This window comes from Bacillus nakamurai (assembly GCF_001584325.1).
In the GTDB taxonomy this organism is placed as follows: Bacteria; Bacillota; Bacilli; order Bacillales; family Bacillaceae; genus Bacillus; species Bacillus nakamurai.
In genome coordinates, this window is record NZ_LSAZ01000011.1 from 1 (window position 1) to 56,478 (window position 56,478).

Below are 56,478 nucleotides of genomic sequence, written 5' to 3' on the forward strand. Positions count from 1 at the left end.
CTATGGGGTCAGTCCCTTTTTTCGGAGAGGGTTTTTTCTTAATGCCCGTTCAATATAAAGAGCTGAATAAAAAACAGAACGGCAAAGATAATGACCAAAGGATGAATATCGCGCCACTTTTTCTTTGCGACTTTAACAAGCGGATATGAAATAAATCCAAGTGCAATTCCTGTTGAAATGCTGGATGTCAAAGGCATGGCCAAAATGACCAGAAACGCCGGGAAAGCTTCATCAAGCTCATTCCACCGGATATTAGACACTGCACCCATCATCAGGCTGCCGACAATAATCAGCGCCGGTGATGTAATCGCAGAAACCTCGGATAAGACACTGACAAGCGGGCTGAAAAACATGGAAACGGCAAACATGACAGCGATCGTCAGCGCCGTCAGCCCCGTTCTTCCGCCGGCTGCAACCCCTGCTGAAGATTCCACGAACGCTGTCGTCGGGCTTGTGCCGAAGATGCTGCCGACCGTCGTAGCGGTCGAATCGGCCAGTAGTGCTCTCCGGGCATTCGGAAGCTGATTGTTTTTCATCAATCCCGCCTGTTCGGCAACGCCGATCATCGTGCCCGTCGTGTCAAAAATGGTGACGAGAAGAAAAGAGAAGACAACGGCGTACAGGCCGTGGTGAACGACATCACCGAAAGCTGCGAACGGATTTGAGATTAAAAGCCCTTCAGGCAAATGCGGAAAAGAGATAAATCCCTTCGTAAAATGGATCTGCCCGGTGATAAAGGCGATGACGGCTGTCAGCGCCATGCCGATAAATAACGCTCCGTTTACATTCAGCACCATCAGTACAATACTGATGATAAGCCCGATCAGCGTTAAGATGACAACGGGCGAATGAAGATCACCGAGGGCGACTAAATTAGACTTGTCGGCTGTGATGATTCCCGCCTGGCGTAAGCCGATAAACGCTATAAATAAACCGATGCCGGTCGTTATCCCGTATTTTAAATTGTCCGGAATCGCTTCTATAAGTTGTTTTCTTAAAGGAGTTAACGATAAAATAATAAAGATGACTCCTGCGATAAACACAGCGCTGAAAGCTGTCTGGTACGTAATGCCGGTGCCGGCGCCGACGACATGAAACGCAAGATACGCATTTAAACCCATGCCGGGAGCAATGGCAATCGGATAATTCGCAGCCAGGGCCATCCACAACGTTCCGACAATCGAAGCGATAATCGTCGCGGTAAATACCTGATCAAACGGAATCCCTGCGTTCGAGAGGATAACAGGATTGACGACAATGATATAAACCATTGTAAAAAAGGTGGTCAGTCCCGCGGTAATCTCTCTTTTTATTGTCGTTTGATGCTTGTCGAGATGAAACATAAGTACCTCCAATGACGAACGTTTTTTCAAAACATCATCTATATTATTCGTTTTATGAACATTTTGCAAGTCGTTTATGAAGAAAGGGGATTGTGATGAACTGGGAAGTTGAAGTAATCAGAAAAAAAGAAGACCTAATCCGTGACACACAGAAGTTTTTGCAGATCAACAGTGTGATGGATGAATCAACAGCGCGTCCCGGCCAGCCGTTTGGTTCAGGCGTCAATGAGTGTCTCACCTCTTTGCTTGATTTCGGTGAGAAGGAAGGCTTTACCGTAAAAAATATTGACGGTTATGCCGGCCATATTGAGTGGGGAACGGGGGACGAGATCGTCGGCGTGCTTTGCCACGTGGATGTCGTGCCGCCGGGAGACGGCTGGACGAGTGATCCTTTCTCCGCCGACATTCGTGAGGGGCGGATATACGCAAGAGGGGCCATTGACGATAAGGGGCCGACGATGGCGGCGTTTTACGCGCTGAAAATCGTCAAAGACATGCAGCTGCCTTTATCCAAACGAGTCAGAATCATTATCGGGACAGATGAAGAAAGCGATTGGAGATGTGTGGAGCACTATTTCAAGCATGAAAAAATGCCTGACATCGGCTTTGCCCCTGACGCTGATTTTCCGATTATTAATGCGGAAAAAGGGATCATTGACGCGTCACTGCGCATTGCATCAAAAGCCGCCGGCCGTGAAGCCAAAAACCGGCTTGCTTCATTCCGTTCAGGACTGCGATTAAATATGGTGCCGGATGCGGCGGAAGCCGTCATTGAAGGAACTGATGTTGACGCTGTGAGCTCCTATTTCAGCAATTGGCTGGAAGAATCACATACACAGGGTGAGGCGAAGGCGGAAAACGGCCGGCTGACATTACGGGTCTACGGAAAATCATGCCACGCGATGGAGCCGGATAACGGTGTGAATGCCGGGTTAAAGCTCGCTGAATGTTTGCAGGGGGCGGAGCTTGATGAAGCTGGAAACTACTTTATAAAAATTGTTTCCGATTATTTTTCACATGATACACGAGGGAAAAAGCTGAACATTGACTGTAAAGACGACATCAGCGGTGAGCTTACGCTGAACGTCGGCACCTTTACATATGAAAAGGATCTGGGGGGAGAGCTCGGCATCAATATCCGCTATCCCGTCACATCAGACAGCAAAGTGATTCGTGATGCTTTTATGGCGATAAACGATTTTCAGCTTGAAGAGTTCAAAGACAGCAAACCGCACCACGTATCAGCCGATCATCCGTTAGTGAAGACGCTTCAAAAGGTATATGAAGGTCAAACGGGCAAAAAAGCGGACCTGATCTCAATCGGCGGAGGAACGTACGCGAGATCCCTTTCAGCAGGCGTCGCGTTCGGGCCGCTGTTCCCGGGCCGTCCTGACAGCGCTCATCAAAAGGATGAATATATTGAAATTGATGATCTCCTGCGGTCAACGGCTTTATACGCTCAGGCTATTTATGAGCTTGCAAAATGAGAAAACAAAAAAGGGAGGCCGCTTGCGGCATCCCTTTTTATGATTCAAATGACCATAAATCCGTAGATAAATAACGTTCTCCCGTATCTGCCGTCATGCAGATGACAACCTGTTCAGCAGGCAGGCGTTTTGCGGTTTCGATGGCCGCAAAGCATGCTGCGCCTGATGAAGGACCGACAAGAATACCTTCTTCAGCGGCAAGACGTCGTGTTGTCGTATATGCGTCTTCATCAGATATTTTTATAATTTCATCGTAAACATTCTGATTCAATATACCAGGAATAAAACCGGGGCTTGTCCCGACAAGCTTATGGGCGCCGGGTTTTCCGCCGGATAAAACAGGTGAACCTGCAGGCTCTGCGACATGAACGGTCATTTCCGGGAAAAGCTCCTTCAGCGCTTCTCCGGTTCCCGTAATCGTGCCGCCCGTTCCTGCCGTGGCGACAAAAGCGCCGAGCGGTCTGCCGAGCTGCTGAACCGCCTCATAAATTTCTGCGGCGGTCGTTTTTCGGTGGGCATCGGGGTTTGCGCTGTTTTCAAATTGCATCGGTATAAAGCTTCCCGGGATCTGTTCGGCAAGTTCTTTCGCTTTTTTGATGCTGCCGGGCATTCTTTCCGCTCCCGGCGTCAGAACAACCTCCGCGCCGTACGCTTTAAGCAGATTGATGCGTTCTTTCGTCATCGTGTCAGGCATGACAAGGATTGCTTTATATCCGCGTGCCGCCGCGTTCATGGCCAGGCCGATGCCGGTATTGCCGCTGGTCGGCTCGATGATCACAGAGCCGGGTTTCAAACGTCCGTTTTTTTCTGCTTCTATGATCATATTGTAAGCCGCTCTGTCTTTGACACTGCCGCTCGGATTAAAAGATTCTAATTTTAAATAGACTTGCGCTGCGTCCGCGGGCTGCAGGCGGTTCAGCCTCACAATCGGGGTATCACCGATCAAATCCGCCGTATTGTTAACGATTTTCAAAGCCTATCTCATTCCTCTCTGTATAAAACATTCGGTACATAATATCCTATCATATAAGCGGACAGGGTTCTCCTCTCCGCTTATCCGTTTTATAATAACACCATAACCTAAGGAGGGGGTCCCTCGTATGAAAGCTTCATTGCCGCATTATTTTATCGGCATTCCGATTCCGGCTGATATTGCTGAACCGATTTGGGAAGCAGCCAGAAAGGAACCTGTATTAACATTTAAAAAGTGGGTGCACCCGCTTGATTACCATATCACCTTAATCTTTCTCGGCGCAGCGGATGAAGCGCGGCTTGCAGGCTTAAAGCCAATGCTCGCTGACATCGCAGCTCTTTCACAGCCGTTTACCGTTCAATTTCAAAACCTCGAGTTTTTCGGAGCCCGCGAGCAGCCGAGAGTGCTGCATTTAGAGCCGGAACGGAATGATTATCTGTTCGATTTGCGGGAAAAAACAAAGCAGGCTGTACAAAAAGCCGGCTTTCAAGTGGAAAAGCGTCCGTATCATCCACACATGACGATGGCGCGGAAATGGAGCGGAGATGTACCGTTCCCGCCTCATGTTCCGTTTGAAAGCGGCAGGGCTTCAAGCACCGTCACCCGGTTTTCCTTGTTTCAAACCCATCTTGACCGGTCGCCTAAGTACGAAGAAATTGCACAATTTCAACTGACATAAACAAAAATTCGGAGTGGGGAAATGACATGGCACAGATCATCAAAATTCACGACTGTATATCAAGATATGAGCTAGACCCTTATCACTATATGAATCAGTTTATCCGTTTAAAAAAAGAACGCTGGAAAGCTCTCTTGGAAGCTTTTGACCGAAAAAAGGAGGAACAAGAGACACAAATGGCTGCATCGGGTGAAACGGCTCCCGAGCCAAGCAGAAAAAAATTTTTCTTAAAGAAGAGAAAAGCGGAGATTCTGTCCGATATAAAGGAAAAGAGGCATCAATGGTTTGATGAGCCGGACGAAGAAGAGGCGCTGATGCTGGACCTTCCGTCTCATAGGGCTGAGCTTGCGCCTTACTTTAAAAATCAATTGTATGAATTTCAATTAAAGTGGGCGAGCTCCACGCTTTCCGACATGTCTGAGCTTTCTCGGCAGGTCCGGCGGGACGGGATTTTAAGAATGCTGGCCCAAAAGCTTCCTGATTCCTATTTTGTGATGTATCATCCTGTTCTTCAAATTCAGCAGGCATCTGTAGAACTAAGCATCGTCATTCTCTCTCCGCTGGAGATTTTTTGCGTTGCTTTTTTGGAGGCTGAGGAAGACAGCGTGTATATCGGGTCGAAAAATCGTTTTTGGGATAAGAAAACCTCGGGCGGCTCGCATCCGGTTTTGAATCCGGCTCTCAGCGTGAACCGGACAGGCTCTGTCGTCTCACAAATCGTCAAAGAGAAGGGGGCAGACATTCCCGTCAAAAAGCTCCTGCTCAGCCAAACATCGTATATTGATTATCCTGAACCGCCATACGGACTGGACATAGCAGACAAGCGGACTGCCGGTGAGTGGCTGCAAAAGCAGCAGAAAAATACGGCGCCCATCAAGCATCATCAGCTGAAGGCTGCAAATGCCCTGCTATCTTACGGCCTGTCCAATTCAAGACGGAGACAGGAGTGGCTTGATTAAGCAGAACGCTTCCCGGCGGTTTTCTCATACATGAAGCAGGTGAAAACAAACGATGAGTCAATGGTTTTTTATTATTAATCCGGCCGCCGGGCGCGGCAGGGGCCGGCGTGTCTGGAAGGCCGTTCAAAAAGAGCTGTCCAAACGGGGAGTGGAGCACCGCTCTTTTTTGACCGAACATCCGGGACATGCGGAGGTGCTGGCGAGACAGATTTCAACGATGCAGGATCACAAGCTGAAGCGGCTGTTTGTAATCGGCGGAGACGGTACGATGCATGAGGTCATTAACGGGCTGAAAGGAATAGGCCAAATTGAGCTGACCTTTGTGCCTGCCGGTTCATATAATGATTTTTCCAAAGGGTTTGCCGTCAAAAAGACGGCTCTTCTGCAAGAAATCAAACGGCAGCACCGCCCGTTAACACGAAAATTTTACGCAGGAAGCGTCAACTTTTTCCACGACAAAGCGCAATCTCTTTACTTTTTAAACCACCTTTCTGTCGGATTTGACGCCTGCGTGCTGAAGGCAGCCGTGAATTTTCCGTTTTCACGCGCCCTTCGGTTTCTGCGTCTCCGTTTTCTGATTTATCCGCTTGCACATTTATATACGGCGGCCACATTTCAGCCGTTCACGTTTGTCTGCACGGCGGGCGGAGAAAGGCGTGAATTCCGTAACGTTTGGTTTGTCATCGCGGCAAATCATCCTTATTACGGCGGCGGGATGAAAGCGGCGCCTTCTGCAAATCCCCGTGAAAGCAGCTTTGATATTGTCATTGCGGAGCATTTGTCTTTTGTCTCGCTGTATCGTTTTTTATTCGCGATGAGCTTTGGCAGGCATATTAATATGGACGGCGTCACGATTTTAAAGGAAAAAGAAATCACCTTTGAGACGCCGGGCAAAATTCCGTTTCATGCAGACGGCGAGCTGATCGGAACCACACCGTTCCGTTTAACGCCGGGTTCAGAGCCTTTAAGGATAAAATCATAGGGAACAAATGAAACCCGTCATATCATAAATCTTAGAATTCACACGGCGTTCTTACGAGTTTTGCTTGACGAAGTTTGTGCTCTAGCGCTAAAATTTATAAGACGGCTATTGATTAGCATATGAGACTCTCAATAGCTGTCTTTTTTATTTCTCATGAGGTTGTTTATGACAGGCCGATCTGCCGGCTTATGGAGGCATGAGGCCTATTCTAAAATATTTTAAGAAATGATGGGTTGAACATTGATATGAACTGGTTGGGACAATTACTAGGTAGCGATTGGGAGATCTTCCCCGCCGGAGGAGCTACAGGAGATGCATATTATGCGAAACATAACGGCCAACAGCTTTTTTTAAAACGTAATAGCTCGCCCTTTTTAGCCGTGTTATCCGCCGAAGGCATTGTTCCGAAGCTGGTTTGGACGAAACGGATGGAAAACGGCGATGTCATTACGGCTCAGCATTGGATGGCGGGCAGAGAGCTGAAGCCGAAGGATATGAGCGGACGCCCGGTGGCTGAGCTGCTTCGCAAAATCCACACATCTAAAGCCTTGCTGGACATGCTGAAAAGACTTGGAAAAGAACCGCTCAATCCGGGCGCTCTTTTGTCTCAGCTGAAGCAGGCCGTATTTGCCGTGCAGCAATTTTCGCCGCTTATTCAAGAAGGCCTTGCATATTTAGAAGCGCATGTAAATGAGGTGCATTTCGGTGAAAAAGTCGTTTGCCATTGTGATGTGAATCATAATAACTGGCTTTTGTCTGAAGACAACCAGCTGTATTTAATAGATTGGGACGGCGCGATGATAGCCGACCCGGCCATGGATCTCGGCCCTTTACTGTATCATTACGTTGAAGAGCCAGCGTGGGACAGCTGGCTTGGCATGTACGGCATGAAGCTCACGGACGGTTTGCGTCTGCGCATGGCTTGGTACATTTTATCAGAAACCCTCACGTTTATCGCCTGGCACAAATCAAAAGGAAACGATAAAGGGTATCATGATGCCATGGAAGAGCTGCATGCCCTGATGAAGCGGATTGTCAAGTAGTCAGGAGTATGAATCCATTTGCTCCACCCATTGGGACAAGTGGTTTTGATGCTCCTGAATATGCGTGTCGATGGAATCGGCCGTGATGCCGGACTGGCTGTAACGGTACACATCCTCAAGCACATTTTTTATATTTGAATCAAGCCCGGTATTGGCCATTAATGATTTGATGACGCGTTCTAGCTGTTCGTATTCGGCAACTGTGCCGCAGCAATCCAATTGATGGTCGGCTAATATGTCCTTTAATAACCGAACCTGATGTTCGCTTGTTAAGCCCATGGTTCATATACACATCCCTTCTGTGTCATACATTGTGCAAAGCGGTGCTGTTTTATGCATCAGATGAGTGTTCCGGACCGGGGAACCTCTTTTTTATGCAGGCGTGCCTGAAAACGCGCTTGCGGCTGTTTTTGTTTCATGGTATGTTGTTACTCGAAATTATAGATAGAGGTGTCAATCATATGAGAATGCGCCATAAACCTTGGGCAAATGACTTTTTGGCAGAAAATGCTCACATTGCCATCAGCGATCCGGCTCAGTATAAAGGGAAATGGGACACGGTCTTTGGCAACGCCAATCCGATTCATATTGAAGTAGGAACGGGAAAAGGACAATTCATTTCCGGAATGGCGAAACAAAACCCGGATATTAACTATATTGGAATTGAACTGTTTAAGAGCGTCATCGTAACGGCAGTCCAAAAAGTAAAAGACAGCGGGGCAGAGAATGTCCGTTTGTTAAATATAGACGCTGAAACACTGAGTGATGTATTTGACCGGGGAGAAGTCAAGCGCGTATATCTAAACTTTTCTGATCCTTGGCCGAAAAACCGTCATGAAAAACGCCGCCTAACGTTTAAAAGTTTCTTGAAAAAATATGAAGAAGTGATGGGCGAGAATGGCGCGATTCATTTCAAAACGGATAACCGCGGTTTGTTTGAATACTCCCTGAAAAGTTTTTCCGAGTACGGCCTTCTTCTGACAGAAGTCAGTCTCGATCTGCATAACAGCAATCCCAAAGGCAATATCATGACAGAATACGAAGAGAAATTCTCCGCGCTCGGCCAGCCGATTTACCGGGCAGAAGTCGAATGGAGAACAAAAGACAGACTCTGATACGGGAGTCTGTTTTTTTATGGCGCCATTTGCTACCATTACATCAGGAGGGATCATGATGGAGACATTGAATATTGGCAATATTTCATTAACATGGCTTGACGGCGGCGTAACGCATATGGACGGAGGGGCGATGTTCGGCGTTGTTCCGAAGCCCTTATGGTCAAGAAAATACCCTGTAAATGACAAGAACCAAATTGAATTGAGAACAGACCCGATTCTGATCCGAAAGAACGGCCTGAATATTTTAGTTGACGCGGGTATCGGGTCAGGAAAATTCTCAGAAAAACAGAAAAGAAACTACGGCGTGACCCAGGAATCCAATCTGAAACAATCCCTTGCCGGGCTCGGCCTGACTTGTGAGGACATTCATATTGTGGCGATGACCCATCTTCATTTTGACCATGCGTGCGGTTTGACGGAATACCGCGGGGATGAGCTCGTCTCCGTTTTTCCGAATGCCCGGATCATCGCATCTGCGACCGAATGGAATGAAATGCGCCATCCCAATATCAGATCGAAAAATACATACTGGAAAGAAAATTGGGAAGCGGTAAAAGATCAGGTCAATACCTTTGATCATGCGCATCAGCTGACAGAGGGCATCACTATGCATCATACGGGCGGCCACAGTGACGGCCACAGCGTTATCGTCTTGGAAGATGAGGGAGAAACCGCTGTGCATTTTGCCGACCTGATGCCGACAAATGCCCACAAAAATCCGTTATGGGTTTTGGCGTATGACGATTATCCGATGACCTCCATTCCGCAAAAGCAAAAATGGCAGGCCTTCGCCGAGGAAAAAGACGCTTGGCTGATCTTTTATCACGACGCGATATATAGAGCCGTAAAATGGGGAGAAGACGGCGAAATTACGGCATTCGTCAAACGGGAGGGAAAATAGGCTGAATTTGATTTGCCTGTATGAATTTCGGAAATGAAAGCAAACCTAAAAACAAATTGCTTTGAAAGGAAGAGACAGGTGAATCAATTTCAAGTGACAAAAGATGGAGAAATCAAAACATCTTTACGCGGATTAGAAGTGCTTTCTACACCTTTTTTAAATAAAGGAGTGGCCTTTACACAGGAGGAAAGAAAAGAACTCGGACTTGAGGGCTTTCTGCCGCCGAAGGTATTAACCATTGAAGAGCAGGCGAAGCGGGCATACGAGCAGTTCAGTTCCCAGCCTGACGAATTAAGCAAAAACGTGTACTTGACCGCTCTCCATGATCGAAATGAAACATTATTTTACAGACTTTTAAATGACCATTTGGGCGAGATGCTGCCGATCGTATACACTCCGACTGTCGGCACGGCCATCCAGCGGTACAGCCATGAGTACCGAAAGCCGCGCGGACTGTATTTATCCATTGATGACCCTGAGGGAATGCGTGCCGCGTTTAAGCAGTTCGGAAAAAATGAAAACATTGATTTAATCGTTGCGACGGATGCGGAAGGCATTTTGGGAATCGGCGACTGGGGTGTCGGCGGCATCGCCATTTCTGTCGGAAAGCTTGCGGTGTATACGGCAGCTGCGGGAATTGATCCGTCAAGAGTGCTGGCGGTTGTATTAGACGCGGGCACAAACCAGGAAAGCCTCTTAAATGACCCGCTTTATGTCGGAAACCAGCATTCAAGGGTCCGCGGGGAAAAGTATGATCAATTTATTGATGAATATGTCGCGCTTGCAAGGGAAACATTTCCGAACGCATTGCTCCACTGGGAGGACTTCGGAACAGCTAATGCCCGCGGCATTTTAAAACGATATAAAGATAAAGTTTGTACGTTTAACGATGACATTCAAGGAACGGGCGCGGTCTCGCTTGCCGCCGTGTTAGCTTGCGCAAAAGCATCGAAAATGCCTTTGAAAGAACATAAAGTCGTCATCTTCGGAGCGGGAACAGCGGGGATCGGAATCGCGGAACAGCTTCGCGAGGCAATGGTGCATGACGGGTTAAGTGAAGAAGAATCGTACAGCCGTTTTTGGTGTATCGACAAAAACGGGCTGTTAACCGATGATATGAAGGACCTGCGCGATTTTCAAGTCCCTTACGCCCGCCCGGCCGAAGAAGTGAAAGAATACAGCCGCAGCGGTGAAGGCGGATCGATTGATTTGGCAGAAACGGTGCGGCAGGCAAAACCGACGATTTTGATCGGCACATCCACTGTATCAGGCGCCTTTACGGAAGAAATCGTCAAAGAAATGGCTTCTCATGTCAAGCGGCCCGCCATTTTGCCGATGTCAAACCCGACCACTTTATCAGAAGCAAAACCTGAGGATTTAATTAAATGGACAGAAGGCCGCGCACTTATCACGACAGGAAGCCCGTTTCCGCCTGTCGAATATAATGGTGTGACCTATCATATCGGGCAGGCCAACAATGCGCTCGTTTTCCCGGGGCTTGGGCTCGGAACAATTGTGACAAAGGCGAGGCTGATTACAGACAGTATGTTCGTTGCCTGCGCAAATGCCATAGCCGGCATGGTGGATGTCGGCAAGCCCGGCGCGCCGATGCTGCCGAAAGTGGAGGATCTAAGGACCGTGTCGGCTACTGTTGCCGTAGCCGTAGCAAAAGCCGCAATAAAAGACGGTGTAGCGGAAGCGGAACCTGAAGATTTGATTCAAACGGTGCAGGACGCGATGTGGCACCCTGTATATAAGCCGATCCGCCCGATGTAAGTGCAATAAAGCCCAAAACGCTGAAGGTTTTGGGCTTTATTTTTGCTTGTCCGATTAAGAGGCGACAGAATCAATCACATCGACAATCTGTCCTGTTTTTGCATTGACCATGACTTCATATTGCTCCAGTTCGCCGAATGCCGAGCGCGTCACGCCGGTTTTGTATACCTGGATGGTTTCTCCGTTTACATGGTAAGGCTCTGGCTCAGTGTAAATCCATGATCCGTCAATCGGTCCGCGCTGCTTAAAAGCCGCTTTCACGATGCGGAGCGCTTTTTCTGATGAAATATAAGGTTTCATCACATACTTTTTCACTGCAACGGCAGCGCATAATCCTAGTCCTGCACCTAAGAGAAAATGACGTAATTTCAACATGAAGCACCTCCAAATGTATCGTACTTTTCATTATACAGAAGATGCCAAACCGTGTTAAGTAAAGCGGCGGTTTTACAGCCCATTCATTCAGGGTGCTTGGAAAACAACTGTTTTTCTAATAAAATAAAGGGACTACATAGAAATGAGGGGAAAACATGAATCAGGAAACGAAAGCGCTTTTCCGGACACTGACGCAGCTTCCCGGCGCGCCGGGGAATGAACACCAAGTTCGCTCTTTTATGAAACAAGAGCTTGCAAAATACGCGGATGACATCGTGCAGGACAGGCTGGGAAGTGTTTTCGGGATGAGGCGCGGCGCCGAGGATGCGCCGACTGTTATGGTAGCGGGACATATGGATGAAGTCGGATTTATGGTGACGCAGATTACAGATAACGGCATGCTGAGATTCCAGACGCTCGGCGGCTGGTGGAGCCAGGTGCTTCTTGCCCAAAGAGTAGAGGTGCAGACAGAAAATGGACCTGTCATCGGCGTCATTGCCAGCATTCCGCCTCACATTTTAACAGATGCGCAGCGCACAAAACCGATGGAGATTAAAAATATGATGATTGACATCGGTGCCGATGACAGAGAAGACGCGATCCGGCTGGGCATTAAACCCGGGCAGCAAATCGTGCCGGTATGCCCGTTTACACCGATGGCGAATGAGAAAAAAATATTGTCTAAAGCATGGGATAACCGCTACGGCTGCGGATTAAGCATTGAACTGTTAAAAGAATTGCATGGCAAAGAGCTGCCGAACAACCTTTATGCAGGCGCCACCGTTCAGGAAGAAGTCGGCTTAAGAGGGGCGCAGACAGCCGCCAACATGATTAAACCTGATTTGTTCTATGCCCTAGATGCAAGTCCGGCAAATGATATGAGCGGCGATAAGCACCAGTTTGGCCGGCTCGGCGAAGGGGTGCTGCTCCGCATTCTCGACAGAACGACGGTCATGCATCGCGGTATGCGGGAGTTCGTTCTTGATATGGCGGAAACACATAACATCCCTTATCAATATTTTGCATCAGGAGGAGGGACCGATGCCGGAAGAGTCCACATTTCAAACAGCGGCGTCCCGTCTGCCGTTATCGGCATTTGTTCAAGATACATTCATACTAACGGCGCCATCATACACGTTGATGACTATGCCGCCGCAAAAGAAATGCTGATCAAGCTGGTGATGGCGAGCGACAAACAGACAGTTGAAACGATCAGAGAAAATGTTTAATGTTAAAAAAAAGCAGGACCGCTCAGGGCGGCCTGCTTATTCTGTCTCAAACAAATAAGAGAGTGCTTTCATCGCTTGATTCACGGTTTCGACGGTGATATTCGCTTTGCCTGAAAGCTCTTTTAATGGATGATGCAGCGTTTCCGGGCGGATGAGAATGAGGGGTTTTCCTTTTGCGATCGCATAAGAAGCATCCATCGCCGTGTTCCACTGTTTATATTTCTCTCCAAACAGGGCGATGACAAAATCGGCCTTCTCCATTAAAACCTCAGTTCGGAAATTATTGATATCAGAGGCTCTGGCGTCTTTCAGAACAGCATTAGGCTGCACTCCCATGATTTCTTCTCCGATATTATCTGAGCGCTCATGGTTTTCCATCGGGCCGACAAAGGTGATCGAAACTTGCTTGATAATGCAAATGAAATATGATAATGATATTGCATATAGTTGGTCTTGCTGTAAACAGTTTGGTATGATCCAATTGGACAAACATCAGCATACAAATAAAAATCACATAATCAAATGGAGGTATCACAATGAAAAAGATTGAAAGCGCAGAAGAATTGCAAAAAGCGGTACAGGACGATTGGGCTGTATTTATGTTTTCAGCGGACTGGTGCCCGGACTGCCGCTTTGTGGAGCCGTTTTTGCCTGAGCTCGAAGCGAATTACCCGGAATTCACATACTATTACGTAGACCGCGATCAGTTTATAGATACATGTGCGGAATGGGAAATTTACGGAATTCCGAGCTTTGTTGTTTATAACAGCGGAAAAGAAGTAAACCGTTTTGTGAGCAAAGACCGCAAAACGAAAGAAGAAATCGAGCAATTTTTAACTGATTCCCTTGCTAAAGCATAAAGGAGGCCGCGGGCTTTGAAAATGACGTCAAGGAAGCTGTCGGATATATTAAAACAGCGCCTGGAACACGAGAACCGATCCTTCTTTTTTGACAGAGAAAAAGACACCCTCCGTGTTGAGGATCAAACGACTAAAAAAGGCATCACATTAGAACTCCCGCCGATTATCGCCAAATGGGAAACAAAAAAAGAAGAAGCCATAGACGAAATCGTTTACTATGTTTCAGAAGCAATGGCGGCGATGGAAGGAAGCGGGCAGGAAATGACCGGGAAGGAAGCGGGAATTTATCCGGTTATCCGCTCCACGTCATTTCCTGACAAGACGAGCGACGACATTCCGCTTGTGTTTGATGACCACACAGCGGAAACAAGAATCTATTATGCGCTTGACCTCGGCAAAACGTACCGATTGATTGACAGCCGGATGCTTGAAAAGGAAAACTGGACAAAAGAGCGGATCAGAGAAACAGCTTTATTTAATCTGCGCTCACTTCCGACCGTTGTTAAGCAAGATACAGTGGCAGACAACTGTTTTTACTTTTTCAGAGCAAATGACGGCTACGATGCCAGCCGGATTCTTAATGAAACGATTCTCAATGAATATAAACAGGCCGCAGAAGGCGAATTAGCCATCTCAGTTCCGCATCAGGACGTATTAATACTTGCTGACATTCGAAATGAATCGGGTTATGATATTTTAGGGCAAATGTCCATGAGCTTTTTTGCAAGCGGCACGGTGCCGATTACGGCCCTTTCATTTTTATACAATGAAGGCAGACTGGAACCTGTGTTTATCATGGCGAAAAGCCGGCCGAAAAAGGATTAGAAAGGATTTTTCTTATGAACGCTTTTTACAATAAAGAAGGTGTGGGAGATACGCTTCTGATCTCTCTTAAAGATGCAGCGCGCGAAGAAATCGGCTATGAAAAAGTAGGCGATGTCGTTAAAATCTTTAACAAGGAAACAAAAGAAACGACAGGTTATAATATTTTTAACGTGTCTTCATACTTGCAAATTGATGATAACGGACCCGTCGCTTTGTCTGAGACTTTTATTCAGGACGTAAATGAAATGCTGAACAGAAACGGCGTCTCAGAAATATTGACTGTCGATCTTTCTCCGAAGTTTGTTGTCGGTTATGTGGAATCAAAAGAAAAACATCCGAATGCGGATAAACTGAACATCTGCCAAGTGAACGTAGGAGAAGAAACCCTTCAAATCGTTTGCGGTGCGCCGAATGTGGACAAAGGGCAAAAAGTCGTCGTCGCTAAAGCCGGCGCCGTTATGCCGAGCGGCCTTGTCATAAAAGACGCTGAATTGAGAGGCGTTCCGTCAAGCGGAATGATCTGTTCCGCTAAAGAACTCGCGTTGCCGGATGCACCTCAGGAAAAAGGCATCCTAGTGCTGGAAGACAGCCGCGAGGCCGGAGAAGCATTTCAATTTTAGACTCCCATAAATAAGCGCAAAGCATCGAATCATGTGAAAGAAAGCCGTTAAGCCCACTTGCTTAACGGCTTTCTTCTGTTGCGAGCTTAACCTTTTCTGAGCCGCCGAGCAATGGTATACTAAATATCGTCCCAGAATAATATAAAGGGAGTTAGAGAGTGATTAAACATGAGTTGGCTGAATAAATTTTTTGACTTATTTTTAGGTGAAAAAGAAGAAGAACATGAACGTGAAGAAAACACGCATGTTCAAGTCCAGAAACAGCAGACACCGGATCAGCCAGAAGGCAGCTTAACGCGCATGGAAGATCCTAAAATATATTATGAATATCCGAAAGGGAATTTTCGCTTTCCTGTCGTTCCTGACGGATACAAACGCACAGAACAAAGACAGGCGGAGAGGCAGGAACGCCGCCGCACCCCGTCCGGCGGTTATACCGTGCGGAAGGAGCACGCGGAACGGAAAGAGCATACATACGAAGAGCCTGAAACGGTGAAAAAGCCTTTTAAACCGACATCCATCCCTTCACCGATCTACGGCTTTCAATCTCAGCACAGCATAAAAAAGACCGCCAAGCCAGTGAAACAAAGTGAAGAGAGCGTCACATTGCTGTCAGAGGAAATCAAAAAAGAACAGGCTGTTCCGCCAAAAGCCGGGCCTGAACCGGAAAAAGAGCCTGTCTTTGCTCAGCCCGGCATAACAGAACACGTTGGACAATCCATGAAACAAAAGGCTGAAGAGATCCAGGGTGTTCAAAAAGAGCAGGTGTATGAGGAGCCAGACCTGAACTCTGTATCCAGTTGCGAAACACAGCCTGCGGAAGAAGAACAGCAGGAAGAATATAGTCAGCAAGAGCCTGATGCAAGCCTGCCTGCCGAAAATGCAGAAAAACCAGTATATGAGGAGCCAAACCTGCACTCTGCATACAGTTACGAAACGCAGCCTGCGGAAGAAGAACAGCAGGAAGAATATCATCAGCAAGAGCCCGGAGCAAGCCTGTCTGGCGGCAATGCAGAAGAATCAGTGCATAAGGATTCAGAACCGCCCCTTGAATACAGTGAAGAAGCTGAGCCATATGAGCGAAAACAGCCGCAAACCGACAGACGGCCTGAGAATGAAGAAACTCTCGCTGCCGAAAACAGAAAAGAATCAGAACAGCAGCCCGCATCCAGCGCAGGGGCTCAGCATGAGGCAGAAACTGAAGAACTCCCGGCTGCCCAGCCTGATGACAATGCGGAAAATACAGAGCAGGCTGAACCGATTCACACACATATAAGAGCAGCCCGTCCGAATGCGCCGGAAAAACAAGAGCGGCCGAAAGAGCGGAGCGTTCCGTTTAACGTCATGATGCTAAAAAGCGATAAGCATAAACAGAGCAAGTATCCGGAAGGCGGTACAAGCTATGTATTTCCGAATGTTTCCCTCTTAGACGTGCCGCCCGCGCAAAAACAGGACGACCAATCGTGGATTGAAGAGCAGCGTGAGCTTTTAAATGTAACGCTGAAAAACTTTAATGTGCGCGCTCATGTCGTTCATGTCACACAAGGGCCTTCCGTCACAAGGTTTGAAGTGCACCCTGAGCCCGGTGTAAAAGTAAACAAAATTACAAATTTAGCTGATGATATAAAACTGAGCCTTTCTGCCAAGGACATTCGGATTGAAGCGCCGATTCCGGGAAAAAACACGATCGGCATCGAAGTTCCGAATCGGGTGAGCAAGGTGGTTGATTTACGGCAGATGATCAGAAGCGCCGCTTTCAGGACGAATCCGTCTCCTCTTACAGCCGCGCTTGGCGTTGATATTTCCGGAAATCCGGTCGTCATCGATTTGAAAAAAATGCCGCACGGACTGATTGCGGGGGCGACGGGATCTGGAAAAAGCGTCTGCATTAACACCATTTTGGTAAGTCTGCTTTATAAGGCGGATCCGAGCGATGTTAAAGTGCTTCTCATCGATCCGAAAATGGTGGAGCTTGCGCCTTACAATCAAATTCCGCATTTGGTCAGCCCGGTCATCACTGACGCAAAAGCTGCTACGGCCGCTTTAAAATGGGTTGTGGAAGAAATGGAGCGGCGATATGAACTGTTTGCGCATTCAGGTGTAAGGGATATCGGCCGCTTTAACGAGTTATCGGCCGATCATAAGACAGGTGAAAAGCTTCCGTATCTTGTTGTCGTCATTGACGAGCTTGCGGATTTAATGATGGTGGCGCCAAACGATGTGGAAGAAAGCATCGCCAGAATCGCGCAAAAAGCGAGAGCCTGCGGAATTCATCTTCTGGTTGCCACACAGCGCCCGTCGGTGGACGTCATTACAGGTATGATTAAGGCGAATATACCGACGCGGATCGCGTTCTCCGTGTCAAGCCAGGTCGATTCAAGAACCATTATCGACATGGCAGGTGCAGAAAAGCTGCTCGGAAAAGGGGACATGCTCTTTTGGGAAAACGGCACGGGAAAACCGGTTCGCCTGCAGGGCAACTTTGTGTCCGACAGAGAAATCGACCGCGTCGTTTCCCACGTCAGACAGCAGCTGCCGCCTTCCTATTTATTCGAACAGGAAGAGCTGATCAGACAAGGAACTGCCTTGAAGGAAGAGGACGAGCTGTTTCGGGAAGCCTGCGAATTCGTCGTGGAACAAAACAGCGCGAGCACCTCAAGCCTGCAGAGAAGGTTCAGAATCGGATATAACCGCGCTGCAAGACTGATCGACATGATGGAAGCCGAAGGCATGATATCAGAAGCGAAGGGCAGCAAGCCGCGTGAAGTGCTGATTACGGCCGCTGACATTTCGCAAGAATAATAATATCGTTCATTTTTCTCACAAACATGGTATGATAATGGATGGATCATTCAAACTGCAGCGCTGTTGTGTGCTGAAATATCATGCGGCAGGTTTAATCAAAAAGAAAGTTACAGATACTGACGATAACGTAAAAATAAATGGAAGATGCCGCTGTGCGGGCGTTTTGCCCCGCAGCGGTCGCAAATTGAAATGAACGTCATATACTGGGGAACAGATAGACGTTTGTTGGAGGTACGAATATGACTGTTTATCATTTTGTTGGAATAAAAGGGACAGGTATGAGCCCGCTCGCTCAAATCCTTCACGATACAGGATATAAGGTGCAGGGATCTGATATAGAAAAGCAGATTTTTACTCAAGCTGCCCTTGAAAAAAGAAATATCCCGATCTATCCGTTCAGCGCCGACAACATCAAGCCCGGCTTGACGGTGATTGCCGGAAACGCGTTCCCGGATTCTCATCCGGAAATCGCAAAGGCGCTCTCTGAAGGGATTCCTGTGATCAGGTATCATAAATTTTTAGGCGATTATATGAAAAAATATACAAGTGTCGCCGTAACTGGCGCACACGGAAAAACGTCAACAACGGGTCTTTTGGCTCATGTGATGCAAAAAGCGAAGCCGACTTCATTTTTAATCGGAGACGGGACGGGCAAAGGAAATGAAAACAGCGAGTACTTTGTGTTTGAAGCGTGCGAATACCGCCGCCATTTCTTAAGCTATCAGCCTGACTATGCGATCATGACCAATATTGATTTTGACCACCCTGATTATTTCGCCAACATTGACGATGTGTTTGATGCTTTCCAAAACATGGCTCTTCAAGTCAACAAAGGCATCATTGCTTGCGGAGACGATGAGTATTTGCCGAAAATTCACGCGAATGTGCCTGTCGTGTATTACGGAACAGGGGAAGAAAACGATTTTCAGGCGAGAAATATCGTAAAAAATACGGAAGGGACAACATTTGACGTCTTTGTCCGCAATACGTTTTACGACACTTTTTATATACCGGCATACGGCCACCACAATGTCCTCAATTCTTTAGCGGTCATTGCGCTTTGCCATTATGAAGAGATTGACGTGAACATGATTAAGCTCGGCCTTGAATCATTCGGCGGCGTCAAACGCAGATTCAATGAAAAAGTGATCGGCAGCCAGGTGCTGATAGACGATTACGCCCACCATCCGACAGAAATTAAAGTCACCATTGAGGCGGCGCGGCAAAAATATCCTGAGCGCGAGATTATCGCCGTATTCCAGCCGCACACCTTTACACGGACGCAATCTTTTCTTGATGAGTTTGCAGAAAGCTTAAGCGCCGCAGATCGTGTGTATCTGTGCGATATTTTCGGTTCTGCCCGTGAAAATGTCGGCAAGCTGACCATCACGGATCTTCAGGAAAAAATAGATAACGCAAAGCTCATTGAAGAAAATGATACATCCATTTTAAAAGCACATAAGGATGCGGTACTGATCTTTATGGGCGCCGGAGACATTCAAAAATATATGAGGGCCTATGAAAACGTCATAGCGTAACGAAAAAGCAGTGGGTCTCTCACTGCTTTTTTGTGCTGATTGCAAAGGGATTCAGCGACAAACGGAGAATAATAATATGTACAAGACCTTTACATATGTTTTATGATTTTAACAATTGGGTATATACCATTATATCCTGCAATAAGGAGGTATTAGATGATCATCATTCTTTACTTAAGCGTCGCACTCATCGCAGTGGCATTTCTTATTCTTGTCATTTATCTGTCCAAAACATTAAAGTCCTTGCAGGTGACCTTAACCAACGTAGCGTCGACTCTGGACGGCCTTGAGGGGCAGATGAAAGGGATCACCGCGGAAACCGCAGAGCTGTTACATAAGACAAATCGCCTCGCGGAGGACATTCAGGAAAAATCAGAAAAATTAAATACGGTAGTCCATGCTGTACAGGGAGTGGGAACTTCCGTCCAGCAGTTCAATACATCCATAAAGCAGGCAGCCGGTTCCGTTTCGGCTTCGGTAAGAGAGAATCAGGATAAGATTAATCAGGTTGTCACTTGGAGCCAAGCCGCCATGGAGATTTGGGATAAGTGGAAGCAAAAGAAAAAAACATCGCTTTAACCATAAGAAAAATCCGCTAAGGAGGAATCACAATGAGCAAAGATGGAATCAATAGTAAGGATTTTTTAATCGGGACTCTGATCGGGGGAATTATCGGCGCGACAACAGCTTTGTTTTTAGCGCCTAAATCAGGTAAGGAGCTGCGCGGCGATCTCGGCAGCCAGGCCTCAGCGTTAAAAGATAAAACGGACAGAATGACGGCCGATGCGAAAGAAAAAGGCTCTCAATACGTCAGTATCGCAAAAGATAAGACATCTAATATCACGCAGCTTGTAGCAGACCAGTCCGGCCAGATTATGAATAAAGTGAAGGACTTAAAAGACCGTTCAAAGAGCACACTAAATGAGAAAGCCGCAGAGACGAGAAGTGAAATGCAGAGTACGGCAGACGGTATTAAAGATGAAGCAAAAGACGCTCAGGAAAAAGCCGGCCAAATCAATCGCTGATCTTCAATAAGGAGTGTTGCTAACATGACAAAACAGCTGATATCTTCAGAAGAAGAATTCAAAAACGCCGCTGAAAAAGAAAACACCCTTGTGTTTTTTAAACACAGCGTAACATGCCCGATTAGCCAGGCCGCGTTTCACGAATTTGACGCCTTCGCGTCGGAGCATACAGAGGTGCCTTCCTGCTACCTTCAGGTACAGGAGAGCCGGAAGCTTTCTGACTACATCGCTGAAACATACGGCGTGAAACACGAAAGCCCGCAAGTATTCGTCATACAAAACGGCGAAGTGAAATGGCATGCCTCCCATTCACAAATCACAAAAAACGCAATTGAACAGCATCTTTCTTAATTTGTAAGCCGCCAGATAAAACTGGCGGTTTTTTTTGAAAAAACTATTGAACATTTCAGCCATATCATGTAGGATAGCAATATACATTACTTCAACGCACAAAAGCTTAAAAGCGTTTTTGTAGTAAAGTAAATATGAAAAAATTTATTATTTCATATTCCTATTTTCGCATAACTGTAGTAAGATGCATGATAACCATTAAAATAAAACAATTGCACAGAAGGGATGAAAAAGATGAGCAACACAGAGTTAGAGACCCTAAGACAGCAGGCAGACTCACTAAATTTACAAATTCTGAAATTAATCAATGAACGCGGAGCCGTTGTAAAAGAAATCGGTAAAGCGAAAGAAGCGCAGGGTGTCAACCGATTTGATCCTGTCAGAGAGCGCACAATGCTCAATAACATTATCGAAAATAACGACGGCCCATTTGAAAACTCAACAATTCAGCACATTTTCAAAGAAATTTTCAAAGCCGGACTGGAGCTTCAAGAAGAGGATCACAGCAAAGCGTTGCTCGTCTCCCGTAAGAAAAAAGCAGAAGATACAATTGTGGACATTAAAGGCGAAAAAGTCGGTGACGGCGATCAAAGATTTATCGTCGGACCTTGTGCCGTAGAAAGCTACGAGCAGGTGGCGGAAGTAGCTGCGGCCGCGAAAAAACAAGGCATTAAAATTTTACGCGGAGGCGCATTCAAACCGCGTACCAGCCCTTACGATTTCCAAGGCCTCGGCGTTGAAGGTCTTCAAATTCTGAAACGCGTCGCTGACGAATATGATCTCGCTGTTATCAGTGAAATTGTTACGCCGGCTCATATAGAACAAGCGATAGACTACATTGACGTCATTCAGATCGGTGCAAGGAACATGCAAAACTTTGAATTGCTGAAAGCTGCTGGTTCCGTCAAAAAGCCGGTTCTGTTAAAACGGGGGCTTGCTGCAACGATTCAAGAATTCATCAATGCGGCTGAATACATCATGTCACAAGGAAACGACCAGATTATCCTTTGTGAACGCGGAATCAGAACGTACGAAACAGCAACGAGAAACACATTAGACATTTCTGCAGTGCCGATTTTGAAACAGGAAACTCACTTGCCGGTCTTCGTTGACGTTACACATTCAACAGGCCGCCGCGATCTCTTGCTTCCGACGGCGAAAGCTGCGCTTGCAATCGGTGCTGACGGCGTTATGGCGGAGGTTCACCCGGATCCTTCCGTTGCGCTTTCCGACTCTGCGCAGCAAATGGATATTCCTGAATTCGAAAAATGGCTGAATGAATTAAAGCCGATGGTGAAGGTAAAAGCTTAATACAGTGTTTTAGTTCTATAATGGCCGCCTTGTGCGGCCTTTTTTATTTCTGCATTTTATTTAGTTATAAAATGAAAGTGAACGTTTTCATTGCTGGCAAAAACGTGTATAATTTCATGAGAAGTATTTAAATTTGATGAATAATGAAAAATAATGTACACTACTGACTTACGCTTACAATCATAAACGACAGAATGCGAAATCGTACGACATTTCTTTACATAAAGTGTTTATGCTATAGATAAGGATAAGTGTATCCAGTAAAAGGAGTGGTTTCAGTATGAGCAACATTACGATATACGATGTGGCCAGAGAAGCAAATGTCAGTATGGCAACTGTTTCCCGCGTCGTAAACGGCAACCCGAATGTAAAACCGACAACCAGAAAGAAAGTATTGGAAGCCATAGACCGTCTCGGCTACCGCCCGAATGCAGTGGCGAGAGGTTTGGCAAGCAAAAAAACGACCACGGTCGGCGTCATCATCCCGGATATCTCAAGTATTTTCTACTCGGAACTTGCGCGCGGGATTGAAGACATTGCAACGATGTACAAATACAACATTATTTTAAGCAACTCAGACCAAAACCTTGAAAAAGAGCTGCATCTGTTAAATACGATGCTCGGCAAGCAAGTGGACGGCATCGTGTTTATGGGCGGCAATATTACGGACGAGCATGTAGAGGAATTTAAGCGTTCTCCTGTGCCGATCGTACTTGCGGCATCAGTGGAAGAGCAGGGCCAAACGCCTTCTGTTGCCATTGATTATGAGCAGGCGATTTATGATGCGGTAAAGCTTTTCATTGAAAAAGGGCATCGTGACATCGCGTTTGTTTCCGGTCCGATGGCAGAGCCGATTAACCGCTCGAAAAAACTTCAAGGCTATAAACGGGCGCTTGAAGAAGCGGGTATTCCGTTTAACGAGCAATTCACAGCTGAAGGCGATTACACCTATGATTCCGGTATGGAAGCACTTCAAAGCTTAATGAGCCTTGATAAAAAACCGACGGCGATTGTTTCTGCGACGGACGAGATGGCGCTTGGCATTATTCATGCGGCTCAGGATCAAGGACTGTCAATTCCTGACGATCTTGATATTATCGGTTTTGATAATACGAGATTAAGCCTGATGGTCCGTCCTCAGCTTTCAACAGTCGTGCAGCCTACGTATGATATCGGTGCCGTGGCCATGCGACTTTTGACAAAACTGATGAACAAAGAGCCTGTTGAGGAGCATATTGTCGAATTGCCTCACCGCATTGAATTAAGACAATCAACCAAGTCATAAGAAAAACGGAAAAAGCAAGCTTCACTCTAAGGGGTGAATCCTTGCTTTTTTACTTGAGTGAGGAGAAGATATGAAACGTTTTGATTACCTGACACCCGTTGGATTTGTTTTAGGAAGCGTCATTGTCGCAATCGGTATACTTTCAGGCTCGGGAATCACGGGCATCCGTTCTTTCCTGGATCTGACTTCTTTTTTAATCGTAACAGGCGGGCTTTGTGCGGCTGTCTTTATCAGTTTTCCCGCGCGGGATTTAAAGAAAACGCCTTCGGTATTAAAACAGGTGTTTTCCCGCCAGGATGACAATGTAAAAGAACTTGTCAAAGTCTTCGTCAGCCTTTCCGAGCAAGCGCGCAGACAGGGGTTATTATCTCTTGAGGAACAGGCGCGTGACATACAGGACCCTTTCTTAAAAAAGGGACTTTTACTGGCGATAGACGGCTGGGATGAGGAAACGATCCGCCTTGTGATGGATTCTGAAATCGCTGCAATGGAAGAAAGGCATCGAAAAGGAAGGCGTGTCTTCGAAAAAGCCGGGGATTTTGCGCCTGCATGGGGAATGATCGGAACACTCGTCGGGCTTGTGCTGATGCTTAGAAACTTAAATGATCCGGGTTCGCTCGGACCGAATATGGCGGTTGCGCTATTGACGACGCTGTACGGTGCGCTGCTTGCCAATATGGTTTTTATTCCGATTGCCGCAAAGCTTGAAGAAAAGACGGAAAGCGAGATTTTCATCAAACAGGTGATGATTGAGGGGATTATCGGCATACAATCCGGAAAAAATCCCCGCAACCTCGAAAGCCAGCTCGTCGTTTTCAGCTCCAGGGAAGATTGGCGTAAAGGGCAGCCTGTGAACAAGAAAAAGGGCGCTGTTCATGAAGCTTAGAAAAGAGCGGTTTGAACGAAGAAGCAAAACGGAAAAAAGCAGTGCACCAAAATGGATGGTGACGTTTGCTGACTTGATTACGCTTATTCTCGTGTTCTTTATACTGCTTTTTTCCATGTCGCAAATTGACTTAAAAAAATTCAATTCAGCCGTTAAGTCCATTCACAGCAGCGGAAGCAGACAGGATGCTGAATCGGCATCATCAGACGCCGCAAACGGCAAAAACGAACAAGATAAGCTGTTACAAAACGTAAATACATACATAAAAACGCATCATTTGCGTTCGAAAATGACGGCCAAACGTGATGAGCGCGGGGTGATTCTCGTGTTACAGGAAGCCGTCCTGTTTCAATCAGGCGAAGCAGAGGTGCTGAAAAACGCGGAACCGCTTTTGCACCAGATTGCAGTGCTGCTGAAAACGATTCCGAATGCGATACAGGTAGAAGGCCATACGGACAGCCTTCGCATTTCCACCTATAAGTATCCGTCAAACTGGGAACTGTCATCTGCACGAGCCGCGAGCGTCATCCGGTACTTCACCGTAAAAGAGGACTTTCCCGCAAAACGGTTTATTTCCGTTGGATATGCTGATACAAAGCCGGTGAAAGATAACAACACAGCCGGGCATATGAAGGAAAACCGCCGCGTGGAAATTGTCATTAAAAAAACGACCTTATGAAGAGGTCGTTTTTTAATTTGTTTTATGCCGCCGCTCAGACCGAATGGCAAAGAGCGCCTTTTCTACGGTTCGTGCGTTTTTCTCGGTGATTTCTTCTTTGCGGGGGATCGGCGGGTATAAATGATCCGGATCATTCCAAAAAGCGGGCAGAGTGACAGGAGAATGTTTCTGCCATTTATTGATCCACTCCTGCGGTATGCAGTCCCCCGGGTCAATTTCTTTCATTTCAAGCCATATACGGCTCCACGCCCTCGGAACGACTCTCCACATATCGTAACCCCCTCCGCCGACTGCTATCCATCTTCCGCTGCAGTATTGGTGGGCTAACGAATGGGCAAGCCGGGGGATTTCACGATAAATGGAGATGGTATTGGACAGGTGCGTCAGCGGATCATAGTAGTGGGCATCCGCTCCGTTTTGGGTGAGGATCACATCCGGCTTAAAGAAGGCCGCAATTTCGGAGGCGGCTGTTTGATAAGCGTGAAGAAAAGAATCATCCTCAGTAAAGGCGTCCAGCGGAATGTTAAAGGAATAGCCGTATCCTTGGCCGCTTCCCTTTTCCTGCACCTGCCCAGTTCCGGGAAATAAATAACGTCCGGTTTCATGAAAAGAAACGGTGCAGACATCGGAGCTGTCGTAAAACGTAAATTGAACGCCGTCACCATGATGGGCGTCGGTATCGATATAAAGAACCTTTGCTCCGTAGTTTTTTTGAATGTATTGAATAGCCACAGCGCTGTCATTATAGATGCAAAAGCCTGACGCTTTGCCGCGGAAGCCGTGATGAAGGCCGCCTCCTAAATTGCAGGCATGCCTTGCTTGTCCTGTCATGACATAATCTGCTGCGGTTAAGGTTCCGCCGACAAGAAGCGATGCCGCTTCATGCATACCGGCAAAAACGGGTGTATCCTCTGTGCCGAGCCCGTAGCTTACTCCTTCCGCAACCGGGAGGCGTCCCGCCCCGGCCAGTTCAACAGCCTGTATGTAATCTTCCGTATGAACGAGAGAAAGCTCTTCTTTTGATGCCATACGGGGAGGAACAATATCTCCGTTTTCAAACGCATGCAGCGATTGAAGCAGGTCATATGTCAAAAGCACTCGCTGCTGATTAAACGGGTGCTCCTGATGAAACTGATACGTTTGATAAGAGGGCGAGTAAATAAAGACACTGTCTCTCATGGCTGATCCCTCAAGTGTTTCGGCCACAAGACGTGATATCCCGCTTCATGAACGGCACGGACAAAAGGAAGCGGGTTCATTGTCTTAATGCGAAAGACGAGTATATTTGATGCTGCAGCATCATCAGGATAGACGAGTACGCTCAGGATATGCAGCTGAAGATCACGGCACATACAGCTGATGTCAGCAAGGCTCTTTGTGATGTCCGTCACCTTGATTTCAACTTGGGACCCCGGCTGTTCCGCACCTGTCAGCCGGACAAACGTGCGCAGTACATCTGTTTTGGTCAAAATGCCCGAAAGCTTACGGTTCATAACGATTGGCAGACAGCCGATTCCGTGCTCATAAAATGATGCTGATATTTCTTCAACGAAATCAAGCGGATGAGCGCATATGACATCCTGTTCCATAATGGTTTCTACCCTGTTTGTGAGGAAAGTGCTCCGATGCTTCTGTTCAAAGATGCCCGGGCTTGCCCGTTTGATATCCCTGTCGGTCACAATCCCGATTACATGCAGCTCCTCGTCTGTGACCGGGAGATGGCGGATATGATGTGTTTTCATTTTGTGAATGGCCGTTTCAATGGAATCCGCTTTTGTGACGGTGATGACGTCCCGTTTCATGATTTGTTCTGCAATCATCTTTTTATCCCCTTTGTCTATGTCAGTTAATACATAAAACGCTGATAAAAACGAAGCCTGTCGAACTGTTCAATTGAATCCTGGCTGACGTGCTTTCCGATGCGGGCCATCAGACAATTCGCCGGGTGGGAGCTGATTTCCGGTTCATCCGTTGCAAACCAGACGAGACCCCCGGCATTCATCATCTTTTCCATCATTTTCCGGTAAGCCCATACATCTTTATTCATCCCTTTTAAGTCCCAGTGCCAGTAATATTCCGTCGTCATGATGATATATCGTTCCATCTGTTCATCCATCATGCTGACTGTCAGCAGGTTTTTTCCGACGGAACAGCCCCTGAAGCCTGGGGCGACCTCGATCGCGCCAAGCTCAAGCAGGTCTTCCATATACCCTTCAGACCATCTTTCAAGCGGATCAGGGTATAAATATGTCACATAGCCGATGATGGTCTGCCCGTCTCTGGCGATGATAATCCGCCCTTCGGGAAGCCCGGCTATCTCAATTAACGCTTTGTGCTGCTCGTGAGGAAGGCGAAAGGCTGTCAGGCCTTCATGAAACTCATATTGTGCTAAGTCCTCTGGAGGAACGGGCCCTTCTATCAAAAGAGAGCCGGCTGCTGTCTGAATGGCTGAAGAATGGTATGTTTTATGATGTTTCACTGATTCACCGCCTGTCGGTTCTTTGATAAAAACATGTCTCCTTTAAGCATAACAAATTATAAAGCGTTTTCAATAGTGGGGTAATTTATATTTTAAAAATTGAGAAAACTGTGAACTTCTACTATAATAAGGTCTATAGTTACGCAAAGGGGGATGTTGCATGAATTTGAAAGCGTTGCCAGGTGAAAAGGGGAATTATCATTTAAAAAATTATGAAGAAACATACCGCCAATTCAATTGGAAAGAAGTCGAAGCGGACTTTTCCTGGCATAAAACAGGGAAGCTGAATGCCGCTTACGAAGCGATTGACCGTCATGCCGAATCATTTCGCAAAAACAAAGTGGCGCTTTATTACCAGGATGCAAAGCGGGAAGAAAAATACACTTTTAAAGAAATGATGGAAGAATCCAACAGAGCCGGCAATGTACTGAAACGGTATGGAAACGTGGAAAAAGGAGACCGCGTTTTTATTTTCATGCCGCGCTCGCCGGAGCTCTATTTTATCATGCTCGGCGCCATTAAAATCGGCGCGATTGCCGGTCCTTTATTTGAAGCGTTTATGGAGGGCGCCGTGAAAGACCGCCTGTTAAACAGCCAGGCAAAAGCCGTCGTGACGACGCCTGAGCTGGCGGAACGGATTCCGGCCGAAAGCCTGCCTGACTTGCAGCATATATTCATCGTAGGCGGCACCGGGACCGCCGGCGATAAAGTCATCCATTATGATGAAGCGGCAAAAAAGGAAAGCACAAAGCTTGAAATTGAGTGGATGGACAGAAGGGACGGCTATCTGCTTCACTATACGTCAGGATCTACCGGAACACCTAAGGGAGTGCTTCACGTTCATGAAGCCATGATCCAGCAATATCAGACAGGCAAATGGGTGCTTGACCTCAAAGAAGACGACATCTACTGGTGCACCGCGGATCCCGGCTGGGTGACCGGAACTGTGTACGGCATTTTTGCTCCGTGGCTGAACGGAGCGGCGAATGTGATCGTCGGCGGAAGATTCAGCCCGGAAAACTGGTACGGAACGATTGAAAAGCTTGGTGTCAACGTATGGTACAGCGCCCCGACGGCTTTTCGGATGCTCATGGGAGCTGGGGATGAAATGGCCGCCAAATACGACCTTACTTCCCTTCGTCATGTGCTGAGTGTCGGTGAGCCGCTGAATCCAGAGGTCATTAAGTGGGGGCATAAAGTCTTCGGCAAGCGCATCCATGATACGTGGTGGATGACAGAAACAGGCGGACAGCTGATCTGCAATTATCCTTGTATGGAGATTAAACCTGGTTCAATGGGAAAACCGATCCCGGGTGTGGAAGCGGCAATTGTAGACAATCAAGGAAACGAGCTCCCGCCGTACCGCATGGGGAATCTCGCCATTAAAAAGGGCTGGCCGTCCATGATGGCTTCCATTTGGAATAATAAAGAAAAATATGATTCTTATTTCATGCCGGGCGGCTGGTACGTCTCCGGAGATTCAGCGTACATGGATGAAGACGGCTATTTTTGGTTCCAAGGCAGAGTCGATGATGTCATCATGACGTCGGGTGAGCGCGTCGGCCCGTTTGAAGTCGAAAGCAAACTTGTGGAACATCCGGCAATCGCTGAAGCGGGTGTTATCGGTAAGCCTGACCCTGTCCGCGGGGAAATCATTAAAGCCTTCATCGCACTCAGAGAAGGGCACGAGCCATCCGATAAGCTGAAGGAGGACATCCGCCTTTTTGTGAAGCAGGGACTCGCTGCCCATGCCGCGCCGCGGGAAATTGAATTTAAAGATAAGCTGCCGAAAACACGGAGCGGTAAAATCATGAGACGGGTGCTGAAGGCATGGGAGCTGAATTTACCCGCTGGCGACCTCTCCACAATGGAAGATTAAAGGCAGTTGACATCATATTTTATTTATGTTAAAAATGAGTAAGCTAAATAGGAAAAGGTTGAGATTGAGACAAGTAGGATATCCGAATGTTCCAGAGAGCTGATGGCCGGTGAAAATCAGCACATAAGATATACCGAATACACTCATGAACCGCTTTTGCAAACAAAGCGCTTAAAAGGCTTTCAGTAGTGAAAGAACGGACGCAGTCCGTTATCAAGAAGAGTGATAGAGGCTTATAAAAGCTTTTATAAGTAGGGTGGTACCGCGATTTATTATCGTCCCTTCGTGTAAACGAAGGGGCGTTTTTTATTTCTATAAAAAAAGGAGCAGACAAAATGACTAACTTATTAGAAGATTTATCATTCCGCGGCTTAATACAGCAAATGACAGATGAGGAAGGGCTGAACAAACAGCTGAACGATGAAAAAATCCGTTTATACTCAGGGTTTGATCCGACGGCTGACAGCCTCCATATCGGCCATCTTTTGCCGATTTTGACGCTGCGCCGCTTCCAGCTCGCAGGCCATCATCCGATTGCGCTTGTTGGGGGCGCGACGGGGCTGATCGGCGATCCGAGCGGAAAAAAAGCGGAGCGTACGTTAAATACTCAGGATATCGTTGTGGAATGGTCGCAAAAAATTAAAAATCAGCTTTCACGTTTTTTAGATTTTGATTCAGGGGAAAACCCTGCCGTAATGGCAAACAACTTTGATTGGATCGGAAAAATGAGCATCATTGATTTCCTTCGCGATGTCGGAAAGAACTTCGGAATCAACTACATGCTCGCCAAAGATACCGTCAGCTCAAGAATTGAAACCGGGATTTCTTACACGGAATTCAGCTACATGATTTTGCAGTCTTACGATTTCTTAAACCTGTACAGAGAAAAGAACTGCAAGCTGCAGATCGGCGGCAGTGACCAGTGGGGCAACATTACGGCCGGACTCGAGCTGATCAGAAAATCGGAAGAAGAAGGGGCTAAAGCATTCGGCCTCACCATTCCGCTCGTCACTAAAGCAGACGGTACGAAATTCGGTAAAACGGAAGGCGGCGCGATTTGGCTTGATAAAGAAAAAACGTCGCCGTACGAGTTCTACCAATTCTGGATCAATACAGATGACCGTGATGTCGTTAAATACTTAAAATACTTCACGTTCTTATCAAAAGAGGAAATTGAAGAATACGCTGAAAAAACCGAGACGGCTCCTGAGAAAAGGGAAGCGCAAAAACGCCTTGCTGAAGAAGTAACGGCTCTTGTTCACGGACGCGAAGCATTGGAGCAGGCCGTGCATATCTCTCAAGCGCTGTTCAGCGGCAATATTAAAGAGCTGTCCGCTCAAGACGTTAAGGTAGGTTTCAAAGACGTGCCTTCCTTTGAAAAAGACCGCAATGAAGAATTAGCTTTAGTAGACGTGCTCGTTGAATCGAAATTGTCGCCTTCAAAACGCCAAGCCCGCGAAGACATCCAAAACGGGGCTGTTTACATTAACGGCGAGCGCCAAACAGATATCGGCCATATTCTTTCTGCAGAGGACCGTATCGAAGATCAATTTACCGTTCTGCGCCGCGGAAAGAAAAAATACTTCCTGATCACTTACTAAAATGAACAGCAGCCTTGCCGTTTTCCCGCGGCAGGCTGTTTTTTATGTTTTGTGAATATCGTTTCGGGAAATGAGTACATTACACGGTATAAACAAATACCGGGAAGGAGCGCTGCGCCGTGAATTTCATGTGCACCATCGCCAAAGAAAGATTGCAAAGGGATTATTGGGAAAAGCAGCAAAACAATACGGCCGATACACCTGCAGAAAAACCGGAGCAAAAAGAGGCAGAGACGACGTCATAACCTGTATGTAAGCGTTTTAAGAAAAGCCCCCATTTTACGAAATGGGGGCTTTTTGAAGATGTTCCATCACCATATCAGTCTGACGGCGGCCATAAGCACGACCCCTGTTATCACAGTGACCGATAAGCTTTTCGTCCACATCGCGCATAGTAATGTCGGGATAAGAACAATAATTGATTTCCAATCAAAAGCCAAAGCGTGATTTGTTTTCACGATCATGCCCTCCGTTACCAGTGCGGTAAGGATGCAAAGCGGAATAAAAGAAAGCCATTTTAAGGCCAGCTCCGGCATTTGGATGTTCCGCACAAATATAAACGGTACAATTCGCGGCACGATCGTAACAATCATGCAGCCGAGTATAATCCAGATCATTTGCATACTGATGCTCATTTATCCGTCACCACCCCGATAGATGCGACGATCACGGTCGAGACGATAACAGCGACATGTGATGGGACAACATACGATAATAAGATCATAAAAATCACCATGCAGACAATCAAAGAGAGATTGTGCTTCAGCTTTTCTGAGGCAGCTGTCTGCATTTGCAGCACCAATAGCGCCGCAAACATGGCCGGCAATGCGAAGTCTAAGCCGAGCGCTTGAGGATTGGAAATCCATTGCCCAAGCAGCCCCCCCATTACGCAAGAGATCACCCAGCACAAATAAGCCGTAAGATTAAGACCGTTCATCCACTTGTCATAAAGTTTGCCGTTTTTAGCCAGCCTGTTAATCGCAACCCCGAACGATTCGTCTGTGAGTAAAATGCCGAACCCGATGTTTTTCGTTAAAGAGTATTTCGTAAAATACGGCGCGAGGGTCAGACTCAGTAAAAGATGCCGCAAATTGACGATAAACGTCGTTAAAATAATGGCTGAAATCGGGCTCCCGGACACAAGAAGCGAGCAAATAATAAATTGAGCAGCCCCGGCATATACACAAAAGGATAATAAAGAGATTTCCAAAATACTAAGGTGAGAGGAAACGCCTACAATCCCGAAAGCAAAGCCGATGCTCATATAGCCGAGCAAAGTAGGCACACAATCCTTCACCCCTTGTAAAAAAGTATCTTCATTGATTTCCTGTGAAACCGTTTTTTGAACTTCCGTGTTAATCATTGTGTAAGCTCCTTTTTTTAGAGATTATAATGATAACTACTAATGAAAAAATCAAAGAAAAGACGGTTCATATTTAAATGAACCGATTTCCTGTTACTACATGAAATAAGGAATGATTTTGTTTCATCAGCCCTTCTACCTTTTCAGCGCCAACCTCTTTCACAAGCTCAGCAAACATAAGATCGTGCCTCATATATTCCATGGCAACAAGAACGAGGGCGGGATCTTCTGATTTGATGGCCCACGCATTTGTCTGAGGAGAAAAATTAGCGATCAATACTTCTTTATTATCGCGGGCTGCAATCGTTAACCGCCCGCCCATGCGTTTTTCAGCCACTTCGGGAGACATATTATGATGTGTCGTAAGCCCGAGCTTCATCTCCGGAGGGCCAAATACAATCGAAAAGACGGGCAAGTCATCTGCAACGCGTTTGTTAATGGCTTCTTGAATAAAAGGAACCTGCTGCTCCCAAACGGACAGCCATAGCTCTTCCTCAGCCTTTTCAATCATATCCTTCATTTCATTGATCACATGGTCATTGGTGCTGATGCGGCGGATAACGTTCATTTCCTGTTCGCTTTCAAGCGCCAATAGTTTTTCCTCAAGATAGCCGAAAGAGCTCTCGAAATCGTGCCGCAGCCGGTCAATTAATTCCCTTCCGGCTAACGGAGCGTATGTAACCGGATCAGAGGGCACGATATGGACAGCGCCTTTATCAACCAGCTTTCCTAATACTTCATAAATCATCGAGCGAGGGACGCCAGACCGTTTACTTATCTCATAACCTGTAATAGGTGAATGTTTTAATAAACCGATATATGCCTTGCATTCATATTGAGAAAAACCGAATTTCTGTAATTCTTTCAGTACATCCTCCATAAACATCCTCCGTAGTGGTTATTCATGAAACCACTATAATGTAAGCGGTTATATTTGTCAATGGGCCCGCGTGTTGAGGTCTATCTGCGTGTGTTTTGTGGCTTTCCAACATATTTTAGGGCGAGTTACATGTATGGCTGCTGTGAAAAACGTTGCTGTAGACCCACACAAATAAGGTTTGATACGATATATTAATAGAAACAGAAGAGGAGGATCATGGTGGAAAACACCTCTAAAATCGCTTTTTTATCAGTGATAAGCAATTCTTTGGTTGTATTGCTCAAAATAGCCGTCGGAATATTAACCGGTTCTGTCGCGATTCTTTCTGAGGCCATTCATTCTTTTTTAGATTTGATAGCGGCCTTTATTGCCTTTATTTCTGTCAGGATTTCTAAAAAGCCGGCTGATTCCGGGCATCCGTACGGTCATGGGAAAGTGGAGAATATATCCGGAACTATTGAGACGATTTTAATTTTTGCGGCGGGCATATGGATGATTTATGAATGCGTTCAGAAATTGGTGAACCCGGAGCCTGTTCACCTGCCTGTACTCGGAATCATTGTGATGCTTGCAGGGGCGGCCGTTAATTTTATCGTATCAAAAATGGTGGGAAAAGAGGCCGAAAAGGTCAATTCCGTGGCCATGAAATCAAATGCCCTGCATTTACTGACGGATGTGTACACATCGTTAGGCGTTGCAATAAGCCTTCTGTTCGTTGCTTTAACGGAGTGGTATATACTTGATCCGGTCATCGGCCTGGTGCTTGCAGTGTACATCATGTTTGAGGCCTTTAAATTAATGAAAGAAGCATTCCCTCCGCTGATAGACACTCGTTTGTCCGGCGAAGAGGAGGAAACCATCTTAAAGATTATTACCTCCTTCAAGCGCGAATACATTGAAATACACGATTTTCGTACAAGGCGTTCAGGGCCGCAGGAGTATATCGATTTCCACTTAGTCGTGTCATCTCACTTTACTATAGAAGAGGTGCACGGCCTATGCGATCGTATCGAAAAGGAAATCACGAATGAATTTAAAAACGCTCAAGTGCTGATTCATCCTGAGCCTGAAAGCGAAAGGAAAAAATGAAAGCAGTGACGCCGGACGGCCGTTTGCAGTGTGTAAATCGTTCGACAAAGTGTGCAAACCGTTCCTTGGCCAACTTCCTTTCGCTCATAATAAAGGCAGGGGGTGAAAGGCAGTGAAAGCTGCAGAATCAATCGAAACGTTTAAAAAATGGATTGCCGAAATTGAAGAAAGCAATGAACGATTGCAAAAAAAATTCGAAGCGGTTCAAAAGGAATTTTTACAAAAAAATTCACGTAAAGAAATGCTGGAACTGATAGCAAATGAGTATGCAGCGGAGGAAAGAGACGGCTTTAAGGCTCATTTTTATTACGATAATTTAGCCGAAGAAGCAAACGAGCTTGAAAAGAAATATAATCAAGAGCTGCGTAATTATTATAAAAAAAGCCAGTACAACAACTATTTAATGAATAAATTAAAAGAAATCATCAAGATTTACTGATAAAAGCACCCTTGGAGGGTGTTTTTTATTCGCGGTTGACATGATGAAACGATAGATAAGGGGAAGTCGGATGTCATTAACCCGCTTCCGGCCTCTCTTAAGGAAATCCGGGATTGTTCATGCTGAGGAGCTGGACGAGCAGGCATGCGGAGGAACACATGTTAGAAATACCGGAGTTCTCAATCATAAAAAAAGGACTCTCAAGCGCAAATTGAATAATCAAGTTATGTTCCAAGGAGGAATGTTTACGTGAATCTGACGATAAGGAAGTTGACAAAGGCGGATCAGGATCAGCTGATTGAAATTGATGACAGGTTTACAGTAGATTCGATTCTCGTTCTCTCTATGGAGAATAATAAAATTCACTACACGATTGAAAATATACCCTGCTATGAAAAAAGTTATAAGGACGACGAACCGGCTGAAGAATCGCCCGGCTTCCCGGCATATATTGATTACCCGGATCAAGCGGTTTATGGAGCGTACATAGACGGTCAGCTTGCGGGGCAAGTCACGGTAAAACGCAACTGGAATGAATATGCGTATATTGAAGATATTAAAATCGATAAAAAGCAGAGACGCCAAGGAATCGGCAGGAAATTAATAGAACAGGTCATTCAATGGGCAAAGGAAAACAAGATGCCGGGCATCATGCTGGAAACACAAAATATAAATGTGAAGGCTTGTCAATTTTACGAGAGCTGCGGTTTTGAGATTGGCGGTTTTGATTTATGCCTGTATAAAGGGATAAATAAACATGCACATGAAGCTGCGGTGTATTGGTATTTGATATTTTAATAAAGTCGAAAAAGAGGCCTATCAAAAAGGGTCTCTTTTTTGTTTGATATAACGGGTTTGTGGTGACACAAGCGAACTAACATCTCGAAACTCAGGGTGGATATCCTTGTCATTCTTGATGTAGATGCCTTATTTTTTTTCAAATCAGCAAGTAGCTTATACATCTGAGGGGTTGGACTCATACGTTATGTTATGAGAAAAGGGAAAGAATTCCTTTTTTTCTCTAGGAGGTGAAAGGAATTGAACAGTATGTCTCATAACGAAATTCAACAGGGAGTTGCTGTAGCTCATAGAGAAGGTTTAGGAGATTATTTATACCAAGAACCGGTTTCCCGAAAAAGTTCGGGCCGTTCAAAAAAGAGAAAGCACCGTCGTTCCCGCCGTTCTTGCCGCTCTCGGAGCTTCAGACGGACGCGCCGTTCGCACCGTTCGCATCGTTCGCACCGTTCGTGCCGTTCGCACCGTTCGCACCGTACACGTCGTTCGCACCGTTCACGTCGTTCGCACCGTACACACCGTTCACATCGTACACACCGTACACACCGTACACACCGTTCGCACCGTTCACATCGTTCTAAACGTACAAAACGTTCTCCCCGCAAACGCTGTTTTAAATGCTAAATATGGAATCTCCTATGTTTAAGAGATGCGAATAGAAACGGGATCTGCTATAATGAAAGAAAGATACAATTGTAAAAAAGATCCAATATGGTAAACTTACGGACACTGAACTTACAACATTGTACTGTTTGTTTGGTGTCCGTTTTTGACTTCAGGGGGAAAAAATAAGTGAACCGGTGTTATGCCGGGTCATAGAAATGAAGGGATGACGCCACGTTGAATTCAAATAAGGATTTACCTGCAGTGTCAGACGGAAAGTTTCGTGAAGCGCTCAATACCAACTTTGAAAAAATAGAAGAGACCATGAATCACTTCTCCGAACAGCTCTCCTCAAAAACAGCCCATGCTCAAAATATCAGCAGCCAGCTTTTACATATCACCGACAGCGGGCATATAAGCATTGACTTTATCCAAAAAAGCGGGCTCCGAAACGCTAAAAAAATCGCTATTCTGGGTGATAGCGTCGCCCGGGGCCTGCGCGCAAAATACAGCTTCGCTGATATTTTAAAAGAGCGGACAAAGGCCGAGATTACGAATCTTTCTGTCAGCGGCGTCAACATGAGCAACAACGGAAACAATAACATCTATCAGCAGGCGCTTAAGACGTCCGGCAACGAAGTCATTATTGTGCAGGGAACGGATGACGATTGGTGCAACCATATCGGCATCGGCAAAGACGAAAAGGATATTGCCACATTTTACGGAGGGTTCTGCCAAGTCATCCAGGAGCTGCGCAGCAGAAATAAAGGCTGCAGCATCATTGTCGTGACCGCCACGAGGCAGGCGAAAATCTCAGAGGGAAAGATTGTCCGGCGCGATACCGATAAAAATAAATTAGGGATGACGCTGGCCGACTATGTGGATGCCCAAAAAGAAGCCTGCACACTGCTGTCCGTGCCGTATGCAGACCTGTTTTATACAGATTTAATTGATCCTTACAATCCGGCATTCCGCAAAATGTGCATGTCAGAAGGCCTTCATCCGAACGAGATAGGGCACCAAATCATTTTCCAGGAAATCTGCCGAAATTATTTTTACTATTACGGGTGAGTAGTTCGAATGAATAATGTATTGATAAAAAACGGAATAAAAAAAGCCCCCATCGCCGGAGGTCACTTATTTTTCTTCTCTTCTAAAAGCTCAATGATTCTTTGATTGGTATGTCTTTGCGCTCTCAAAAGCGATACAATATTTCCGGTAAAACCGATTAAAATGATAAGCAGCAAAATAATGATCCACACAAGCAGACCCCCTTTATAGAGTGGAAAGCCAAAGCGCAAGCTCTTTATATATTTTACTTATGTTGGATGAAGGAGAGAATAGGACTAATTGATCGTGTTTTGGTTATTTTTTATTCGAGGAGAAGGGACTGGCCGGATCAATCATTCTTAGAGCGGCTTGTCACATAGGTGGAGGATTGACATCTGCCATCATTTCAGATCAAGATTCATACCAAGTTTCATTTGATCGTAATCAAACATAAGTCTGTATATTCGTTGAAGGGAATAAGGGCCTGCTCTATGAGTTGGTCTTTTTTTATTACAAATCTGCTTCGGTAAGAAACATAGTCCGATGAAAAAAAGAAAAACCCCAGAAATGTTGAAATAACAACGTTTCTAGGGTTTAGTCCAATGCTCTTTAAAGAGCATTTTAATTAACGAGAGTAGAACTCAACGATAAGCGCTTCGTTAATTTCCGGAGCAAGTTCAGAACGCTCTGGAAGACGAGTGAATGTACCTTCAAGCTTTTCAGCGTCGAAAGTAAGGTACTCAGGAACGAAGTTGTTTACTTCTACAGCTTCTTTAATGATAGAAAGGTTACTTGATTTTTCGCGAACACCGATTGTTTGACCAGGTTTTACTTGGTAAGACGGGATGTCAACGCGGCTTCCGTCAACAAGAATGTGACCGTGGTTTACCAATTGGCGTGCTTGACGGCGAGTGCGCGCAAGACCTAGCTTGTACACAACGTTATCAAGGCGTGAATCTAAAAGAATCATGAAGTTTTCGCCGTGTTTACCAGTCATTTTTGCAGCTTTGTCAAACAATGTGCGGAATTGGCGTTCGTTTACACCGTACATGTGACGAAGTTTTTGCTTTTCTTGCAATTGCAAACCGTATTCTGATAGTTTTTTACGTTGTCCCGGACCGTGAGGACCTGGTGCGTAAGGGCGTTTTTCTAATTCTTTACCTGTTCCGCTTAGAGAGATTCCTAAACGGCGTGACAGTTTCCAAGATGGACCTGTATAGCGAGCCATAATGTGACTCCTCCTTTGGTTTTATTTTTGTGGAAAATAAAAACCGTCTGTTCTATTCGACCGTGCACATTTTGTTTTCATGTATCCTCGCTCCAGCAGCAGAGAGTTACACGATACACCTTACAGCTAAGGAACAAAATGAAGACACAGAAGCTGAACAAAAAGGCTGCAATATTTCACACAAAGAACATTATATGATTTTTCTTTCCTGCCGTCAACCATTTCTCCATGAAGAGTAAAGGTTTATGATATAATGAACAAAAAATGAGCAGTACATGTTTAGGTGATAAAAAATGAAAAAACAAACAACCGATCAAGTGACGGCCTTTCAACAGAAGATGCTGACGTTCTTCTTAACGAAATCTGAATCCGTCTCACTGTCCGACTCGCTGTTATGGCTGGCCTCAGCTCTTGAATCCTGCTTTGCATCTCTTTCATTGACCCTTTCACCGGCTGAATCATCCCGTTCAACTATAAGATCAGAAGATGAACCGACTTATGCTCCGCTAAAAGAGAGTGACGCATGTTTTATCATAAAAAATCAAACGTCCGGCAGACGTTTTTTTCTGCGTTCGGAAAGCGGACTGGCAATCCCAGAGTGCATGCCCGAGCTTATTACTCAGTTTATCAATCAATCTGTAAGGCAGAGCGGACTGTTTGCCAAGACAAAGCATCAGCGGAAAATTCACAGGATGACAGAAATGTTCCATTCGCTGCTGGATCAAAACGAGGTGCTTGAAAAACTGCAGGCGAGCTTGAGCGCGGCTTTTCAGTCCTTCCGTTTCTTACTGTTCATCTCACAGGATCAGGATACGGACAGACAGCTTCCCGCAAAAGAATTGCATATGGAAGGAAAGGATGCGGATCCGTTTGCCCTGAAGGTTTATTTGTCCGGCAGAATGCAGAGGAAGGGGAACACATCCGCATATTTGCCGATCAAAGGCCAGCAGGGGACATACGGGGTTCTGAAGGCTGAAGGAATGCAGGAGGCCGTGCTTTCATGCAGCCACCTGAGCGAAATGCTGCTGCTTGCAAGCGCCGCGGGAAAAGCATTTGAGAATGCGCAGCTTTACGAGCAGTCGAAAAAAAGCATTGCGAACCTGGAACTGATCAATGAAACGTCGCGCCAGCTTAATCAGCGGCTCAGGCTGACGGATACGATGCGGGAGCTCGCCGCCATTATGACTCAAACTTTTCATGCTGAAGAAGTGGCTTTTTTTCATATTGACCATTTTGAAGCGCAAAACCGACTTCCGGGACATACAGCTTTTTTTGAGACCGATTGTGCAGACGAGTACATCAATGCAGTAAAAGAAAAGCTCTTTGAAGGAGAAAAGGGTGTGTTTATCGGCAATGGACGGGCTCTGTTCGGCGAAGACGGCTACGGATCGCTGATGGCAGTGCCGATGATAGAAAATGATGCCGTGTTCGGATTTGCGATTTTGCTGAAAAAGGAATTGTATGCTTTTACGTTTGAAATGTACAAGCTGTTCCAAGCGCTGATACATCACGCCACATTAGCGGTGACGAATTCAATGCTGCGCGACCGGCTTGAGCATCTTGTGCAGACGGACCAGCTGACTGAGCTGTATTCAAGAACATATTTGGATGAGAAAATTCAATACAGCATGAAAATTAACAAACGGGGTGTTTTGATTCTCGTTGATATTGATAATTTCAAAAGCATTAATGATACATACGGGCATCAGACGGGGGATTCTATATTAATCCAAGTCGCTTCCGTCATGAAATGCCATATCAGGGAACATGATGTCGCCGCGCGCTGGGGAGGCGAGGAGCTGGCCATCTATTTGCCGAATGTCAATGTGGCATCAGGAGAACGCATCGCTAAGCGGCTCGTCCGCGCCGTGCGGGAAAATACGGAGCCCCGGGTGACGATTTCCTGCGGCGTTTCCTGCTGGACAAAGACCGAGCCCATGCCGTTAAAAATGCTCGTCCAGCATGCGGACGAAGCGCTCTACACGGCCAAGCGGAACGGCAAAAACCGCCTGATCGTCCATAAAACAGCACCGTAACAAAAAAGGAGCCGGCCCGATGGCCGAACTCCTTTTTTTATCCTAATCTTTTCTCAAGCGTTTCGACAAACTGTGCTAAATAGGCTTCATCCGTTTCATCAAAGCGGTTTTTGACGGGGCTGTCAATGTCCAGCACGCCGATGACTTCACCGTTTACGCGGATCGGGAGCACGATTTCAGACTGGGAAGCTGCATCACAGGCGATATGGCCCGGAAATGCGTGCACATCGGCAATCCGCTGTACAGCGCCTTCTGAGAAGGCAGTCCCGCACACGCCTTTTCCGAATGGGATGCGCACGCAAGCGGGAAGGCCTTGGAACGGTCCTAACACAAGCTCGCCTTCTTTTGCGAAATAAAATCCAGCCCAGTTTACTTCTGATAATGAATGATATAAAAGCGCAGACGCGTTTGCATAATTGGCGATCGCATCAGATTCGTCTTCTGTCATGGCTTCGAGCTGTTTAAGCAGAAGCTGATAACTTTTTTCTTTATCTCCGGATTGTTTTTCGACATGAAACATGGAAAACCCTCACTTTTTCTATAATATAAAACAAAGTTCCTGCCGTTCTGCCGGCATTTGTCGAGAAGTTCTTACAGGAACGGGGCCCTTCTGCTTGAATTGTTAAGTAATAAAGGGGTGAGCCGTATGAAAGTAAGCACCAAAGACAAAATTATTAATGCTGCTGTCCTGCTTTTTAACCAAAAAGGCTTTTCTGGCACGTCCGTCCGTGAAATCGCAAAGTCAGCTGATGTAAATGTAGCGCACATCTCCTACTATTTTAAAGGGAAAGGCGGCTTAATGGAACATTTAGTTTCCGAGTTTTACGAAGGCTACAGCAAGACGCTTGAAAAAGCCGCAGACAGTATGATCGGCGAAAACACACAGGAGCGCATCCTGCGGGTGATTTTCGATATTTTATCCTATCAGCACGACAACCGTCAATTAACGCGATTTGTTTATCGGGAAGTGACGATTGATTCCACGCTTATCAGGGAAATCATGTCTACTTATCTAATGAAAGAAAAATATATTTTGCAGCTGATGATTGAGGAAGGGCAAAAACGCCACGAACGTCTGACGCTGCCCGTGCCGCATTTCATCCTGCAATTAAAATCCCTTCTGATGATGCCGTATCTTCAGCCTCAATATATTACGGAGGTGCTCTTTATGCAGCCGCACGAGCCGTATTTTTATAAAAGATATTTTGAAGAAGTGAAAATTTGGATCAAAAGTGTGTTCCGTCAAAACGATGCGGCGCTTATGAATTAACCGTGCTTCTGTAAGTCTCATATGAATAGCCGACATCTTCCGCTTGATGGGCGTCCGACCCGAATATGAGCGGGATTTTTTTTTGCTTCGCCTGCTCCGCCATCCACTCCTCCATGTACGGTTCCCCTGCAAATTTTTTTCTGAGACCTGATGTATTAAAATCAAGCTCCATTCCGTGCTCTTTCACAGCGTCAAGGCAGCGGGACACGAGAACCTTTATATGCGGTGACATGCGGTAAGGAAAAAGGCGCACAAATTTTTTGACAAGCGTAATATGTCCGACCCGTTTTGGCTTATAGGGGCCAAGCGGTGTTACAATTGAAGAATAAACAGCTTGGTAGTATTGTTCATATACGGCTTCTGTGCTTCCAAAGCGCGTGATCAGCTCTTTAAATGTATGCTCATCATAATCGAGGCATACATAGGACGGGCCCGCCTTCAAAAAATGGACGGATAAAATGCTGTCATCAAGAGAGGGTCCGTATGTGTCAAGAAAAGCCGCGGTTTCCTCTTCATAACCTGTGATATAGTCTGTTTCAAGCCCGGTAAGGATGCTGATTTGCCCTTTATACTCCTTCTTTAATTGCGCAAGCCGATCAAAATAGGCTTCAAGCTGCCCTGAATCCATCGCGCTGTCCTGAAGAGGCACAGGGTCTTGAAAAGACGGAGGGAGCGGGGCGTGCTCTGTAAATGTGATGGAGTCAAAGCCCTTTTCTATCGCTTTTTCAACATATTGTGACAGCTCATCCTTCGAGCCGTGAGGGCAAAATGGCGTGTGGATATGCGCGTCTCGTTTTTCCATTTATGTCACTCCGTTTAAAAATTGCAGAATCCTGCCGAAATTATGCAAAAAGTTTTTGATTTCTGGTCAAAAAATGTTGGTTACATGGTATCATAATAACAATGAAAACGACAGATTTTCTCAATTCATATATTGAAATCTTTCTGAATACATAAAACACCCTGACAGATTAAGTTGAACAACAAGGGGGCTCATTATGGAGTTAGTCATTGGGTTATTGATTGTACTGCTCGTTCTGTTTGCAGCGGGCTACTTTTTCAGGAAAAAAATCTATACGGAAATTGACCGGCTGGAGTCATGGAAAATTGAAATCTTAAACCGTTCGATTGTGGAAGAAATGTCCAAGATAAAGCATCTGAAAATGACCGGACAGACGGAAGAGTTCTTTGAAAGATGGCGCGATGAGTGGGATGAAATTGTCACAGCCCATTTGCCAAAAGTTGAAGAGCTCCTTTATGATGCCGAGGAGAACGCGGACAAATACCGTTTCAAAAAAGCGAACCAGGTCCTTGTCCATATTGACGATCTCCTGACCGCAGCTGAAACGAATATAGAAGGCATTCTTCGCGAGATCAGCGACCTTGTGACAAGCGAGGAAAAAAGCCGCGGAGAGATCGAACAGGTGCGTGAGCAGTATTCAAAAGCGCGGAAAAACCTTCTGGCGTACAGCCATCTCTACGGAGAGCTTTATAACAGCCTTGAGACGGATTTGGACGAGATTTGGACCGGAATTAAACAGTTCGAAGAAGAGACGGAAGGCGGAAATTATATAGCGGCGAGAAAAGTGCTGCTTGAACAGGACCGCAGGCTCGATCAGCTTCAAACATACATAAATGACGTTCCGAAATTGCTCGCGGACTGTAAGCAGACCGTGCCGAACCAAATTGCCAAGCTGAAAGACGGCTACCGTGAAATGACGGAAAAGGGCTACAAACTGGAGCATATTCAAATCGAAAAAGAGCTGGATACACTGTCCAATCAATTAAAACGGGCGGAAAACGCGCTTTTAGAGGAGCTGGATGTCGATGAGGCATCGGCCGTGCTTCAGCTGATTGATGAAACGATCCAGTCGATGTATGAACAGCTTGAAGGCGAAGTGGAGGCAGGACAGTCTGTATTAAGCAAAATGCCGGAGCTGATCATTGCGTATGATAAGCTGGAGGAAGAAAAGGACCGTACCAAAGCCGAAACGGAGCTTGTTAAGGAAAGCTATCAGCTGACAGCGGGAGAGCTCAGCAAACAAAATGCGTTTGAAAAGCGTATGGAAACAATCGGCCGGCTACTTGAGCAGGCGAGAGAAAAGCTGGACGGGGAGCATGTCGCTTACTCTCTGTTAATAGAAGAAGTTGACGCTATCGAGAAGCAGATGGAAGAGGTTCAGAAAGAACATGCCGAATACCGCCAAAATCTCCAAGCGCTCAGGAAAGAAGAGCTGCAGGCAAGGGAGACGCTCACACGGCTGCGGAAAATCATTTCTGACACGTCAAGGATGCTGCAAAAAAGCAACATCCCGGGCATTCCCGAACATGTGAAAGACAAGCTGGAGACGGCACATCATCATATAGAAGAAACCGTAAACCAATTGCAAGAGCTTCCTTTAAATATGGAGGAAGCCGGCAGACATCTGCAGCAGGCGGAAAACATCGTCACTGAGGTCAGCGAGGAAGCGGAAGAACTTGTGACTCAGGTCAAACTCATTGAACGAATCATCCAGTTCGGCAACCGTTTTCGCAGCCAGAATCACATACTATCAGAACAGCTGAAAGAAGCGGAACGGCTTTTTTACACATACAGCTACAGTGAAGCATATGAGATTGCTGCCGAAGCTGTTGAAAAAGCGGCTCCCGGCGCGGTGAAAAAAATTAAAGCCGATCAATCTGCATCATAACGAGACAAACTGCACCCTGATTGAATCAGAGGTGCAGTTTTTTTGCGGCCTCTTTCATATAAAAAAACGCCTGCGGCTGAAATAGATTCAAGCCGCAGGCGCTAAGTCCTTATGAATTTGCTTTATTCAGCTCGATGGGCGGGCTGATGAAAAACGTGATGATATAACCGATAATGGCTCCTGCAATCCCCGGAAGCACCCAGCCGATCCCTATGCTGTAAAGCGGAAGATGAGCATTCAAAAACGTATCCAATGAACCGAGTGAGATGCCCGCGGCCTTTAATCCGTCTATGATACTGAATAAACCGGTTCCGATCAGGCAAGCGATATAGACTTCCCGTCTTTCCTTGAAGATTTTATCAATAAAAGAAAGAACGATAATGACAATCGCCAGCGGGTAAATCGCTGATAAAATAGGAACTGAAAATGCAATGATCTCAGCGAGCCCGAAGTTTGAAATCGCCAGGCTGAACAGCGTGACAATGGTAACCACCATTTTGTATGATAATGCGGGAATCAGTTTTGAAAAATATTCGCCGCAAGATGTGACAAGCCCGATGCTTGTCGTTAAACACGCAACCGTGATGGCTGTACCGAGTACAACGTTGCCTAATGAACCGAACAAGTAATTAGAAGATGCTGATAAAATCTTTGCTCCTTCTCCAAGCGGTCCGACGGCGTCCGTGCTCGTTGCGCCCAAATAAGCCAATGATAAATAAATGAATGTTAAACCGGCTGCGGCGATAAGCCCCGCTTTAATACAAGCGGCTGCCAGCGCTTTCCGCTGCGTGACGCCTCTGCTTTTTACTGCGCTGACCACAACAACGCCGAATACGATCGATGCGAGTGCGTCCATGGTTTTATAGCCCTCTAGAAAACCTTTGAACACCGGTGTTCCCGAATAAGCTGATTGTACGGCTCCAAGCCCCCCCATCGGAGTCACAATGGCTTTAACCACAATGATTAAAATGATTCCAAATTTAATCGGGGTGAGGATTTTTCCGACTCTGTCCACTACTTTGGACGGATTGAGTGCTAAATAATACGTAATGGCAAAAAATATCAGTGTGAAAACAAATAAAGATAATCTCTCCGGAACACCGGTTAGAAAAGGAACTGCGCCGATTTCATACGAAACGGTTCCTGTCCGCGGGATCGCAAAAAGCGGACCGATTGATAAGTACAGCACAACGGTAAATACAGTGCCGAAAACCGGATGAGCTTTATCAGCAAGCCCTTTGGCATCTTTGCCTGTTAAGGCGATGGCGATAATCCCCAAAAGCGGGAGACCTACGCCGGTCAGTAAAAAACCGCCCATCGCTTTCCATACGTTATGACCGGCCGCTTGTCCCAGCTCTGGCGGATATATCATATTTCCTGCCCCGAAAAAAAGTGCGAACAGCATGAAACCGATAATAACGGTATCTTTGACAGGTAGTGATTGTTTCATAAAAGTCCTCCTAAATACTATGTTGAAATATTCTGTCAATTAATTGTCAGATAATATAACAAAACGAACATTACTTATTATATGGCAATGTGGGGAGAAGTCAATACTCGTTTTATTGCGAAATTATATTCATTTTTGTTATGGTAACATAAATATCATACGATGTACCGTTTTCATAAAGGAGTTAAAAAAATGATATATTTAGATAACAGCTCAACGACCGAGCCGTATGAAGACGTTTTGGAAGTTTACAAACAGACAAGCAGCCGTTATTTCGGCAATCCGTCGTCCCTGCACCGCTTAGGAACTGAGACGGAGCAGCTTCTCGAAGCGGCAGCGCAGCAAATAAAAAAAACCTTACGTTTGAAAAATTATGATATTGTATTTACATCAGGCGCCACTGAAGCGAATAACGCCGCTTTAAAGGGAGCTGCTTGGGCGAATATAAAGAAAGGCAGGCATATCATTGCTACAGCCATTGAACATCCGTCAGTGACTGAGACGCTTGATCAGCTGACAGAGCTGTTTGGCTTTGAGGTCACATTTCTCCCCGTTAATCAAGACGGATTTGTGTCCGTTCAAGATGTAAAAGAAGCCATCAGGCCGGATACGATTATGGTCAGTATGATGCATGTCAACAATGAGGTCGGTTCCATCCAGCCGGTAAAGGAAACAGGCGATCTCCTTAAGCAGCACCGGGATATCCTATTTCATGTCGATCATGTGCAGGGCATTCACAAAGTCCCCCTTTCAATAGAGGAGGCGGACATTGACCTTTGCACCATCTCAGGGCATAAATTTCATGGTTTAAAAGGAACGGGAGCGCTCTTGGTCAAAAAAGGAACCCGCCTGATTCCGCTTATAACGGGCGGCTCGCAGCAAAAAGGCATTCGGGCCGGTACAGAACACACAGCAGGCGCCGTTTCGCTTGCAAAAGCCGTAAACCTTTCTGCCCGCGATATGGCAGAGCGGCTTTCTGCCATGGAGAAGGCTAAGAATGTGCTGATCAATAGGCTGAGCGAAACGGACGGGGTTGTGGTTAACACTCCCGCCGAAAACAGTGCGCCGCACATTATTAACTTCTCCGTTCCGGGTGTGAAAGCCGAAGTTCTCCTTCACATGCTTGAGGAGAAGGGCATTTATGTTTCTACAACCGCGGCCTGTTCAGCGAGAGAGCATAAACCGAGCCGTGTGCTTTTGCAAATGAATAAGGGCGAACAGATTGCGGCAAGCAGCATCAGAATCAGCCTGAGTTTCAGCCAGACAGCAGAGGTCGCAGAGCCGTTTATGAACGCGCTTGTACCGGCTGTTCAAAAACTAAAAAAAGTGATGAGGTAGCATATGAATTACGATCACATCTTAATCCGTTTTGGTGAAATATCCACAAAAGGAAAAAACAGACGCAGTTTTATTGAAAGATTAAAACAAAACATCAGACTGGTATTAAAGGATTATAAAAAAGTAAAATACTTTTCAAACCGGGACCGGATGACCATTACATTAAATGGAGAAAATCCGGAGGAGATTTGTTCCTTATTAAAGAATATATTCGGTATTCAAAGTTTCAGTCTCGCTATTAAATGTGAAAGCACGCTGGACGAAATTAAAAAAACGGCATTAACCGCGATAGAAGGCAAATACAAACCCGGGAGCACTTTTAAAGTCGCGACCAAACGGGCTTACAAACAGTTTGAATTAAATACGAATGAAATGAATGCTGAAATCGGCGGCCATATATTGAAAAACACAGAAGGATTAACCGTTGATGTGAAGAACCCGGACATTCCGCTCCGGATTGAGATCAGGGAAGAAGCGACATTCCTGACCATCCGAGATGAAAAAGGCGCGGGCGGTCTTCCAGTCGGCTCAGCGGGTAAAGCGATGCTTATGCTTTCCGGCGGTTTTGACAGTCCTGTTGCCGGTTTTTACGCGATGAAACGCGGACTGTCAGTAGAAGCCGTGCATTTTTTCAGCCCGCCTTATACGAGCGAACGGGCGAAGCAGAAGGTAATCGACCTCGCGGGATGCCTTGCGCGGTTCGGAGGCAGCATGACGCTTCATATCGTGCCGTTTACAAAAACGCAGGAACTCATCCAAAAACAAATTCCAGAAAACTATACGATGACAGCCACGCGGCGCCTCATGCTGCAAATAGCTGACAGAATCAGAGAAGAGCGAAACGCACTTGCGATTATAACAGGGGAAAGCCTCGGACAAGTGGCGAGCCAGACGCTTGAGAGCATGTATGCGATCAACGCCGTGACGGCAACACCGATTTTGCGGCCTTTAATCGGAATGGACAAAACAGAAATCATCGAGAAGTCAAAAGAAATCGGCACGTATGAGACAAGTATTCAGCCGTTTGAGGACTGCTGCACCATCTTTACGCCGCCAAGCCCGAAAACACGGCCGAAAAAAGAAAAAATCGAGCACTTCGAAAGCTTTGTTGACTTTGAGCCACTGATTGAAGAGGCAGCCGCCGGAATTGAAACGATCACCATTTACAGCGAACAAGAAGCCCACGATAAATTTGCCGAGCTGTTTTAGAACTGTATACAATTACCAAACTTTTTTTGAATGAAGCCATATGTTTTTTCACATTCTATACTCACAAGGAGGTGATACACATGGCACAATCAAACAGCGGCAACAGCAACCAACTGGTAGTACCAGGGGCTGCTCAAGCTATCGACCAAATGAAGTACGAAATCGCTTCTGAATTCGGTGTAAACCTTGGACCGGAAACTACTTCTCGCGCCAACGGTTCTGTTGGAGGAGAAATCACTAAACGTCTTGTTTCTTTTGCTCAGCAAAGCATGGGCGGAAGCAGCCAGCAACAGTTTTAATCACAATTTCACATAATGGCTAAGGAGCGGGGATTCCCCGCTCTTTTTTCATACATAAAAAATAAGAAGAAGAACAGGAAGAAATGCATATCTTTATTGTAACGTCCTTTGTTTATGTATAATGGGGAAAGAAAGTGAGGAGTTGTTCGTGTTAAAACGAGAAGATTTGATCGCCCCAATGAACTATAACCTTGTGAATGAAATAGAAAAATTCAGCCGTTCGAAAGACAAGAACGCGCTTATGTGGGAAAGTCAAGCAGGCGATAAAAGAGTCTGGACGTATAAAAAACTGATGGAAGAGACGAATAAAATCGGCGCCCGGCTGAAGGGGCTTGGCTTTGAAAAAGGCGATAAGCTGATCGTAATGGTTCCGCGGGTGCTTGAGGCATATGCCGTATATTTAGCTATTTTAAACGCGGGAATGGTTGTTATTCCTTGTTCAGAAATGCTCCGCGCTAAAGATCTTGAATACCGGATCAAACATGCGGGGGTAAAAGGCGCCATCGTTTATTCTTCATTTATAAACGCGTTTCAAGATGTAAAAACAAATGAGCTAGTGACACTTTCTATCGGTGAAAATGATGCCGGATGGAAAAACCTCTTAACGATAGAAGCGGACGGAGACAGCTTTCAAACGGCTGATACAACGAGAGAGGATATGGCATTTTTATCCTATACATCCGGTACGACTGGCCAGCCTAAAGCCGTTGTACATACACATGGCTGGGCCTTTGCCCATTTGAAAACATCCGCCGGTGCATGGCTCGGCATTTCTGAAAAGGATACGGTCTGGGCCACAGCCGCACCTGGCTGGCAGAAGTGGGTATGGAGCCCGCTGCTTGCAGTTCTCGGAAGCGGAGCAACAGGGTTTATTTATCACGGCAGATTCGATGCCAAAACGTATTTACAGCTGTTAAACCGTTATCAAATTAATGTGTTCTGCTGTACGCCGACAGAATACCGACTGATGGCAAAGGTAGAGAATTTGGACAACTATGACCTCTCCTCTCTTCACAGCGCCGTTTCTGCGGGTGAACCGTTAAACCGCGAAGTCATCGACGTTTTTCAAAAGCACTTCGGCATCAAAGTGAGAGACGGATACGGCCAAACGGAGAGCACACTGTTAGTCGGCGTTCTGAAAGATATGGACATTAAACCGGGAAGCATGGGGAAACCGACACCGGGGAATCAAGTAGAAATCATTAACGATGAAGGCGAAATTTGCGGAGTCGGCGAAACTGGCGATATCGCCGTACATCTCAGCACCCCTGCGCTGTTTAAAGAATACTACAAAGACCCTGAAAGAACGAAAAAGCAAATTCGCGGTGATTACTTCCTGACCGGTGACCGGGCGAAAAAAGACGAGGACGGCTATTTTTGGTTTGAAAGCCGCAACGACGACATCATTGTCAGCTCGGGTTATACAATCGGGCCGTTTGAAGTGGAGGACGCTCTCGTAAAGCATCCTGAGGTAAAAGAATGTGCCGTAGTGGCAAGCCCGGATGAAATCAGAGGCTCGATCGTGAAAGCATATGTCGTCCTGCAAAACGATGAAAAACGAAGTGGCGAACTTGTCAAGGAACTGCAAAACCACGTCAAAACGATAACAGCGCCTTACAAATATCCGAGAGAGATTGAATTTGTCGAAAGCCTTCCGAAAACAGCTTCAGCGAAAATCAGACGCGTTGAGCTGAGACAGCGTGAAGAACGGCTGAAGGCGGATAAAAAAGCTTAATACAGAAAAGAGTGAGCGTGAATGAAAGCGATTTGGCACGGCGGTTTCATTTATACGATGCTTAAGGAGAACGATGTCACAGAAGCTGTTTATACTGAAGACGGCATCATCAGGCAAACAGGCAGCTATCCAGAGCTGATTGAGGCATACGGTTCAGATGATACAGCTGACATAGATTTGAAGGGGGCTGTCATGTTTCCCGGCTTCACTGACAGTCATCTGCATTTGATCGGACATGGGGAAAAACAGCTTCGCCTTGATTTGTCGGGTCTGACGTCGAAAGAAGCGATTTTGCAAGCCGCAAAAGAAGCCGAACGGGAACTTCCCGACGGTGAATGGCTGATTGGCGAAGGCTGGGATGAAAATCAATTTGATCAGCCGGTTTATTTGACGAAACATGACCTTGACCCGCTGTTTCCCGATCGTCCCGTTTTGCTGAAACGTGTGTGCAGGCACGCGGCTGCGGTCAACTCCGCGGCATTGCGCGCTGCGGGCATTACAAGCGACACATCCGACCCGGACGGCGGGGTGATCGAAAGGAATGACGGGGAGCCGACAGGGCTTCTGCTTGATAAAGCCCAAGAGCTTGTTACAAGGGTCTTGCCGCCCGTTTCACTGCATTATGTAAAGCGCGCTCTTCAAACTGCGATTACGGATTGCTGGTCAAAAGGGTTGACCGGGGGACACTCTGAGGATTTGTCATACTACGGAGACGTCTCCGTTCCTGTCACCGCGTATGAGTCGTTAACCGGCGGCGGACTGTATCCTTTCCGCGCGCATTTGCTCGTTCATCATGAAGCTGCGGACGAGTGGAGTCATCTGCAAAAATCAACCGGTCCGTATGTAGAATACGGAGCGATGAAGATTTTCGCCGATGGGGCGCTCGGCGGCAGGACGGCCCTGCTGAAAAAGCCCTATCATGATGATCCTTCAGCTTCGGGCGTACAGGTGCACGATGACAAGACGCTCTCTTCTCTTGTGAAAAAAGCGAGAGAAAAAGGGATGGAAATCGCCGTGCATGCGATCGGCGATCTTGCGTTTGAGAAGGTGCTGGATGCCATTGAGCAGCACCCTGCAAAGCCGGGGCAGCGCGATAGGCTTATTCACGCGCAAGTATTAGATCACGGCCTGATTGAAAGAGCAGCACAGCTCCCGATCGGGCTTGATTTGCAGCCGCATTTTGTCGCGAGTGATTTTCCATGGGTCATTGACAGGCTCGGAGAAGAGCGGATGGAGACGGCTTTTGCCTGGAAAACGCTGATATCAAAAGGCATATTATGTGCCGGCGGATCAGATGCCCCGATAGAACCTGTTAATCCGCTTCTCGGCATTCAATCGGCGGTGCTCAGGACGAGTAAACAAAATCCGAACGGGCCGGTCTATAATGAAAAAGAATGCTTAACCGTGTACGAAGCGATTCAGCTTTACACAACGGGCAGCGCGGCTATGATTCACAAAGAGAAAAACCGCGGGATGATTGCACCAGGCTATGATGCCGATTTTACCATTCTAAGCGGTGATCCGTTTACGGTTGATCCGAAGCGGCTTCACGAGCTGAAAACGGTAAAAACGGTCGTCAGCGGGCAGATTGTATATGAAAAAGAGGACAGGCGCTGAGCCTGTCCTCTCTTTTTATTATAAAAATGAGCGCTTTACTTTTTCCCAGAATGAATTGTCTTTCAGTTTAACAGTTTTGATTTTCTTTTCGGATAATGTAATTTCGACCTTTTTTACATTTCTCGTGCTGAGCGCTTCATTATCAAGCCCGATAATCGGATGCTCGTTACCGTCCTGCACTACGCGTAATGTCAGTTTTCGGCCCGCGCTTAAAATAAACGGAGAGCCGAGGGTGCGGTACGTGTTATTGTTCAATGAAGCAAGCTCTGATACCTGCATGCAGGAAATCAAAGGATCAACGACAGCGCCCGCGACCGATTTATTATAGGCGGTGCTGCCTGTCGGGGTCGAGATGATCATGCCGTCCCCCCTGAACGTTTCAAAGTGAAGGTCATCGATTAACACATCCATCACAAACGTTTTAATGATGCTTGAACGGATGGAAACCTCGTTTAAACAGTGAAAATGATTGCTGTCGTCTACTGTTACGTGAATCAGCGGGTATTTTCTGACCTCAAGCTGTTCGGCTGTCATGCTGTCTGCCATTTTTTCAGGCTCATTGCTGTGAAAATCGCAATACAGGTGGGCTTTTCCCTTTTTTGCGATTCCGACATACAGGCAGTCATCACGGAATCCGGTCTTTCTGACGGCTTGTAAAAACGAACCGTCACTGCCGATGCTCGCGATAATTCCGGCATCTTCCGGCTGAGACGCAACGTTAAAACCATGCGTTTCAGCCAATTGCTTTAGAGAGCTGACTTGTTCTCTTGTTTCGTTGTCTTGTTTGTGAAAAAAATAAACATTGCGGCGAATATCGGCCATATCCCAATTCCCCTTTGCTGTCATATTTACGTTTTTCTCCCATCAGGTATTGTGTTAAAATACCTGTGGCAATAGTGTATCATGTTTCCTGTTTATCCGTTAAGTGAAAGCCGTTTCATAAAAAGATGAAACCTTTTTTACGGGGGAACGTACGATTAGTGATAGAAAAGGAGGCGGAAACAAATGAATGCAAAAAGATGGATTGCGCTCGTCATCGCCATCGGCATCTTCGGCGTATCAGTGATTGCCAGCATGACCGTCGGCGTGCTGAAGAATTTCGGCGATACTGGGCCTGACTTCGCTTCGCTGACCGATGAATCGGAGGAAGTGACGCTGGATGAGGGCAGCCCCGGCAGCAAAATCGCCGTGCTTGAAGTGGACGGAACGATTGAGGACAACGGCGAGTCAGGCAGCCTGCTCAGCTCAGGCGGGTATGATCACCGGTCATTCTTAAAGCATATTGAGCGGGCAAAGGACGACAAAAGCGTCAAGGGCATTGTCCTGAAAGTCAATTCGCCGGGGGGCGGCGTATATGAAAGTGCAGAGATACATAAAAAACTTGAAGAAGTAAAGAAAGAAACGAAGAAGCCGATATACGTGTCCATGGGTTCAATGGCAGCGTCGGGAGGCTACTACATATCAACGGCAGCCGATAAAATTTATGCTTCTCCGGAAACGCTCACAGGCTCTTTAGGAGTGATCATGGAAAGCGTGAATTACTCCAAGCTCGCCGATGAGCTCGGGATTAAGTTTGAAACCATCAAAAGCGGGGCCCATAAAGACATCATGTCCCCGACCCGCGAGATGACCAAGGAAGAAAAAAAGATTATGCAGACGATGGTAGACAATTCGTATGAAGGTTTTGTAGATGTCATTTCAAAAGGCCGGCATATGTCAAAAACCGATGTCAAAAAAATCGCAGACGGCCGGGTCTATGACGGCAGACAAGCGAAAAAACTCCATCTCGTCGATGAGCTGGGTTTTTATGATGATACAATCAGCGCGATGAAAAAAGACCATAAAAATATGAAAAATGCTTCAGTCGTTACTTATGAAGAAGGCTTCGGATTGGGTTCGCTCTTCTCTATGAGTGCGAACAAAATGTTTAAAAGCGAGCTTGATTTTCTGAATATGAAAGAACTCATTTCACAATCCGGTTCGCCGCGAATGATGTATCTCTATGCAAAGTAGGGGGGGGGAGAAAAAATGGACGCGACTTACGAAGGCTTTGAAAGCAAAGAAGCGGAAGCCGAACACCATAGGCCGCTTGAACCGGCGTATGCAGGCTTTTGGATCAGGTTCTGGGCGTTTCTTCTCGATTGGCTTGTGATCTGGGGCCTTAACCACTTAATTGTTTCCCCGGTGTTCACCCTGATGAACATCCCGAAAACAAGCGGAATGTTCACGGTTTCAGCGTACTCTGTGACAACCTTAATCGTCTATCTCGCCTATTTTGTGCTCATGACGAAATGGTTTCATCAGACACTCGGCAAGATGGTCTTCGGATTAAAGGTCATTCCTCTCACAGGCGGCAAACGGCTGACATGGGGCACCGTCATTTTCCGAGAAGCGGTCGGCCGTTATATTGATAAAATTTGGATTCTTTACGCTGTCGTTGCGTTTACTCCTAAAAAGCAGGGAATTCACGATCTTATTGCCGACACAGCCGTCGTTCATGAAAAACTGTACCGCAAATAAAAGCAGTAAACCCGGAGAAAAGTCCGGGTTTATTTTTTTTTTGATTTGGCGATAATGCTTGCTGAGGATGTGAAGCTTATGGGATATGCCGCAGCAGCTGTTCTCATTCTCATTGCGGTCTGGCTGCTCATGAGAATGAAAATCCATCTGACATTCGAATATCTGCACGATAAAGATAATGACAAATTGACCTTGAGAATGTCGGCATTATTCGGGCTGATCCGTATCAAAAAAACGGTGCCCGTCATTAAAGTGAATAAAGAAGATGCGTCGATTGATGTCAGACAGGACACGGAATCTAAAATAAAAGGCCAAAAAGATGAGAAGAAAAAGATAACATACGAAGACGTCAAGCAAAGCATTCGCCGAATTGAAATGATTCTGCATCAAGTCGTCAGAATGAAGGAAATCGGCGCTTCTTTTCTGGCTGGCATCCGTGTGACGAAATTAGAGTGGGTGACAGTGATCGGGATAAAAGACGCGGCTGCCACGGGTATCGCTGCCGGAGGCGTGTGGGCAATAAAGGGCGGACTGATAGCGATGCTCTATGACCATCTGCGCTTTTTATATAAACCCGTGTACGAAGTCATTCCTTCATTTCAAGTGCCTGCTTCCAAGACGCATTTTCAGTGTATATTCTTTTTCCGTTTTGGACATCTTATAGTTGCAGCTTTCAAATTGCTCAAATACGGGCGGAACGGACTTTCCATCTTGCGAAAGAAACAGCCGGTTCCGGTTACTTCAAAGAATGATTCATCAGTTTAAGGAGGAGCGCACATGGCAGACCACCCGATTCAAGGTTTAATGAAAACCGCTATGGAAAATTTAAAAGAAATGATTGACGTCAATACAATCATTGGAGATCCTGTTGAAACGCCTGACGGAAGCGTCATCTTAACAGTTTCAAAGGTAGGCTTCGGATTTGCGGCAGGCGGGAGCGAATTTGGCGGAAAGCCGGCCGAAAAAAGATCTGAGGACGATGAAAGAAAAGAGCAGAAGCTCCCATTCGGCGGCGGAAGCGGCGGAGGCGTATCTATAACGCCGATCGCGTTTCTGATTGTCGGAACAAACGGCGTAAGAATGCTTCATTTAGATGAAAACACCCATCTGATCGATAAACTTTTAGACTCCGCGCCCCAAACGATTGAACGGATCCAGCATATGTTTAAGAAAAATGAAAAAGGCCGGAATCAAAAAATGACGGATATTGATTTATAACATAAAAGTTAACTGCCGCCCGCAGTTAGCTTTTTTTACGATGCGGCATAACCTTTGCAGTTTACATAAAACTCGACTATGATAGAGCTATACATAGAAAAGGGAGGAAATATAATGGCTGACATTACATTTAAAGGCGGAGCGGTAACGCTTATCGGACAAGAAGTGAAGCCGGGTGACCAGGCCCCTGATTTCACGGTGCTGACAAACGGATTAGAAGAAAAAACGCTGGCTGACATGAAAGGGAAAGTAACGATCATTTCCGTTATTCCTTCAATTGACACAGGGGTATGTGACGCACAGACACGCCGCTTTAACGAAGAGGCTGCAAAACTGGGCGATGTGAACGTTTATACGATCAGCGCAGACCTGCCGTTTGCACAAGCGCGCTGGTGCGGAGCGAACGGAATTGACAAAGTTGAAACGTTATCAGACCACAAAGATATGTCATTTGGTGAAGCGTTCGGCGTTTACATTAAAGAGCTTCGTCTTCTGGCCCGTTCCGTATTCGTTCTTGACCAAGACGGAAAAGTCGTTTATGCGGAATACGTAAGCGAAGCCACAAACCACCCGAATTATGAAAAGCCTATCGAAGCTGCAAAAGCGTTAATTAAGTAAAGAGGTGTAAAAGAGCTCCGGG

At 46.3% G+C, this 56,478-nt stretch carries 59 protein-coding genes, 1 pseudogene and 1 other annotated feature; of the genes and pseudogenes, 43 read left to right on the forward strand and 17 right to left on the reverse strand.

Annotated elements, in window-relative coordinates:
• Positions 1 to 38 precede the first annotated feature (38 nt).
• Positions 39 to 1,343 (reverse strand): NCS2 family permease, encoded by a 1,305-nt coding sequence (locus AXI59_RS06655; RefSeq protein WP_061527717.1) that lies wholly within the window; start codon positions 1,341 to 1,343, stop codon positions 39 to 41.
• Between the two features lie 95 nt (positions 1,344 to 1,438).
• Here AXI59_RS06655 and pepV point away from each other — a divergent pair, with 95 nt between their 5' ends.
• Positions 1,439 to 2,830 (forward strand): dipeptidase PepV, encoded by a 1,392-nt coding sequence (gene pepV, locus AXI59_RS06660; RefSeq protein WP_061523145.1) that lies wholly within the window; start codon positions 1,439 to 1,441, stop codon positions 2,828 to 2,830.
• 37 nt (positions 2,831 to 2,867) lie between these two features.
• On the opposite strand, the gene cysK is transcribed toward pepV, so the two are convergent.
• Positions 2,868 to 3,803: a cysteine synthase A gene (cysK, locus tag AXI59_RS06665; protein WP_061523144.1), complete on the reverse strand. Its 936-nt coding sequence runs from the start codon at positions 3,801 to 3,803 to the stop codon at positions 2,868 to 2,870.
• Positions 3,804 to 3,930: 127 nt separating this feature from the next.
• On the opposite strand from cysK, the gene thpR reads away from it, so the two are divergent.
• The 4 genes from thpR (at position 3,931) to AXI59_RS06685 (ending at position 7,466) form a co-directional block, all read left to right on the forward strand.
• Entirely contained in the window at positions 3,931 to 4,482 is a 552-nt protein-coding gene (gene thpR / locus AXI59_RS06670) for an RNA 2',3'-cyclic phosphodiesterase (protein WP_061523143.1), read from the forward strand.
• Positions 4,483 to 4,508: 26 nt separating this feature from the next.
• A complete protein-coding gene (locus AXI59_RS06675; protein ID WP_061527718.1) occupies positions 4,509 to 5,441 on the forward strand; it encodes a hypothetical protein in 933 nt (310 codons plus the stop codon).
• A gap of 52 nt (positions 5,442 to 5,493) precedes the next feature.
• Positions 5,494 to 6,423, forward strand: a complete 930-nt coding sequence (locus tag AXI59_RS06680) for a YegS/Rv2252/BmrU family lipid kinase (RefSeq protein WP_061523141.1) — start codon at positions 5,494 to 5,496, stop codon at positions 6,421 to 6,423.
• A 245-nt stretch (positions 6,424 to 6,668) separates the two neighbouring features.
• Positions 6,669 to 7,466, forward strand: coding sequence for a phosphotransferase family protein (locus tag AXI59_RS06685; protein ID WP_061523158.1), 798 nt, complete (start codon positions 6,669 to 6,671; stop codon positions 7,464 to 7,466).
• On the opposite strand, the gene AXI59_RS06690 is transcribed toward AXI59_RS06685, so the two are convergent.
• On the reverse strand, positions 7,467 to 7,745 hold the full coding sequence (locus AXI59_RS06690) for a YtzH-like family protein (protein WP_003152357.1): 279 nt from the start codon (positions 7,743 to 7,745) through the stop codon (positions 7,467 to 7,469). It abuts the gene before it with no gap.
• A 182-nt stretch (positions 7,746 to 7,927) separates the two neighbouring features.
• On the opposite strand from AXI59_RS06690, the gene trmB reads away from it, so the two are divergent.
• The 3 genes from trmB (at position 7,928) to AXI59_RS06705 (ending at position 11,261) form a co-directional block, all read left to right on the forward strand.
• Entirely contained in the window at positions 7,928 to 8,581 is a 654-nt protein-coding gene (trmB, locus tag AXI59_RS06695; protein ID WP_061523157.1) for a tRNA (guanosine(46)-N7)-methyltransferase TrmB, read from the forward strand.
• Positions 8,582 to 8,639: 58 nt separating this feature from the next.
• Positions 8,640 to 9,485, forward strand: coding sequence for a YtnP family quorum-quenching lactonase (locus AXI59_RS06700; protein WP_061527719.1), 846 nt, complete (start codon positions 8,640 to 8,642; stop codon positions 9,483 to 9,485).
• A 78-nt stretch (positions 9,486 to 9,563) separates the two neighbouring features.
• Entirely contained in the window at positions 9,564 to 11,261 is a 1,698-nt protein-coding gene (locus tag AXI59_RS06705; RefSeq protein WP_061527720.1) for an NAD-dependent malic enzyme, read from the forward strand.
• 54 nt (positions 11,262 to 11,315) lie between these two features.
• Here the strand turns inward: AXI59_RS06705 and AXI59_RS06710 are convergent, their stop codons facing one another.
• The gene (locus tag AXI59_RS06710) at positions 11,316 to 11,633 is read right to left on the reverse strand and encodes a PepSY domain-containing protein (protein WP_061523155.1); all 318 of its coding nucleotides are present in this window, start codon (positions 11,631 to 11,633) and stop codon (positions 11,316 to 11,318) included.
• 158 nt (positions 11,634 to 11,791) lie between these two features.
• On the opposite strand from AXI59_RS06710, the gene AXI59_RS06715 reads away from it, so the two are divergent.
• Entirely contained in the window at positions 11,792 to 12,865 is a 1,074-nt protein-coding gene (locus AXI59_RS06715; protein ID WP_061523139.1) for a M42 family metallopeptidase, read from the forward strand.
• A gap of 36 nt (positions 12,866 to 12,901) precedes the next feature.
• Here AXI59_RS06715 and AXI59_RS06720 read toward each other — a convergent pair.
• Positions 12,902 to 13,270 (reverse strand): annotated as a pseudogene (locus AXI59_RS06720) (YtoQ family protein); the annotation flags it as partial.
• Between the two features lie 131 nt (positions 13,271 to 13,401).
• On the opposite strand from AXI59_RS06720, the gene AXI59_RS06725 reads away from it, so the two are divergent.
• The 12 genes from AXI59_RS06725 (at position 13,402) to motS (ending at position 25,050) form a co-directional block, all read left to right on the forward strand.
• A complete protein-coding gene (locus tag AXI59_RS06725) occupies positions 13,402 to 13,725 on the forward strand; it encodes a thioredoxin family protein (RefSeq protein ID WP_061527721.1) in 324 nt (107 codons plus the stop codon).
• Between the two features lie 15 nt (positions 13,726 to 13,740).
• On the forward strand, positions 13,741 to 14,550 hold the full coding sequence (locus AXI59_RS06730; protein ID WP_082791739.1) for a DUF1444 domain-containing protein: 810 nt from the start codon (positions 13,741 to 13,743) through the stop codon (positions 14,548 to 14,550).
• A gap of 14 nt (positions 14,551 to 14,564) precedes the next feature.
• Positions 14,565 to 15,170, forward strand: coding sequence for a YtpR family tRNA-binding protein (gene ytpR / locus AXI59_RS06735; RefSeq protein ID WP_061527722.1), 606 nt, complete (start codon positions 14,565 to 14,567; stop codon positions 15,168 to 15,170).
• A gap of 168 nt (positions 15,171 to 15,338) precedes the next feature.
• On the forward strand, positions 15,339 to 17,972 hold the full coding sequence (locus AXI59_RS06740; RefSeq protein ID WP_061527723.1) for a DNA translocase FtsK: 2,634 nt from the start codon (positions 15,339 to 15,341) through the stop codon (positions 17,970 to 17,972).
• 242 nt (positions 17,973 to 18,214) lie between these two features.
• Positions 18,215 to 19,513 carry a UDP-N-acetylmuramate--L-alanine ligase gene (gene murC, locus AXI59_RS06745; protein ID WP_061523134.1) on the forward strand — a complete coding sequence of 433 codons (1,299 nt, stop codon included), beginning with the start codon at positions 18,215 to 18,217 and terminating at the stop codon, positions 19,511 to 19,513.
• Positions 19,514 to 19,669: 156 nt separating this feature from the next.
• The gene (locus tag AXI59_RS06750) at positions 19,670 to 20,092 is read left to right on the forward strand and encodes a DUF948 domain-containing protein (protein ID WP_061523133.1); all 423 of its coding nucleotides are present in this window, start codon (positions 19,670 to 19,672) and stop codon (positions 20,090 to 20,092) included.
• Between the two features lie 32 nt (positions 20,093 to 20,124).
• On the forward strand, positions 20,125 to 20,538 hold the full coding sequence (locus AXI59_RS06755; protein ID WP_061523132.1) for a YtxH domain-containing protein: 414 nt from the start codon (positions 20,125 to 20,127) through the stop codon (positions 20,536 to 20,538).
• Between the two features lie 24 nt (positions 20,539 to 20,562).
• Complete coding sequence (gene ytxJ, locus AXI59_RS06760; RefSeq protein ID WP_061527724.1) at positions 20,563 to 20,889, forward strand: bacillithiol system redox-active protein YtxJ; 327 nt, start codon at positions 20,563 to 20,565, stop codon at positions 20,887 to 20,889.
• 234 nt (positions 20,890 to 21,123) lie between these two features.
• Entirely contained in the window at positions 21,124 to 22,200 is a 1,077-nt protein-coding gene (locus tag AXI59_RS06765; RefSeq protein ID WP_061523130.1) for a bifunctional 3-deoxy-7-phosphoheptulonate synthase/chorismate mutase, read from the forward strand.
• Between the two features lie 280 nt (positions 22,201 to 22,480).
• Positions 22,481 to 23,485 carry a catabolite control protein A gene (gene ccpA / locus AXI59_RS06770; protein WP_061523129.1) on the forward strand — a complete coding sequence of 335 codons (1,005 nt, stop codon included), beginning with the start codon at positions 22,481 to 22,483 and terminating at the stop codon, positions 23,483 to 23,485.
• Positions 23,486 to 23,555: 70 nt separating this feature from the next.
• On the forward strand, positions 23,556 to 24,371 hold the full coding sequence (motP, locus tag AXI59_RS06775; protein ID WP_061527725.1) for a flagellar motor protein MotP: 816 nt from the start codon (positions 23,556 to 23,558) through the stop codon (positions 24,369 to 24,371).
• Positions 24,361 to 25,050 carry a flagellar motor protein MotS gene (gene motS / locus AXI59_RS06780; protein WP_061527726.1) on the forward strand — a complete coding sequence of 230 codons (690 nt, stop codon included), beginning with the start codon at positions 24,361 to 24,363 and terminating at the stop codon, positions 25,048 to 25,050. The genes motP and motS overlap by 11 nt, the downstream gene beginning before the upstream one ends.
• Positions 25,051 to 25,062: 12 nt before the next feature.
• Here the strand turns inward: motS and AXI59_RS06785 are convergent, their stop codons facing one another.
• The 3 genes from AXI59_RS06785 to AXI59_RS06795 are packed head-to-tail and all read right to left on the reverse strand — an operon-like array spanning position 25,063 to position 27,529.
• The gene (locus AXI59_RS06785) at positions 25,063 to 26,229 is read right to left on the reverse strand and encodes an acetoin utilization protein AcuC (protein WP_061527727.1); all 1,167 of its coding nucleotides are present in this window, start codon (positions 26,227 to 26,229) and stop codon (positions 25,063 to 25,065) included.
• Positions 26,226 to 26,870, reverse strand: coding sequence for an acetoin utilization AcuB family protein (locus AXI59_RS06790; protein WP_061523125.1), 645 nt, complete (start codon positions 26,868 to 26,870; stop codon positions 26,226 to 26,228). Before AXI59_RS06790 ends, AXI59_RS06785 begins: the two co-directional genes overlap by 4 nt.
• A 26-nt stretch (positions 26,871 to 26,896) precedes the next feature.
• Entirely contained in the window at positions 26,897 to 27,529 is a 633-nt protein-coding gene (locus AXI59_RS06795) for a GNAT family N-acetyltransferase (RefSeq protein ID WP_061527728.1), read from the reverse strand.
• 160 nt (positions 27,530 to 27,689) lie between these two features.
• Here AXI59_RS06795 and acsA point away from each other — a divergent pair, with 160 nt between their 5' ends.
• From acsA to sr7p, 3 genes are all read left to right on the forward strand, one after another.
• Positions 27,690 to 29,408 (forward strand): acetate--CoA ligase, encoded by a 1,719-nt coding sequence (acsA, locus tag AXI59_RS06800; RefSeq protein ID WP_061523123.1) that lies wholly within the window; start codon positions 27,690 to 27,692, stop codon positions 29,406 to 29,408.
• A gap of 51 nt (positions 29,409 to 29,459) precedes the next feature.
• Positions 29,460 to 29,694, forward strand: a binding site (T-box leader).
• A gap of 49 nt (positions 29,695 to 29,743) precedes the next feature.
• Positions 29,744 to 31,009: a tyrosine--tRNA ligase gene (gene tyrS, locus AXI59_RS06805; protein ID WP_061523122.1), complete on the forward strand. Its 1,266-nt coding sequence runs from the start codon at positions 29,744 to 29,746 to the stop codon at positions 31,007 to 31,009.
• Between the two features lie 119 nt (positions 31,010 to 31,128).
• Positions 31,129 to 31,254 carry a small protein SR7P gene (gene sr7p / locus AXI59_RS20610; protein ID WP_268250563.1) on the forward strand — a complete coding sequence of 42 codons (126 nt, stop codon included), beginning with the start codon at positions 31,129 to 31,131 and terminating at the stop codon, positions 31,252 to 31,254.
• Between the two features lie 66 nt (positions 31,255 to 31,320).
• On the opposite strand, the gene AXI59_RS06810 is transcribed toward sr7p, so the two are convergent.
• From AXI59_RS06810 to AXI59_RS06820, 3 genes are all read right to left on the reverse strand, one after another.
• Positions 31,321 to 31,644, reverse strand: coding sequence for an AzlD domain-containing protein (locus tag AXI59_RS06810; RefSeq protein WP_061523121.1), 324 nt, complete (start codon positions 31,642 to 31,644; stop codon positions 31,321 to 31,323).
• The gene (locus AXI59_RS06815) at positions 31,641 to 32,372 is read right to left on the reverse strand and encodes an AzlC family ABC transporter permease (protein ID WP_061527729.1); all 732 of its coding nucleotides are present in this window, start codon (positions 32,370 to 32,372) and stop codon (positions 31,641 to 31,643) included. Before AXI59_RS06815 ends, AXI59_RS06810 begins: the two co-directional genes overlap by 4 nt.
• A gap of 73 nt (positions 32,373 to 32,445) precedes the next feature.
• A complete protein-coding gene (locus AXI59_RS06820; protein WP_061523119.1) occupies positions 32,446 to 33,252 on the reverse strand; it encodes a TrmB family transcriptional regulator in 807 nt (268 codons plus the stop codon).
• A gap of 216 nt (positions 33,253 to 33,468) precedes the next feature.
• Here AXI59_RS06820 and AXI59_RS06825 point away from each other — a divergent pair, with 216 nt between their 5' ends.
• From AXI59_RS06825 to AXI59_RS06845, 6 genes are all read left to right on the forward strand, one after another.
• Positions 33,469 to 34,341, forward strand: coding sequence for a cation diffusion facilitator family transporter (locus AXI59_RS06825; RefSeq protein WP_061523118.1), 873 nt, complete (start codon positions 33,469 to 33,471; stop codon positions 34,339 to 34,341).
• 112 nt (positions 34,342 to 34,453) lie between these two features.
• Positions 34,454 to 34,780: a hypothetical protein gene (locus AXI59_RS06830; protein WP_061527730.1), complete on the forward strand. Its 327-nt coding sequence runs from the start codon at positions 34,454 to 34,456 to the stop codon at positions 34,778 to 34,780.
• Between the two features lie 70 nt (positions 34,781 to 34,850).
• Positions 34,851 to 35,033, forward strand: a complete 183-nt coding sequence (locus AXI59_RS20840) for a hypothetical protein (RefSeq protein ID WP_061527731.1) — start codon at positions 34,851 to 34,853, stop codon at positions 35,031 to 35,033.
• Positions 35,030 to 35,578: a GNAT family N-acetyltransferase gene (locus AXI59_RS06840; RefSeq protein WP_061527732.1), complete on the forward strand. Its 549-nt coding sequence runs from the start codon at positions 35,030 to 35,032 to the stop codon at positions 35,576 to 35,578. Before AXI59_RS20840 ends, AXI59_RS06840 begins: the two co-directional genes overlap by 4 nt.
• Positions 35,579 to 35,827: 249 nt before the next feature.
• Positions 35,828 to 36,199: a CotG/ExsB N-terminal domain-containing protein gene (locus AXI59_RS20845; protein WP_420806836.1), complete on the forward strand. Its 372-nt coding sequence runs from the start codon at positions 35,828 to 35,830 to the stop codon at positions 36,197 to 36,199.
• Between the two features lie 303 nt (positions 36,200 to 36,502).
• A complete protein-coding gene (locus AXI59_RS06845) occupies positions 36,503 to 37,249 on the forward strand; it encodes an SGNH/GDSL hydrolase family protein (RefSeq protein WP_061527778.1) in 747 nt (248 codons plus the stop codon).
• A 62-nt stretch (positions 37,250 to 37,311) separates the two neighbouring features.
• Here the strand turns inward: AXI59_RS06845 and AXI59_RS20615 are convergent, their stop codons facing one another.
• Together AXI59_RS20615 and rpsD are read right to left on the reverse strand one after the other, a co-directional pair.
• Entirely contained in the window at positions 37,312 to 37,440 is a 129-nt protein-coding gene (locus AXI59_RS20615; protein WP_262417720.1) for a hypothetical protein, read from the reverse strand.
• A gap of 413 nt (positions 37,441 to 37,853) precedes the next feature.
• Positions 37,854 to 38,456 (reverse strand): 30S ribosomal protein S4, encoded by a 603-nt coding sequence (rpsD, locus tag AXI59_RS06850; RefSeq protein ID WP_061523115.1) that lies wholly within the window; start codon positions 38,454 to 38,456, stop codon positions 37,854 to 37,856.
• A gap of 293 nt (positions 38,457 to 38,749) precedes the next feature.
• Between rpsD and AXI59_RS06855 the strand changes: the two genes are divergently transcribed.
• A complete protein-coding gene (locus AXI59_RS06855) occupies positions 38,750 to 40,492 on the forward strand; it encodes a sensor domain-containing diguanylate cyclase (protein ID WP_061527733.1) in 1,743 nt (580 codons plus the stop codon).
• A 37-nt stretch (positions 40,493 to 40,529) separates the two neighbouring features.
• On the opposite strand, the gene AXI59_RS06860 is transcribed toward AXI59_RS06855, so the two are convergent.
• Positions 40,530 to 41,012, reverse strand: a complete 483-nt coding sequence (locus AXI59_RS06860) for a GAF domain-containing protein (RefSeq protein WP_061523113.1) — start codon at positions 41,010 to 41,012, stop codon at positions 40,530 to 40,532.
• 126 nt (positions 41,013 to 41,138) lie between these two features.
• On the opposite strand from AXI59_RS06860, the gene refZ reads away from it, so the two are divergent.
• Positions 41,139 to 41,762 carry a forespore capture DNA-binding protein RefZ gene (gene refZ, locus AXI59_RS06865; RefSeq protein ID WP_061523112.1) on the forward strand — a complete coding sequence of 208 codons (624 nt, stop codon included), beginning with the start codon at positions 41,139 to 41,141 and terminating at the stop codon, positions 41,760 to 41,762.
• On the opposite strand, the gene hisJ is transcribed toward refZ, so the two are convergent.
• Entirely contained in the window at positions 41,752 to 42,564 is an 813-nt protein-coding gene (gene hisJ, locus AXI59_RS06870) for a histidinol-phosphatase HisJ (protein ID WP_061527734.1), read from the reverse strand. The two genes, refZ and hisJ, sit on opposite strands and share 11 nt — an antisense overlap.
• A 196-nt stretch (positions 42,565 to 42,760) precedes the next feature.
• On the opposite strand from hisJ, the gene ezrA reads away from it, so the two are divergent.
• Positions 42,761 to 44,452: a septation ring formation regulator EzrA gene (gene ezrA, locus AXI59_RS06875; RefSeq protein WP_061527735.1), complete on the forward strand. Its 1,692-nt coding sequence runs from the start codon at positions 42,761 to 42,763 to the stop codon at positions 44,450 to 44,452.
• Positions 44,453 to 44,561: 109 nt separating this feature from the next.
• Here ezrA and brnQ read toward each other — a convergent pair whose 3' ends face one another.
• Positions 44,562 to 45,902, reverse strand: a complete 1,341-nt coding sequence (brnQ, locus tag AXI59_RS06880) for a branched-chain amino acid transport system II carrier protein (protein ID WP_061527736.1) — start codon at positions 45,900 to 45,902, stop codon at positions 44,562 to 44,564.
• Positions 45,903 to 46,094: 192 nt separating this feature from the next.
• Between brnQ and AXI59_RS06885 the strand changes: the two genes are divergently transcribed.
• The 5 genes from AXI59_RS06885 to AXI59_RS06905 all read left to right on the forward strand — a co-directional run bounded on the left by AXI59_RS06885 (position 46,095) and on the right by AXI59_RS06905 (position 52,100).
• Positions 46,095 to 47,240: a cysteine desulfurase family protein gene (locus tag AXI59_RS06885; protein WP_061527737.1), complete on the forward strand. Its 1,146-nt coding sequence runs from the start codon at positions 46,095 to 46,097 to the stop codon at positions 47,238 to 47,240.
• A 3-nt stretch (positions 47,241 to 47,243) separates the two neighbouring features.
• On the forward strand, positions 47,244 to 48,449 hold the full coding sequence (gene thiI / locus AXI59_RS06890; RefSeq protein WP_061523107.1) for a tRNA uracil 4-sulfurtransferase ThiI: 1,206 nt from the start codon (positions 47,244 to 47,246) through the stop codon (positions 48,447 to 48,449).
• Between the two features lie 80 nt (positions 48,450 to 48,529).
• Positions 48,530 to 48,748: an alpha/beta-type small acid-soluble spore protein gene (locus AXI59_RS06895; protein WP_061523106.1), complete on the forward strand. Its 219-nt coding sequence runs from the start codon at positions 48,530 to 48,532 to the stop codon at positions 48,746 to 48,748.
• Between the two features lie 148 nt (positions 48,749 to 48,896).
• Complete coding sequence (gene mbcS / locus AXI59_RS06900; protein WP_061527738.1) at positions 48,897 to 50,483, forward strand: acyl-CoA synthetase MbcS; 1,587 nt, start codon at positions 48,897 to 48,899, stop codon at positions 50,481 to 50,483.
• Positions 50,484 to 50,504: 21 nt separating this feature from the next.
• The gene (locus AXI59_RS06905) at positions 50,505 to 52,100 is read left to right on the forward strand and encodes an amidohydrolase (RefSeq protein WP_061527739.1); all 1,596 of its coding nucleotides are present in this window, start codon (positions 50,505 to 50,507) and stop codon (positions 52,098 to 52,100) included.
• A gap of 18 nt (positions 52,101 to 52,118) precedes the next feature.
• Here the strand turns inward: AXI59_RS06905 and AXI59_RS06910 are convergent, their stop codons facing one another.
• Positions 52,119 to 52,922, reverse strand: a complete 804-nt coding sequence (locus AXI59_RS06910; protein WP_061527740.1) for an NAD kinase — start codon at positions 52,920 to 52,922, stop codon at positions 52,119 to 52,121.
• 183 nt (positions 52,923 to 53,105) lie between these two features.
• On the opposite strand from AXI59_RS06910, the gene sppA reads away from it, so the two are divergent.
• The 5 genes from sppA to tpx all read left to right on the forward strand — a co-directional run bounded on the left by sppA (position 53,106) and on the right by tpx (position 56,456).
• Positions 53,106 to 54,113, forward strand: coding sequence for a signal peptide peptidase SppA (sppA, locus tag AXI59_RS06915; RefSeq protein WP_061527741.1), 1,008 nt, complete (start codon positions 53,106 to 53,108; stop codon positions 54,111 to 54,113).
• A 15-nt stretch (positions 54,114 to 54,128) separates the two neighbouring features.
• A complete protein-coding gene (locus AXI59_RS06920; RefSeq protein WP_061527742.1) occupies positions 54,129 to 54,620 on the forward strand; it encodes an RDD family protein in 492 nt (163 codons plus the stop codon).
• Positions 54,621 to 54,698: 78 nt separating this feature from the next.
• Entirely contained in the window at positions 54,699 to 55,385 is a 687-nt protein-coding gene (locus tag AXI59_RS06925) for a DUF2953 domain-containing protein (RefSeq protein WP_061527743.1), read from the forward strand.
• A gap of 12 nt (positions 55,386 to 55,397) precedes the next feature.
• Positions 55,398 to 55,838, forward strand: coding sequence for a GerW family sporulation protein (gene ytfJ / locus AXI59_RS06930; protein ID WP_061523099.1), 441 nt, complete (start codon positions 55,398 to 55,400; stop codon positions 55,836 to 55,838).
• A gap of 114 nt (positions 55,839 to 55,952) precedes the next feature.
• Entirely contained in the window at positions 55,953 to 56,456 is a 504-nt protein-coding gene (tpx, locus tag AXI59_RS06935; RefSeq protein WP_061523098.1) for a thiol peroxidase, read from the forward strand.
• The last annotated feature ends 22 nt before the right edge of the window (positions 56,457 to 56,478 follow it).

Bases quoted from the DNA above. Each gene is read 5' to 3' on its own strand.
- hisJ (WP_061527734.1), bottom strand. From the start codon at position 42,564: ATGGAAAAACGAGACGCGCATATCCACACGCCATTTTGCCCTCACGGC.
- AXI59_RS06910 (WP_061527740.1), bottom strand. From the start codon at position 52,922: ATGGCCGATATTCGCCGCAATGTTTATTTTTTTCACAAACAAGACAAC.
- AXI59_RS06845 (WP_061527778.1), top strand. From the start codon at position 36,503: ATGAATCACTTCTCCGAACAGCTCTCCTCAAAAACAGCCCATGCTCAA.
- AXI59_RS20840 (WP_061527731.1), top strand. From the start codon at position 34,851: ATGTCATTAACCCGCTTCCGGCCTCTCTTAAGGAAATCCGGGATTGTT.
- AXI59_RS06725 (WP_061527721.1), top strand. From the start codon at position 13,402: ATGAAAAAGATTGAAAGCGCAGAAGAATTGCAAAAAGCGGTACAGGAC.
- refZ (WP_061523112.1), top strand. From the start codon at position 41,139: ATGAAAGTAAGCACCAAAGACAAAATTATTAATGCTGCTGTCCTGCTT.
- AXI59_RS06810 (WP_061523121.1), bottom strand. From the start codon at position 31,644: ATGAGCATCAGTATGCAAATGATCTGGATTATACTCGGCTGCATGATT.
- thiI (WP_061523107.1), top strand. From the start codon at position 47,244: ATGAATTACGATCACATCTTAATCCGTTTTGGTGAAATATCCACAAAA.
- AXI59_RS06885 (WP_061527737.1), top strand. From the start codon at position 46,095: ATGATATATTTAGATAACAGCTCAACGACCGAGCCGTATGAAGACGTT.
- AXI59_RS06690 (WP_003152357.1), bottom strand. From the start codon at position 7,745: ATGGGCTTAACAAGCGAACATCAGGTTCGGTTATTAAAGGACATATTA.
- AXI59_RS06855 (WP_061527733.1), top strand. From the start codon at position 38,750: ATGAAAAAACAAACAACCGATCAAGTGACGGCCTTTCAACAGAAGATG.
- murC (WP_061523134.1), top strand. From the start codon at position 18,215: ATGACTGTTTATCATTTTGTTGGAATAAAAGGGACAGGTATGAGCCCG.
- AXI59_RS06815 (WP_061527729.1), bottom strand. From the start codon at position 32,372: ATGATTAACACGGAAGTTCAAAAAACGGTTTCACAGGAAATCAATGAA.
- AXI59_RS06655 (WP_061527717.1), bottom strand. From the start codon at position 1,343: ATGTTTCATCTCGACAAGCATCAAACGACAATAAAAAGAGAGATTACC.
- pepV (WP_061523145.1), top strand. From the start codon at position 1,439: ATGAACTGGGAAGTTGAAGTAATCAGAAAAAAAGAAGACCTAATCCGT.
- AXI59_RS06920 (WP_061527742.1), top strand. From the start codon at position 54,129: ATGGACGCGACTTACGAAGGCTTTGAAAGCAAAGAAGCGGAAGCCGAA.
- thpR (WP_061523143.1), top strand. From the start codon at position 3,931: ATGAAAGCTTCATTGCCGCATTATTTTATCGGCATTCCGATTCCGGCT.
- AXI59_RS06685 (WP_061523158.1), top strand. From the start codon at position 6,669: ATGAACTGGTTGGGACAATTACTAGGTAGCGATTGGGAGATCTTCCCC.
- AXI59_RS06680 (WP_061523141.1), top strand. From the start codon at position 5,494: ATGAGTCAATGGTTTTTTATTATTAATCCGGCCGCCGGGCGCGGCAGG.
- AXI59_RS06750 (WP_061523133.1), top strand. From the start codon at position 19,670: ATGATCATCATTCTTTACTTAAGCGTCGCACTCATCGCAGTGGCATTT.
- rpsD (WP_061523115.1), bottom strand. From the start codon at position 38,456: ATGGCTCGCTATACAGGTCCATCTTGGAAACTGTCACGCCGTTTAGGA.
- brnQ (WP_061527736.1), bottom strand. From the start codon at position 45,902: ATGAAACAATCACTACCTGTCAAAGATACCGTTATTATCGGTTTCATG.
- AXI59_RS06755 (WP_061523132.1), top strand. From the start codon at position 20,125: ATGAGCAAAGATGGAATCAATAGTAAGGATTTTTTAATCGGGACTCTG.
- AXI59_RS06820 (WP_061523119.1), bottom strand. From the start codon at position 33,252: ATGGAGGATGTACTGAAAGAATTACAGAAATTCGGTTTTTCTCAATAT.
- tpx (WP_061523098.1), top strand. From the start codon at position 55,953: ATGGCTGACATTACATTTAAAGGCGGAGCGGTAACGCTTATCGGACAA.
- AXI59_RS06785 (WP_061527727.1), bottom strand. From the start codon at position 26,229: ATGAGAGACAGTGTCTTTATTTACTCGCCCTCTTATCAAACGTATCAG.
- AXI59_RS06860 (WP_061523113.1), bottom strand. From the start codon at position 41,012: ATGTTTCATGTCGAAAAACAATCCGGAGATAAAGAAAAAAGTTATCAG.
- tyrS (WP_061523122.1), top strand. From the start codon at position 29,744: ATGACTAACTTATTAGAAGATTTATCATTCCGCGGCTTAATACAGCAA.
- AXI59_RS06740 (WP_061527723.1), top strand. From the start codon at position 15,339: ATGAGTTGGCTGAATAAATTTTTTGACTTATTTTTAGGTGAAAAAGAA.
- AXI59_RS06700 (WP_061527719.1), top strand. From the start codon at position 8,640: ATGGAGACATTGAATATTGGCAATATTTCATTAACATGGCTTGACGGC.
- sppA (WP_061527741.1), top strand. From the start codon at position 53,106: ATGAATGCAAAAAGATGGATTGCGCTCGTCATCGCCATCGGCATCTTC.
- AXI59_RS06895 (WP_061523106.1), top strand. From the start codon at position 48,530: ATGGCACAATCAAACAGCGGCAACAGCAACCAACTGGTAGTACCAGGG.
- AXI59_RS20845 (WP_420806836.1), top strand. From the start codon at position 35,828: ATGTCTCATAACGAAATTCAACAGGGAGTTGCTGTAGCTCATAGAGAA.
- AXI59_RS06905 (WP_061527739.1), top strand. From the start codon at position 50,505: ATGAAAGCGATTTGGCACGGCGGTTTCATTTATACGATGCTTAAGGAG.
- trmB (WP_061523157.1), top strand. From the start codon at position 7,928: ATGAGAATGCGCCATAAACCTTGGGCAAATGACTTTTTGGCAGAAAAT.
- ytpR (WP_061527722.1), top strand. From the start codon at position 14,565: ATGAACGCTTTTTACAATAAAGAAGGTGTGGGAGATACGCTTCTGATC.
- ezrA (WP_061527735.1), top strand. From the start codon at position 42,761: ATGGAGTTAGTCATTGGGTTATTGATTGTACTGCTCGTTCTGTTTGCA.
- ytfJ (WP_061523099.1), top strand. From the start codon at position 55,398: ATGGCAGACCACCCGATTCAAGGTTTAATGAAAACCGCTATGGAAAAT.
- AXI59_RS06715 (WP_061523139.1), top strand. From the start codon at position 11,792: ATGAATCAGGAAACGAAAGCGCTTTTCCGGACACTGACGCAGCTTCCC.
- AXI59_RS06925 (WP_061527743.1), top strand. From the start codon at position 54,699: ATGGGATATGCCGCAGCAGCTGTTCTCATTCTCATTGCGGTCTGGCTG.
- AXI59_RS06765 (WP_061523130.1), top strand. From the start codon at position 21,124: ATGAGCAACACAGAGTTAGAGACCCTAAGACAGCAGGCAGACTCACTA.
- AXI59_RS06825 (WP_061523118.1), top strand. From the start codon at position 33,469: ATGGTGGAAAACACCTCTAAAATCGCTTTTTTATCAGTGATAAGCAAT.
- AXI59_RS06790 (WP_061523125.1), bottom strand. From the start codon at position 26,870: ATGATTGCAGAACAAATCATGAAACGGGACGTCATCACCGTCACAAAA.
- AXI59_RS06675 (WP_061527718.1), top strand. From the start codon at position 4,509: ATGGCACAGATCATCAAAATTCACGACTGTATATCAAGATATGAGCTA.
- ccpA (WP_061523129.1), top strand. From the start codon at position 22,481: ATGAGCAACATTACGATATACGATGTGGCCAGAGAAGCAAATGTCAGT.
- motS (WP_061527726.1), top strand. From the start codon at position 24,361: ATGAAGCTTAGAAAAGAGCGGTTTGAACGAAGAAGCAAAACGGAAAAA.
- acsA (WP_061523123.1), top strand. From the start codon at position 27,690: ATGAATTTGAAAGCGTTGCCAGGTGAAAAGGGGAATTATCATTTAAAA.
- ytxJ (WP_061527724.1), top strand. From the start codon at position 20,563: ATGACAAAACAGCTGATATCTTCAGAAGAAGAATTCAAAAACGCCGCT.
- motP (WP_061527725.1), top strand. From the start codon at position 23,556: ATGAAACGTTTTGATTACCTGACACCCGTTGGATTTGTTTTAGGAAGC.